This is a genomic window from Caballeronia sp. LZ024, from assembly GCF_031451455.1.
GTDB lineage: Bacteria > Pseudomonadota > Gammaproteobacteria > Burkholderiales > Burkholderiaceae > Caballeronia > Caballeronia telluris.
The window spans coordinates 3,338,058-3,395,728 of the sequence record NZ_JARUXL010000001.1; the positions used below are offsets into that span (position 1 = coordinate 3,338,058).

46 protein-coding genes and 2 riboswitches (2 of these 48 cut by a window edge) are annotated in these 57,671 nt (G+C 62.1%); of the genes, 26 read left to right on the forward strand and 20 right to left on the reverse strand.

The annotated features are described in order from the left end of the window. Positions 1 to 181: the 5' portion of a UvrD-helicase domain-containing protein gene (locus QCE48_RS15110; protein ID WP_309786898.1), read on the reverse strand. 1,910 nt of this gene lie to the left of the window's left edge; only the first 181 of its 2,091 coding nucleotides appear in the window; it begins with the start codon at positions 179 to 181; the stop codon falls past the left edge of the window. Positions 182 to 407: 226 nt separating this feature from the next. On the opposite strand from QCE48_RS15110, the gene QCE48_RS15115 reads away from it, so the two are divergent. The 6 genes from QCE48_RS15115 to QCE48_RS15140 all read left to right on the forward strand — a co-directional run bounded on the left by QCE48_RS15115 (position 408) and on the right by QCE48_RS15140 (position 9,115). Further along, positions 408 to 1,451, forward strand: coding sequence for an oxidoreductase (locus QCE48_RS15115; protein ID WP_309786897.1), 1,044 nt, complete (start codon positions 408 to 410; stop codon positions 1,449 to 1,451). A gap of 70 nt (positions 1,452 to 1,521) precedes the next feature. Further along, positions 1,522 to 1,621: riboswitch (glycine riboswitch) on the forward strand. A gap of 23 nt (positions 1,622 to 1,644) precedes the next feature. Then, positions 1,645 to 1,771, forward strand: a riboswitch (glycine riboswitch). Positions 1,772 to 1,900: 129 nt separating this feature from the next. Beyond that, a complete protein-coding gene (gcvT, locus tag QCE48_RS15120) occupies positions 1,901 to 3,022 on the forward strand; it encodes a glycine cleavage system aminomethyltransferase GcvT (protein ID WP_309786895.1) in 1,122 nt (373 codons plus the stop codon). A 69-nt stretch (positions 3,023 to 3,091) separates the two neighbouring features. Next, on the forward strand, positions 3,092 to 3,472 hold the full coding sequence (gcvH, locus tag QCE48_RS15125) for a glycine cleavage system protein GcvH (RefSeq protein WP_116560807.1): 381 nt from the start codon (positions 3,092 to 3,094) through the stop codon (positions 3,470 to 3,472). Positions 3,473 to 3,538: 66 nt separating this feature from the next. Beyond that, positions 3,539 to 6,478 (forward strand): aminomethyl-transferring glycine dehydrogenase, encoded by a 2,940-nt coding sequence (gcvP, locus tag QCE48_RS15130; RefSeq protein WP_309786894.1) that lies wholly within the window; start codon positions 3,539 to 3,541, stop codon positions 6,476 to 6,478. A gap of 105 nt (positions 6,479 to 6,583) precedes the next feature. Beyond that, positions 6,584 to 7,699, forward strand: coding sequence for an alginate lyase family protein (locus QCE48_RS15135; protein WP_404983052.1), 1,116 nt, complete (start codon positions 6,584 to 6,586; stop codon positions 7,697 to 7,699). Positions 7,700 to 7,726: 27 nt separating this feature from the next. Further along, the gene (locus tag QCE48_RS15140) at positions 7,727 to 9,115 is read left to right on the forward strand and encodes an L-serine ammonia-lyase (protein ID WP_309786892.1); all 1,389 of its coding nucleotides are present in this window, start codon (positions 7,727 to 7,729) and stop codon (positions 9,113 to 9,115) included. A gap of 6 nt (positions 9,116 to 9,121) precedes the next feature. Here the strand turns inward: QCE48_RS15140 and flhA are convergent, their stop codons facing one another. From flhA to QCE48_RS15160, 4 genes are all read right to left on the reverse strand, one after another. Next, positions 9,122 to 11,218 (reverse strand): flagellar biosynthesis protein FlhA, encoded by a 2,097-nt coding sequence (gene flhA, locus QCE48_RS15145; RefSeq protein WP_309786891.1) that lies wholly within the window; start codon positions 11,216 to 11,218, stop codon positions 9,122 to 9,124. Continuing rightward, positions 11,215 to 12,423 (reverse strand): flagellar biosynthesis protein FlhB, encoded by a 1,209-nt coding sequence (flhB, locus tag QCE48_RS15150; RefSeq protein WP_309786890.1) that lies wholly within the window; start codon positions 12,421 to 12,423, stop codon positions 11,215 to 11,217. Before flhB ends, flhA begins: the two co-directional genes overlap by 4 nt. A 207-nt stretch (positions 12,424 to 12,630) precedes the next feature. Further along, the gene (locus tag QCE48_RS15155) at positions 12,631 to 14,208 is read right to left on the reverse strand and encodes an efflux transporter outer membrane subunit (protein ID WP_309786889.1); all 1,578 of its coding nucleotides are present in this window, start codon (positions 14,206 to 14,208) and stop codon (positions 12,631 to 12,633) included. A gap of 202 nt (positions 14,209 to 14,410) precedes the next feature. Beyond that, entirely contained in the window at positions 14,411 to 14,698 is a 288-nt protein-coding gene (locus tag QCE48_RS15160) for a hypothetical protein (protein WP_309786888.1), read from the reverse strand. Positions 14,699 to 14,885: 187 nt separating this feature from the next. Here QCE48_RS15160 and QCE48_RS15165 point away from each other — a divergent pair, with 187 nt between their 5' ends. Together QCE48_RS15165 and QCE48_RS15170 are read left to right on the forward strand one after the other, a co-directional pair. Further along, a complete protein-coding gene (locus QCE48_RS15165) occupies positions 14,886 to 15,386 on the forward strand; it encodes a MarR family transcriptional regulator (RefSeq protein WP_309786887.1) in 501 nt (166 codons plus the stop codon). Positions 15,387 to 15,484: 98 nt separating this feature from the next. Continuing rightward, positions 15,485 to 17,053, forward strand: a complete 1,569-nt coding sequence (locus QCE48_RS15170) for a DHA2 family efflux MFS transporter permease subunit (protein ID WP_309786886.1) — start codon at positions 15,485 to 15,487, stop codon at positions 17,051 to 17,053. 77 nt (positions 17,054 to 17,130) lie between these two features. Here the strand turns inward: QCE48_RS15170 and QCE48_RS15175 are convergent, their stop codons facing one another. The 3 genes from QCE48_RS15175 to ada all read right to left on the reverse strand — a co-directional run bounded on the left by QCE48_RS15175 (position 17,131) and on the right by ada (position 20,822). Beyond that, the gene (locus tag QCE48_RS15175) at positions 17,131 to 17,697 is read right to left on the reverse strand and encodes a hypothetical protein (protein ID WP_309786885.1); all 567 of its coding nucleotides are present in this window, start codon (positions 17,695 to 17,697) and stop codon (positions 17,131 to 17,133) included. Between the two features lie 148 nt (positions 17,698 to 17,845). Beyond that, the gene (gshA, locus tag QCE48_RS15180; RefSeq protein ID WP_309786884.1) at positions 17,846 to 19,465 is read right to left on the reverse strand and encodes a glutamate--cysteine ligase; all 1,620 of its coding nucleotides are present in this window, start codon (positions 19,463 to 19,465) and stop codon (positions 17,846 to 17,848) included. A 271-nt stretch (positions 19,466 to 19,736) separates the two neighbouring features. Next, positions 19,737 to 20,822, reverse strand: a complete 1,086-nt coding sequence (gene ada, locus QCE48_RS15185) for a bifunctional DNA-binding transcriptional regulator/O6-methylguanine-DNA methyltransferase Ada (protein WP_309786883.1) — start codon at positions 20,820 to 20,822, stop codon at positions 19,737 to 19,739. Positions 20,823 to 21,162: 340 nt separating this feature from the next. Here ada and QCE48_RS15190 point away from each other — a divergent pair, with 340 nt between their 5' ends. Further along, a complete protein-coding gene (locus QCE48_RS15190; RefSeq protein WP_309786881.1) occupies positions 21,163 to 21,570 on the forward strand; it encodes a VOC family protein in 408 nt (135 codons plus the stop codon). Positions 21,571 to 21,582: 12 nt separating this feature from the next. On the opposite strand, the gene QCE48_RS15195 is transcribed toward QCE48_RS15190, so the two are convergent. Together QCE48_RS15195 and QCE48_RS15200 are read right to left on the reverse strand one after the other, a co-directional pair. After that, entirely contained in the window at positions 21,583 to 22,134 is a 552-nt protein-coding gene (locus tag QCE48_RS15195; protein WP_309786879.1) for a YaeQ family protein, read from the reverse strand. A 42-nt stretch (positions 22,135 to 22,176) separates the two neighbouring features. Beyond that, the gene (locus QCE48_RS15200) at positions 22,177 to 23,154 is read right to left on the reverse strand and encodes a LysR family transcriptional regulator (RefSeq protein WP_309786878.1); all 978 of its coding nucleotides are present in this window, start codon (positions 23,152 to 23,154) and stop codon (positions 22,177 to 22,179) included. Between the two features lie 141 nt (positions 23,155 to 23,295). On the opposite strand from QCE48_RS15200, the gene QCE48_RS15205 reads away from it, so the two are divergent. From QCE48_RS15205 to araH, 4 genes are all read left to right on the forward strand, one after another. Continuing rightward, positions 23,296 to 24,705, forward strand: coding sequence for an aldehyde dehydrogenase family protein (locus QCE48_RS15205; RefSeq protein ID WP_309786877.1), 1,410 nt, complete (start codon positions 23,296 to 23,298; stop codon positions 24,703 to 24,705). A 91-nt stretch (positions 24,706 to 24,796) separates the two neighbouring features. Next, complete coding sequence (locus QCE48_RS15210; RefSeq protein ID WP_309786875.1) at positions 24,797 to 25,801, forward strand: arabinose ABC transporter substrate-binding protein; 1,005 nt, start codon at positions 24,797 to 24,799, stop codon at positions 25,799 to 25,801. A gap of 68 nt (positions 25,802 to 25,869) precedes the next feature. Continuing rightward, on the forward strand, positions 25,870 to 27,378 hold the full coding sequence (araG, locus tag QCE48_RS15215; RefSeq protein ID WP_309786874.1) for an L-arabinose ABC transporter ATP-binding protein AraG: 1,509 nt from the start codon (positions 25,870 to 25,872) through the stop codon (positions 27,376 to 27,378). 16 nt (positions 27,379 to 27,394) lie between these two features. Further along, positions 27,395 to 28,399 carry an L-arabinose ABC transporter permease AraH gene (araH, locus tag QCE48_RS15220; protein WP_309786872.1) on the forward strand — a complete coding sequence of 335 codons (1,005 nt, stop codon included), beginning with the start codon at positions 27,395 to 27,397 and terminating at the stop codon, positions 28,397 to 28,399. Between the two features lie 90 nt (positions 28,400 to 28,489). On the opposite strand, the gene sap1 is transcribed toward araH, so the two are convergent. Beyond that, the gene (sap1, locus tag QCE48_RS15225) at positions 28,490 to 28,828 is read right to left on the reverse strand and encodes a surface attachment protein Sap1 (RefSeq protein ID WP_309786871.1); all 339 of its coding nucleotides are present in this window, start codon (positions 28,826 to 28,828) and stop codon (positions 28,490 to 28,492) included. 402 nt (positions 28,829 to 29,230) lie between these two features. Here sap1 and QCE48_RS15230 point away from each other — a divergent pair, with 402 nt between their 5' ends. Together QCE48_RS15230 and QCE48_RS15235 are read left to right on the forward strand one after the other, a co-directional pair. Then, a complete protein-coding gene (locus tag QCE48_RS15230; RefSeq protein ID WP_309786869.1) occupies positions 29,231 to 29,863 on the forward strand; it encodes a LysE family translocator in 633 nt (210 codons plus the stop codon). Then, complete coding sequence (locus QCE48_RS15235; protein ID WP_309786868.1) at positions 29,860 to 30,327, forward strand: SgcJ/EcaC family oxidoreductase; 468 nt, start codon at positions 29,860 to 29,862, stop codon at positions 30,325 to 30,327. The genes QCE48_RS15230 and QCE48_RS15235 overlap by 4 nt, the downstream gene beginning before the upstream one ends. Before the next feature lie 10 nt (positions 30,328 to 30,337). On the opposite strand, the gene mnmE is transcribed toward QCE48_RS15235, so the two are convergent. Continuing rightward, the gene (gene mnmE / locus QCE48_RS15240; protein WP_309786867.1) at positions 30,338 to 31,732 is read right to left on the reverse strand and encodes a tRNA uridine-5-carboxymethylaminomethyl(34) synthesis GTPase MnmE; all 1,395 of its coding nucleotides are present in this window, start codon (positions 31,730 to 31,732) and stop codon (positions 30,338 to 30,340) included. 316 nt (positions 31,733 to 32,048) lie between these two features. Here mnmE and QCE48_RS15245 point away from each other — a divergent pair, with 316 nt between their 5' ends. Beyond that, positions 32,049 to 32,465 (forward strand): transcriptional regulator, encoded by a 417-nt coding sequence (locus QCE48_RS15245; RefSeq protein WP_309786865.1) that lies wholly within the window; start codon positions 32,049 to 32,051, stop codon positions 32,463 to 32,465. A gap of 91 nt (positions 32,466 to 32,556) precedes the next feature. Here the strand turns inward: QCE48_RS15245 and yidC are convergent, their stop codons facing one another. The 4 genes from yidC to rpmH are packed head-to-tail and all read right to left on the reverse strand — an operon-like array spanning position 32,557 to position 35,274. Further along, positions 32,557 to 34,224, reverse strand: a complete 1,668-nt coding sequence (gene yidC, locus QCE48_RS15250; RefSeq protein ID WP_309786863.1) for a membrane protein insertase YidC — start codon at positions 34,222 to 34,224, stop codon at positions 32,557 to 32,559. Between the two features lie 30 nt (positions 34,225 to 34,254). Then, on the reverse strand, positions 34,255 to 34,554 hold the full coding sequence (yidD, locus tag QCE48_RS15255; protein WP_309786862.1) for a membrane protein insertion efficiency factor YidD: 300 nt from the start codon (positions 34,552 to 34,554) through the stop codon (positions 34,255 to 34,257). Positions 34,555 to 34,612: 58 nt separating this feature from the next. After that, a complete protein-coding gene (rnpA, locus tag QCE48_RS15260; protein WP_309786861.1) occupies positions 34,613 to 35,095 on the reverse strand; it encodes a ribonuclease P protein component in 483 nt (160 codons plus the stop codon). A 44-nt stretch (positions 35,096 to 35,139) separates the two neighbouring features. Continuing rightward, positions 35,140 to 35,274 carry a 50S ribosomal protein L34 gene (gene rpmH / locus QCE48_RS15265; protein ID WP_006998755.1) on the reverse strand — a complete coding sequence of 45 codons (135 nt, stop codon included), beginning with the start codon at positions 35,272 to 35,274 and terminating at the stop codon, positions 35,140 to 35,142. Positions 35,275 to 35,671: 397 nt separating this feature from the next. Between rpmH and dnaA the strand changes: the two genes are divergently transcribed. The 3 genes from dnaA (at position 35,672) to gyrB (ending at position 41,207) form a co-directional block, all read left to right on the forward strand. Next, the gene (dnaA, locus tag QCE48_RS15270; RefSeq protein ID WP_309786860.1) at positions 35,672 to 37,252 is read left to right on the forward strand and encodes a chromosomal replication initiator protein DnaA; all 1,581 of its coding nucleotides are present in this window, start codon (positions 35,672 to 35,674) and stop codon (positions 37,250 to 37,252) included. A 267-nt stretch (positions 37,253 to 37,519) separates the two neighbouring features. Then, entirely contained in the window at positions 37,520 to 38,623 is a 1,104-nt protein-coding gene (dnaN, locus tag QCE48_RS15275) for a DNA polymerase III subunit beta (protein WP_309786858.1), read from the forward strand. A 112-nt stretch (positions 38,624 to 38,735) separates the two neighbouring features. Next, entirely contained in the window at positions 38,736 to 41,207 is a 2,472-nt protein-coding gene (gene gyrB / locus QCE48_RS15280) for a DNA topoisomerase (ATP-hydrolyzing) subunit B (protein ID WP_309786857.1), read from the forward strand. 178 nt (positions 41,208 to 41,385) lie between these two features. Here the strand turns inward: gyrB and QCE48_RS15285 are convergent, their stop codons facing one another. From QCE48_RS15285 to QCE48_RS15300, 4 genes are all read right to left on the reverse strand, one after another. Further along, positions 41,386 to 44,610, reverse strand: coding sequence for a type I restriction endonuclease subunit R (locus tag QCE48_RS15285; protein WP_309786856.1), 3,225 nt, complete (start codon positions 44,608 to 44,610; stop codon positions 41,386 to 41,388). A 16-nt stretch (positions 44,611 to 44,626) separates the two neighbouring features. After that, a complete protein-coding gene (locus tag QCE48_RS15290; protein WP_309786855.1) occupies positions 44,627 to 45,769 on the reverse strand; it encodes a restriction endonuclease subunit S in 1,143 nt (380 codons plus the stop codon). Beyond that, positions 45,766 to 47,784 carry an N-6 DNA methylase gene (locus tag QCE48_RS15295; protein WP_309786854.1) on the reverse strand — a complete coding sequence of 673 codons (2,019 nt, stop codon included), beginning with the start codon at positions 47,782 to 47,784 and terminating at the stop codon, positions 45,766 to 45,768. Before QCE48_RS15295 ends, QCE48_RS15290 begins: the two co-directional genes overlap by 4 nt. A gap of 450 nt (positions 47,785 to 48,234) precedes the next feature. After that, complete coding sequence (locus QCE48_RS15300) at positions 48,235 to 49,137, reverse strand: WYL domain-containing protein (protein ID WP_309786853.1); 903 nt, start codon at positions 49,135 to 49,137, stop codon at positions 48,235 to 48,237. Between the two features lie 109 nt (positions 49,138 to 49,246). On the opposite strand from QCE48_RS15300, the gene QCE48_RS15305 reads away from it, so the two are divergent. The 7 genes from QCE48_RS15305 to QCE48_RS15335 all read left to right on the forward strand — a co-directional run. Continuing rightward, positions 49,247 to 50,773 (forward strand): adenylate/guanylate cyclase domain-containing protein, encoded by a 1,527-nt coding sequence (locus QCE48_RS15305; RefSeq protein WP_309786852.1) that lies wholly within the window; start codon positions 49,247 to 49,249, stop codon positions 50,771 to 50,773. A 10-nt stretch (positions 50,774 to 50,783) separates the two neighbouring features. Further along, positions 50,784 to 51,605, forward strand: coding sequence for an E2 domain-containing protein (locus QCE48_RS15310; protein WP_309786851.1), 822 nt, complete (start codon positions 50,784 to 50,786; stop codon positions 51,603 to 51,605). Positions 51,606 to 51,615: 10 nt separating this feature from the next. Continuing rightward, positions 51,616 to 52,527 (forward strand): TIR domain-containing protein, encoded by a 912-nt coding sequence (locus tag QCE48_RS15315; RefSeq protein WP_309786850.1) that lies wholly within the window; start codon positions 51,616 to 51,618, stop codon positions 52,525 to 52,527. A 264-nt stretch (positions 52,528 to 52,791) separates the two neighbouring features. Beyond that, on the forward strand, positions 52,792 to 53,313 hold the full coding sequence (locus tag QCE48_RS15320) for a Pycsar system effector family protein (protein WP_309786849.1): 522 nt from the start codon (positions 52,792 to 52,794) through the stop codon (positions 53,311 to 53,313). Between the two features lie 1,008 nt (positions 53,314 to 54,321). Next, the gene (locus QCE48_RS15325; protein ID WP_309786848.1) at positions 54,322 to 55,113 is read left to right on the forward strand and encodes a hypothetical protein; all 792 of its coding nucleotides are present in this window, start codon (positions 54,322 to 54,324) and stop codon (positions 55,111 to 55,113) included. Next, a complete protein-coding gene (locus tag QCE48_RS15330; RefSeq protein ID WP_309786847.1) occupies positions 55,110 to 57,122 on the forward strand; it encodes an integrase in 2,013 nt (670 codons plus the stop codon). Before QCE48_RS15325 ends, QCE48_RS15330 begins: the two co-directional genes overlap by 4 nt. Further along, positions 57,119 to 57,671: the 5' portion of an ATP-binding protein gene (locus QCE48_RS15335; protein ID WP_309786846.1), read on the forward strand. Its footprint extends 437 nt past the window's final position; only the first 553 of its 990 coding nucleotides appear in the window; it begins with the start codon at positions 57,119 to 57,121; its stop codon lies off the right edge, out of view. The genes QCE48_RS15330 and QCE48_RS15335 overlap by 4 nt, the downstream gene beginning before the upstream one ends.

A 57,671-nucleotide genomic window follows, 5' to 3' on the forward strand; every position in this document is an offset into this window, starting at 1 on the left:
CCTTGTTCGTGAAGGTGAGCGCGGCGATATGCTTCGGCTCGAAACCGCGACGCTCGATCAAATGGGCGATCTTTTGCGTGATCACGCGCGTCTTGCCGCTGCCGGCGCCGGCGAGCACGAGACAGGGACCATCGAGATAACGCACCGCTTCGCTTTGCGCGGCGTTCAGACCTGCGGACATCGTGTGTGGACTTTGAGAGGCGTTGGGCGGAAGGCTCTCGACACCGCCGGATGGACAGCGAAACCGGGCGCCGTCGAGACGCACGCAATTTCGAGAGACGCGATGTTAACACGGCGATCGACGTCTTCGATCTGGCCCTGTGCGCCGCCATCGACCGGTCAAATATGCCGTCCGGCATGGCATGGCGTGCCACAATATCGCGACACCCACGCACGAGGATGCCCGCATGAGTTCCCTACTGAAAGTCGGCGTGATGGGCTACGGCCTGGCCGGCGCGACGTTCCACGCGCCCGTCATCGAGCACTGCGGGCGCGCGAGCGTCGCCGCGATCGCGACGAGCCAGTCCGAGCGCGCGCAGGCCGATTATCCGAAGGCGGCGATCGTCGCTGATTTCGACGCGCTCGTCGCCATCGACGAAATCGAATGCATCGTGATCGCGACGCCCAACGACACGCACTTCGACCTCGCGCGCCGGGCGCTGGAAGCGGGCAAGCACGTGGTCGTCGACAAGCCAGTGACGCTGTCCGCCGCCGCCGCACGCACGCTCGCCGATCTCGCGGCCGCGCGCGGCCTGCTGTTCGCGCCCTTTCACAACCGGCGCTGGGACGGCGATTTCATCACGTTGCGCGCGCTGATCGAAAGCGGGCGGCTCGGACGCGTGACGCATTTCGAATCGCATTTCGACCGTTTCCGCCCGAAAGTGCCGCAGCGATGGCGCGAGGAAACGTCGCGCGGAGGCGGTCTGCTGTTCGATCTCGGGCCGCATCTGATCGATCAGGCGCTCACGCTGTTCGGCGCGCCGCAGACCGTTTTCGCGACGGTCCGGCAGCACCGCGACCACGCGCACGCGCCAGATTACGTGCATCTGCTGCTCGGCTACGGCGACAAGGAAGTCGTCCTGCACGCTACCGCGCTCGCGGCGCTCGAACCGCCGCGGTTTTCCGTCCACGGAACGCGCGGCAGTTATGTGAAGAACGGGCTCGACACGCAGGAAGATCAGCTGAAAGCGGGCCTGCGTCCGGGCGACGCCGAATTCGCAAAAAATCCGCCCGGCCTCCTGCGCGAAGTCGACGGCGATCACGATCTGCGCCAGGAATTCGCCACGCGCGACGGCGCCTACGCCGACTACTATCGCGCGCTGGCAGCGTCGATCCAGGACAAGAAGCCGTTCCCGGTTTCGGCGCAGGACGCGGTCGACGTGATGACGATCATCGAACTCGCGATGGAAAGCGACGCCGAAGGGCGGCGCGTGGCATTCAGGCGGCTGTGAAGCCCGGGCGGCGTGCCACTCGGCGGTTTCCTAATCTGTTTGACAAGCCTAATACGGTCGCGTAAATTCGCCGCACGCGTCGGGAGAGCGCGTGGCCGCAGGTTTTGCGCGCCGCGCCGCCGAAGGGGCACACCCGCAAACTCTCAGGCAAAAGGACCGGCCGCGTCGAGGAAATCGTTCGTTCAGAACCGTTTCTTCGCACTCTGGAGAGCGGCACGGCCGGGATGGAAACAATCGGCTGGTGCCCACCGAAGGGGCGCGCGATGGGCCGCATACCGGGTCCGCGCAATCTCTCAGGTACCGAGGACAGAGGGGTCATGCTTCGATCCGCCACGCGGTTTGGGCTTTGCATGCTGCATTTGCGATCACGCAAAGACGCAGCCTGAAAAGCCGAAACCGCCGGTGAAGTCGAAGCATGGCCTTTTTTGTTTTTGCGACCCGAGGCCCCGATGACCGAACTTCAACACACGCCCCTCCACGCCGCTCACCTCGCGCTCAACGCGCGCATGGTCGACTTCGGCGGCTGGGACATGCCCGTCAACTACGGCTCGCAGATCGACGAACACAAGGCCGTGCGCACCGACGCCGGCATGTTCGACGTGTCGCACATGCGCGTCGTCGATTTCACCGGCGGCCCGGTGCGCGACTTCTTCAAGCTCGCGATCGCCAATAACGTCGACAAGCTCACCACGCCCGGAAAGGCGCTCTACTCCTGCCTGCTCAACAGCAAAGGCGGCGTGATCGACGACCTGATCGTCTACTTTTTCGCCGAAGACCATTTTCGCGTCGTCGTGAACGCGAGCACCGCCGAGAAGGACATTGCGTGGTTCGGCCAGCTGAACGCCGAAGGCGAATTCGGCCTGACGATCACGCCGCGCCGCGATCTGGCGATCGTCGCCGTGCAGGGTCCGAACGCGCGCGAAAAAGTCTGGCAAGTGGTGCCGGAGACGCGCGCCGCGACCGAATCGATCAAGCCGTTCAACGCCGTGACGTTCCCCTCGACGCCCTTCGGCGAACTGATGCTCGCCCGCACCGGCTACACCGGCGAGGACGGCTTCGAGATCCTCGTGCTGGACGCGCACGTCGAAGCGCTTTGGGACGCACTGAAGGCGCAGGGCGTGAAGCCCGCAGGCCTCGGCGCACGCGACACGCTGCGGCTCGAAGCCGGCATGAACCTCTACGGCCAGGACATGGACGAAAACGTCTCGCCGCTCGACGCGGGCCTCGCGTGGACCGTCGACATGAAATCGTCGCGCGATTTCATCGGGCGCACGGCGCTCGAAGCGGACGGCCAGAAGTCGAATTTCGTCGGACTGATTCTGCACAAGGAAAACGGCCGCGCCGGTGGCGTGCTTCGTGCTCACCAGAAAGTCGTCACGCCGGCGGGCGAGGGCGAGATCACGAGCGGCACGTTTTCCCCGTCGATGCAGGAATCGATCGCGTTCGCCCGGGTGCCGGCGAGCGTGAATCCGGGCGACGTCGTGCAGGTCGTGATCCGCGACAAGCAACTTCCCGCTAGCGTGGTAAAACTGCCCTTCGTGCGCAACGGCAAGGTGCTCGCGAGCCTCTGACGAGGCCGCGCCGCACGGCGCAGCGCATGTCCGAACCCTACTCTCAAGAACCACGCACAGGAGCATCCAATGAGCATCCCGGCCGAACTGAAATACACCGAATCGCACGAATGGGTCCGCACCGAAGCTGACGGCACGCTCGCCATCGGCATCACCGATCACGCGCAGGAAGCGCTCGGCGACATCGTGTTCGTCGAACTGCCGGCGGCGGGCAAGACCGTGACGGCGGGCGACGCGATCGCGGTCATCGAATCGGTGAAGGCGGCGTCCGACATCTACGCGCCGGTCTCGGGCGAAATCGTCGCGGCCAACGACGCGCTGACGAGCGGCCCCGACCAGATCAACGGCGCGCCGTATGAAAGCTGGCTCTTCAAGATCAAGCCGGCCGCTGACGCAAGCCTCGACAAGCTGCTCGACGCCGCCGGCTACGGCCAGTCGATCGGCGAATAATCTCTTAATCGACGGTGCGGTTTTCGCGGACGCAAGCCGCCGGAAACCGCACCCGCAGGAATTCACATGAAGCTCGACACTCCGGATCGCCTGATGAACCGCTCATCCCTGTCCCTCGCCGCGCTCGAATGCCACGATGCATTCGCCGAGCGGCACATCGGTCCCGATTCCGCCGACCAGCGCGCGATGCTCGACGCGCTCGGCTTCGCCTCGCGCGCGGCGTTCATCGACGCGGTGATCCCGGAGTCGATCCGCCGTCAGGAAACCTTGCCGCTCGGCGCCGCGTTGGGTCCCTTCGCGCAGCCGAAGAGCGAGGCTGAAGCGCTCGCGTCGCTCAGGAAGCTCGCGGATCAGAATCTGGTGTTCCGGACGTACATCGGTCAGGGCTATTACGGCACGCACACGCCGGCTGTGATCCTGCGCAACGTGCTGGAAAATCCGGCCTGGTACACGGCGTACACGCCGTATCAGCCGGAGATTTCGCAAGGGCGCCTGGAGGCGCTCCTGAACTTCCAGCAGATGGTGATCGATTTGACCGGCCTCGCGATCTCGAACGCGTCGCTGCTCGACGAAGCCACCGCCGCCGCCGAAGCGATGACGCTTTTGCAACGCGTCGGCAAGCCGAAGTCGAACGTGTTTTACGTCGCCGACGACGTATTGCCGCAGACGATCGAAGTCGTGCGGACACGCGCGAAGCCGATCGGCGTGGACGTGAAGGTCGGGCCGGCCGAGGACGCTGCTTCGGCGAATGCGTTCGGCGTGCTGCTGCAATACCCGGGCGCGAACGGTGACGTGCGCGACTACCGCGCGCTCACCGAAGCGATTCACGCGGCGGGCGGTTACGTGGTCGCCGCCGCCGATCTGCTCGCGCTCACGCTGCTGACGCCGCCGGGCGAATGGGGCGCGGATGTCGCGGTCGGCAATACGCAGCGGTTCGGCGTGCCGGTCGGCTTCGGCGGTCCGCACGCGGCGTACATGGCCGTGCGCGACGAATTCAAACGCCAGATGCCGGGGCGGCTGGTGGGCGTGACCGTCGACGCGCAGGGCAAGCACGCGCTGCGTCTCGCACTGCAAACGCGCGAACAGCACATCCGCCGCGAGAAGGCGACGTCGAATGTGTGTACCGCGCAGGCGTTGCTCGCGATCATGGCGAGCATGTACGCGGTCTATCACGGCCCGCACGGTCTGAAGACGATCGCGCTGCGCGTGAACCGCGTCGCGTCGATCTTCGCGGCGGGCGTCCAGAAGCTCGGCTACGCGCTCGCAAACGAAACGTTCTTCGACACGGTGACCATCCAGAGCGGCGCGAACACCACGGCGCTGCATCAGGCTGCTTCCGCCGCGCACATCAACCTGCGTCATGTGGATGCGCAGCATGTGGGCGTGTCGCTCGACGAAACCACCACCCGCGACGACCTGACGAAGCTCTTCGCGCTCTTCGCGGAAGTCGCGGGCAAGACGGAAACCTTCGACATCGACGCGCTCGATGGCGCGCTCAAGGAATCGCTGCCCGCCCATCTGCATCGCACGAGCGAATTCCTCACGCACCCGGTCTTCAACCGTCACCATTCCGAGCACGAAATGCTGCGCTATCTGCGCAGTCTCGCCGACAAGGACCTCGCGCTCGACCGCACGATGATCCCGCTCGGCTCGTGCACGATGAAGCTCAACGCGACCTCGGAAATGCTGCCGGTCACGTGGCCCGAATTCGCGCAGATCCATCCGTTCGCGCCGGCCGAGCAGACCGTCGGCTATCGCACGATGATCGATCAGCTCGAACAGATGCTCGTCGCGTGCACGGGTTATGCGGCCGTGTCGCTGCAGCCGAACGCCGGCTCGCAAGGCGAGTACGCGGGGCTGCTCATCATCCATGCGTACCACGAGTCGCGCGGCGAAGGGCATCGCAATGTCTGCCTGATTCCGGCTTCCGCGCACGGCACCAATCCGGCGTCCGCGCAGATGGCGGGCATGCAGGTTGTCGTGGTCGCGTGCGATGCGAACGGCAACGTCGATATCGACGACCTCAAGGCGAAAGCCGAGAAGCATTCGGCGAATCTCGCGGCGATCATGATTACGTATCCGTCGACGCACGGCGTGTTCGAGCGCAACGTCCGCGAAATCTGCGAGATCGTGCACGCGCACGGCGGCCAGGTGTACGTCGACGGCGCCAACATGAACGCGATGGTCGGCCTGACCGCACCCGGCCAGTTCGGCGGCGACGTGTCGCACCTGAACCTGCACAAGACCTTCTGCATTCCGCACGGCGGCGGCGGACCGGGCGTCGGCCCCGTCGCGGTCGGCGCGCATCTTGCGAAGTTCCTGCCGAACCAGCACTCGACCGGCTATCAGCGCGACGAAAGCGGTATCGGCGCGGTGTCGTCGGCGCCTTACGGCTCGGCCGCAATCCTGCCGATCTCGTGGATGTATATCGCGATGATGGGCGCGAAGGGCCTCACCGCCGCGACCGAAAGCGCGATTCTCGCGGCGAACTACGTGGCGAATCGTCTCGCGCCGCACTATCCGGTGCTTTACAGCGGACCGGGCGGACTGGTTGCGCACGAATGCATTCTCGACGTGCGGCCGATCAAGGAATCGAGCGGCATTTCGGTGGAAGACGTCGCCAAGCGCCTGATCGATTTCGGCTTCCACGCGCCGACGATGAGCTTCCCGGTGCCGGGCACGCTGATGGTCGAACCGACGGAATCGGAGTCGAAGGAAGAACTCGACCGCTTCATCGACGCGATGATCCGGATTCGCGAGGAGATTCGCGCGGTGGAGGAAGAGCGCGCCGATCGCGAGGACAATCCGCTGAAGCACGCGCCGCACACGGCGGCCGTCGTGACCGCCGACGACTGGACGCACACGTACACGCGCGAGCAGGCGGCGTATCCGCTGAAGTCGCTCGTCGCGCGCAAGTACTGGCCGCCGGTCGGCCGCGCGGATAACGCCTATGGCGACCGCAACCTGATGTGCTCGTGCGTGCCGGTGTCGGAATACGACGACTGACGTGGACATCGCCAGACCGCCCGGAAGCTTCGGGCGGTTTTTGCTTCAGCCGCCCAATCCCGGCTAACATCTCACCCCGAACCAAAGCCAATCAAGGGAGTTCGCATGGCGCTGAAGGTGCGAGTGGGGAACGAGGCGGGCCGTCGATGGCACATGCAGACAGCGCTCGCCGCGATTGCGCTGACGGCCGCGGTCGCGACGCAGGGCGCGCACGCCGCGATGAATTTCTGCGCCGCGCCCGCGATGCAGTCGAGCGAGCGCACCAATGCCGATCCCGGCGTGCGGGCGCTGGTGAAGATGGTGCAGTCGCACGTCAACGACCAGCCGAAGGCGCGCGCGAAGCTGCACACCGAAGGCACGCTGCCGCACGAGGGCATCTACGACGAGAGCGTCGAAGCGGAGAAGGACCTCGGCCTCATGCGCGACGCCGCGCTCGCCTGGCGCGCGACCGGCGACGAGCGCTATCTGCGGCTCGTCGAGCGCTTCCTGCTCGCGTGGGTCACGACTTACCAGCCGAGCTTCAATCCGATCGACGAAACGAACTTCGAGTCGCTGATCCTCGCCTATGATTTGACTGCGAGCGCGCTGCCGGTCAAGACGCGCAATGCGGCGAACGCGTTCATCTCCAAGATGGTGACGGGTTATGTCGAGGACATCGACAAGCAGAAACGGCCGCTCGAAGGCACGTATCGCAACAACTGGCAGAGTCATCGCGTGAAGCTGATCTCGATGGGCGCGTTCACCATCGACGATCGCAAGATGATCAACGCGGCGCAGCGTCTTTTCGTCGAGCATATCGGCGACAACATTGCGCCGGACGGCTCGACCGTCGATTTCGCCGAGCGCGACGCGCTGCGCTATGTCACCTACGATCTTCAGCCGCTCGTGACGGCGGCGCTCGCGGCGCGGCGTCATAACCGCAACTGGATCGCGGACCGCGCGCCTTCCGGCGCGACGCTCGCCGCCGCGCTCAACTGGCTCACGCCGTATGCGCTCGGCACGAAGACGCACGAAGAGTTCGTTCATTCGTCCGTGCCGTTCGACGCCAAACGGCGCGAAGCGGGTCTGCCGGGCTATTCGGGCCAGTGGGACCCGAAGAATGCGGCGGAACTGTTTCATCTCGCGGCGCGTCTCGACGGCCGCTATGCACCGGTGGCGCTGCGGCTCGCCGCGACGCCGCCCGCCTGGCTCGCGGTCTGTCTGCCGCTGCCGGCGCGCTAATCACTCCGGAATCAACCAGGAACCTTCATGGCAGTCAGCGTTTTCGATCTCTTCAAAATCGGCATCGGTCCGTCGAGTTCGCATACGGTCGGGCCGATGCGCGCGGCGTTGATGTTCGTGCAAGGGCTCGAACGCGACGGATTGCTCGACGCGGTCGCGTCGGTCAAATGCGACCTGTATGGGTCGCTCGGCGCGACGGGCAAGGGTCACGGCACGGATCGTGGCGTCATGCTCGGCTTGATGGGCGACGCGCCGGATACAGTCGACGCCCAGACGATCACGCCGCGACTCGAATCCGTGCGCGCATCGAAGAAGCTCGCGCTGCTCGGCACGCACGAAATTCCGTTCGTGCAGAAGGAGCACATCGGGTTTTATCGGCAGGCGCTCGCCGAACATCCGAACGGCATGAAGCTGCACGCATTCGATGCGGGCGGCGCGCTGCTTCGCGAGGCGACTTATCTGTCGGTGGGCGGCGGCTTCGTCGTGACGGCGGGCGCGGCGAACACGGCGGTGCTGACCGCGCACGAGCAGTTGCCGTATCCGTTTCACACGGGCGACGAGTTGCTCGCGATGTGCGTCGAGTCGGGCAAGTCGATTGCGCAGCTCATGTGGGAGAACGAGCGCATCTGGCGCAGCGCCGAGGACATCCGCGCGGGCCTGTTGCGCATCTGGGACGTGATGCAGGCGTGCGTTGCGCGCGGATGCGGCATCGGCAACCCGGAAGCCGACGGCAACCTGCCCGGGCCGTTTCAGGTGAAACGCCGGGCGCCGCAGTTGTATCGCGCGCTGGCTGGCAAGCCGGAACAGGCGTTGCGCGATCCGCTCTCGATGATCGACTGGATCAATCTCTACGCGATCGCGGTGAACGAGGAAAACGCGGTCGGCGGGCGCGTCGTGACCGCGCCGACCAATGGCGCCGCCGGCATCATCCCGGCCGTGCTGCATTACTACGACCGCTTCATGCCGGGATCGAACGAGCAGGGCGTGATCGACTTTCTGCTGACGGCGGCGGCCATCGGCATCCTGTACAAGATGAACGCGTCGATCTCGGGCGCCGAAGTCGGCTGTCAGGGCGAAGTGGGCGTCGCGTGTTCGATGGCCGCGGGCGCGCTCGCCGCCGTGATGGGCGGCACGCCGACGCAAGTCGAGAACGCCGCCGAGATCGGCATGGAACACAACCTCGGGCTGACCTGCGATCCGGTCGGCGGAATGGTGCAGATTCCGTGTATCGAACGCAATGCGATGGGGTCGGTGAAGGCCGTCAACGCCGCGCGCATGGCGATGCGCGGCGACGGTTCGCACTATGTGTCGCTCGATTCGGTCATCAAGACCATGCGCGAAACCGGCGCCGACATGAAAACCAAGTACAAGGAAACGTCGCGCGGCGGGCTGGCGGTGAATATCGTGGAGTGTTGAGGCGCGTTACGCCCCAATCAGATTCACCACCTTCACATTGCGCGTATCCGGCACTTCCGCGTAGGACAGCACCTTCAACTGCGGCAGACTGCGCCGCAGGAACCGCGCGAGCATCGCCCGCAGCGAATGCTGCACGAGCAGCACCGGCGGCAAGCCGAGGTTCTGCTGGCGCATGATCGCGTTCTGCGTCGAATTGAGAAGCGTCTGGGCGAGCCCCGGCTCCAGCCCCGGATTCGCCCCCGTCGACAGCGCCTGCGACAACACCCGCTCGAGCGTCGGATCGAGTCCCATCACCTGCAGATCGCCGCCGCCCGGATACCACTGCTGCGAGATCGCGCGGCCGAGCGCGAGCCGCACCGCCGCCGTGAGTTCGTATGCGTCGCCGATCTTCGGCGCGTGCTCCAGCAGCGAATCGAGGATGGTGCGCATGTCGCGGATCGGCACGCCTTCGTCGAGCAGGTTCTGCAACACCTTTTGCAGCGTCGTGAGCGAAACGGTCTTCGGCACGAGGTCGTCGGTGAGCGACGGCGTGTCACGGCCGATGCGATCAAGAAGCGCCTGCACTTCCTGACGCCCGAGCAACTCGGCCGCGTGCGTGACGACGAGATGGTTCAAATGCGTCGCGACGACCGTGCTCGCATCGACGACCGTGTAACCGTAGACCTGCGCCTGCTCGCGCATGTTGGTATCGATCCAGACGGCCGGCAGTCCGAACGCCGGGTCCTGCGTCTGCGTGCCGGGGAGCGCGGCGGACACCTGTCCCGGATTGATCGCGAGCCACTGTCCCGGGAACGCCTCGCCGACGCCCACTTCCACGCCCTTGAGCGAAATGCGATAGCCGTTCGGACGCAGTTCGAGGTTGTCGCGGATATGGATGACCGGCGGCAAAAAGCCGATTTCCTGCGCGAACTTCTTGCGAATGCCTTTGATGCGCTTGAGCAATTCGCCGTCGGTGTTCTTGTCGACAAGCGGAATCAGCCGGTAGCCGACTTCGAGACCCAGCGGATCGATCATCGCGACGTCGTCCCACGACGCTTCCGCGTTCTCGACCGGCGCAGCCGCGGCCGGCGAGACATCGGTGATATTGCCGTTCTTCTTCTTATCGGCGGCGCGCTTGTTCATCGAGCGCGCGGCGTAGATCAGTCCGCCGCCGAGCAGCATGAACGCGAAGTGCGGCATGCCCGGAATCAGCCCCATCACGCCGATGATCACGCCTGTAATCATCAGCACGCGCGGGTTGTTGAACAACTGGCCGGTCAACTGCGTGCCGATGTCTTCCTCGGTCGCGACGCGCGAAACGATCACGCCGGCCGCCGTCGAAATGATGAGCGACGGAATCTGCGCGACGAGGCCGTCGCCGATGGTGAGCAGCGTGTAGTTTGTGGCCGCGTGGCCGAAGTCCATGTCGTGCTGCAACATCCCGACGATCAGCCCGCCGACGACGTTGATGACCATGATGAGCAAGCCGGCGATGGCGTCGCCGCGCACGAACTTGCTCGCGCCGTCCATCGAACCGTAGAACTCGGCTTCCTGCGCGACTTCCACGCGGCGCTTTTTCGCCTGCTGCTCGTTGATGAGGCCGGCGTTCAGGTCGGCGTCGATCGCCATCTGCTTGCCGGGCATCGCGTCGAGCGTGAAGCGCGCGCCCACTTCGGCGATCCGGCCCGCGCCCTTTGTGATGACCATGAAGTTGATGATCATCAGAATCACGAACACGACGATACCGACCGCGAAATTCCCGCCGACGAGAAAGTGTCCGAACGATTCGATCACCTGGCCGGCGGCGTCGGGGCCGGTGTGGCCTTCGAGCAGCACGATCCGCGTCGACGCGACGTTCAGCGACAGGCGCAGCAAGGTGGAAAAGAGCAGCACGCTCGGGAACGCGGCGAAGTCGAGCGGCTTTTGCGTATACATGCTGACGAGCAGCACCATCACCGAAAGCGCGATGTTGAACGTGAACAGCAGATCAAGCAGGAACGCCGGCAACGGCAGGATCATCATGCCGAGGATCATGCAGATCAGGATCGGGCCGGCGAGCGCCCTCAGGTTCTGGCTCCCGAGCGCGTCGGGCCGTTTGGCGAAAAATCCAGCGCGCGCGTTCATGCTGCGGCTCCATCAGTAGTGTTGTCGGCAGAAAGCGCGTCGGCGGCTTCCTGTTCTGCGTCGGCATCGGAGACGCCGCCCTTGTCGAGTTCCTTCGGCACGTCGAGATCGGACGGCTCGTCGGGCTTCGCGCCGCCGTCTTCCTGGAAGCGGCGCAGCTGATACACCCACGCCAGCACCTGGGCGACGGCGCCGTACAGCGCGCCCGGAATCTCGCGGTTGATCTCGACGTTGTGATACAGCGCGCGCGCGAGCGGCGGCGCTTCGAGCAGCGGCACGTTGTGCTCGCGGCCCAGTTCGCGGATGCGCGCGGCCACGAGGTTCACGCCCTTCGCGACGACCTTCGGCGCGCGCATCTGTCCGTCGGTGTACTTGAGCGCGACGGCGAAGTGCGTCGGATTGGTGACGATCACGTCGGCGGTCGGGATCGCCTGCATCATCCGGCGGCGCGCGGCGGCGCGCTGCTGCTGGCGGATGCGGCCCTTCACGTGCGGATCGCCGTCGTTTTCCTTGTGTTCGCGCTTCACTTCTTCCTTGCTCATGCGCAGTTTTTTCGCGTGCGACCACATCTGATAGGGCACGTCGAGCGCGGCGATTAGGAAAAGTCCGGCGATCGCCATGCCGCAGCACACGAAGATCATGTGCAGCGCTTCCGCGAGCGCGAGGTCGAGCGGCTTGGTGACGAGCCCGAGCACTTCGGCCTTGCGCGCCCAGATCGCCGAGCCGGCCATCCCGCCGACGACGATCGTCTTCAAAAGCGACATGCCGAGCTGGATCGGTCCCTGGATCGAGAAGATCTTCCCGAGGCCGCTCACCGGATTGAGCCGTCCGAAATTCGGCGCGAGCGTCTTGGTGGTGAGAAGCCAGCCGCCGAGCGCCATCGGCGCGGCGAGAGCGGCAAAGCAGGTCATCGCGAGCACGGGCAGGAGCGCCAGAAAGCTCTCCTTGCTGGCATTCGCGGCGCCGATCATCATCTGGTGCGTATCCAGGACGTAGGCGCGGTCGAACGTGAACGCGTCGCGCAGGATGGACTGCAAATGCGCGCCGATGGAGCCGGACAGCCCCCAGACGCCGAAAAATCCGGCCGCCAGCAGCGCGAACGACGCAAAGTCCCGCGAGCGCGCGACCTGGCCTTCCTCCCGCGCCTTTTCAAGGCGCTTGGGAGTCGCTGACTCGGTCTTTTCGAGATCGCTTTCTTCTGCCACTGCGTTGTCGCTCCGTGCTCGCCGGCAAATTGCCTAATTTCGATGACGGTGATTATTGCGAATCGCGACGGGCGACGATCGGGGGATAAAGGGAGGGAAAAAGGGGTTATTCGGCTGATGGGATGAATGCGGCCGCCGGTTTTTTGCGGCGGACGCCCGCAGAGGCGCGGCATCCGCCATCGACGCAGGGTGCGCCGCGCGTCTGCGTCAGGAGCCGGCGGCGCGTTTTTCCGTTGCGCCGCCGGTTGCCGCGGTCGTGCGGCCGGGCGCATCGCCAGCCGCCGACGAAGCCGCCACGGGCGCCGGCGCTTCGACGCCGCCCGTCTCGCGATTCATCTGCCCGACGTCCCAGCCGCCGCCGAGCGCCTTCACGAGTCCCACCGACGACACCATCCGCTGTCCCGCGATGCTTGCGAGCTTTTGCTGCGCGACGAACGCCGTGGTCTGCGCAGTCAGCACGTTCACGAAGCCGACGGTGCCGGCCTTGTACTGATTGTTGACGATCGCGAGCGCCTGCTGCGCCGACTGCACCGCCTGCTGCTGAACCACGATCTCGTTTTCGAGGATGCGCAGCGACGCCAGATTGTCCTCGACGTCCTGGAAAGCGGTGAGCACCGTCTGCCGGTACGTCGCGACGTTCTGGTCGTAGGCGGCGCGCGCCGCTTCGGTTTGCGCGCGGCGCAGGCCGCCGTCGAAAATGGTCGCGGCGATGTCCGGCCCGAGCGTCCAGAAACGCGACGGCGCCCGCAGCAATTGCGAGATCACCGAGCTCTGGAATCCGCCCGACGCCGACAGCGTGAGCGTCGGAAAAAACGCCGCCATCGCGACGCCTATCTGTTCGTTCGCGGCCGCGGCCTTGCGCTCGGCGGATGCGACGTCCGGCCGGCGCTCGAGAATCGCGGACGGCATCTGCGCCGGCACGGACGGCGGCGTGGCGTCGAGCGGCGCGGCGGGCAGCGAGAACGTGGAAGCCGGTTCGCCGACCAGCACCGCGATCGCGTGCTCGAACTGCGCGCGCGCGACGCCGTTATCGATCGCCGATGCCTGCGCCGACTGCAATTGCGTCTGCGCCTGGATCACGTCCGAGCGCGCGACGATGCCCTGCGCGTACTGGTTCTGCGTGAGCTGGAGCGATTGCCGATAGGCGGCGACGGTGTCGTCGAGCAGTTTTTGCTGCGCGTCGAGCGAGCGCAACTGGAAGTAGCTCTGCGCGAGCGTGGCCTGCGCGGAAAGGCGCGCGTTCGCGAGATCGGCGGCGGCGCTTTGCTCGCCGGCCTCCTGCGCGTTGACCGAGCGGCTCACGCTGCCCCACAGGTCCGGTTCCCAGGCGGCGTCGAGGGCGAGGCTGAAGCTGTTGCCGATCGACGTGCCGTTCGATCCCGCCGACGTGGTGCGCGCATTGGTGCCGGTGCCGGAGCGCGATCCGGACGCCGACAGGCCGACGGTCGGAAAGTAGGCCGCGCGCGCTTCGCCGACGAGCGCGCGCGCCTGCCGGTAGGCCGCCGCGAACTGCGCGATGCTCTGGTTCGACGCGTTCAACCGCGATTCGAGTTCGTCGAGTTGCGGATCGTCGTAGATGGACCACCAGTTTCCCCGATCGGCGCGATCGGACGGCTGCGCGACCTTCCAGCCCTCGGGCGCTTCCTTGTAGGTTGCCGGCACCGCAGCGGTCGGCCGCTGATAATCGGGGCCGACCGCGCAGCCCGCGATGAGCAGGGTCATCGCGGCGGCGAGCGCCAATACGGACAAACGGGGCGTGGCGGACTGAATGTGGCTAAACGGCATCTGCGTGATGATCCTGTCGAAGCGGCGCGAATCGGCTGAGGCAGGCGGAAATCGCGGCGATCCGGGATGGTAACGGAACAGGGACGACGCCCGCGACAAGCGGGCCAAAGCGGGCGTCAGGCAGACGTTAGGGTAGCGGCTTGAAAGGGCGCGTGGGTTACCCGGCCGCGCCAAAAGGTTACGGCGGTTTACGAGTCGCGACTCAGCACTCGCCGTGCGAGCAGGGCGTCGGGCCCGGCAGCAGTTTCGTTACGCGCGCTTGCGTGGGCGTTTGCGGCTGGCGGGGCTTCGCCGCGCGTCGCCGGTTGCGGTTCTCGAACCAGCCCATGCCCAGCACCACGAACGATCCGCCCGGCAACAGGAACACGAACACGTAGAGCGCGAGTTTCCACGACGTCAGATTCGGCGGAACGACGTGACGGGAAGCGCTGGCGATTGTGTTGCTGACCTGGCCGAAACGTCGGCGGGCGGTGCGTACAAAGCGGGTCATGGGAATCCTTCGGGGCATCGTCTCGGCGATGCGGCAAGCGTTCAAGACATGTTTCGGGCGGCGCATTAAACGCATAACTCGTTGTGTTAAATAATATTGACTGTGCAAGTATTTTTCAAGATACTTGCCGCAACATTTTTGAGATCGTTGTTTTGACGACGCACGAGCGTCCCCATTGTCGACACGGATGAACAGCGAACCCCTTTACGACCCCTCGACGATCCAGCTCCAGACGAGCCTCGGCTACTACCTGGCGAAGGCGCGCAACGTGCTGGTCGCGCGCACGGACCGGGCGCTCGGCCCGCTTGACCTGACTTCGCAGCAGATCGGCGTGATCCTGATGCTGGCCGATGGGCGCGCGCATACGCCGCTCGAACTGTCGCGCGAGATGTCTTACGACAGCGGGTCGATGACCCGCATGCTTGACCGGCTCGAGAAGAAAGGCTTCGTGACGCGCGAGCGCAGCGAGTCGGACCGGCGCATCGTGGAACTCAAGCTGACGACGCGCGGCGCCGATGCCGCCGCACGGCTTCCGGCGATCGGCGCTGCGGTGCTCAACGAGCAGTTGAGAGACTTCAGCCGCGCCGAACTCGATACACTCACGAGCCTGCTCGCCCGCTTGATCGCGAACGCGCCGGCGGGGTCGTCTTCCGCTGCGTGTGACCTCGGCGAGGACGACAGCGGCTGATTTTCCGGCGCCACGGGCAAGTTTTTGCCCTTATGCCTGTCTGAGCAGAGAATGCCGCTGCATCTAAAACAAGAACGTTTTGCTGGAGATTTTCGACTATGGCAGTAACCGCAGCGCATCCCGAAGGCGACTCCGTGCCGAGCGCGCCCGCGCCGCTCGCGGGCGGCGTGCTCGCGCTCCTGACGATGGGCCTCGCGCTCGGCACGTTCATGGAAGTCCTCGACACCTCGATCGCCAACGTCGCCGTGCCGACGATTTCCGGCAGTCTCGGCGTCGCGACGAGCGAAGGGACGTGGGTGATTTCGTCGTATTCGGTGGCGTCGGCGATTGCGGTGCCGCTCACCGGCTGGCTCGCGCGGCGTGTCGGCGAAGTGAAGCTCTTCACGATTTCCGTCGTGCTGTTCTCGATCGCGTCGGCGCTGTGCGGGTTCGCGCACAACTTCGAGTCGCTGATCGCGTTCCGGCTGCTGCAGGGGCTCGTCTCCGGACCGATGGTGCCGCTCTCGCAAACCATCCTGATGCGCAGCTATCCGCCGGAAAAGCGCGGTCTCGCGCTCGGCCTGTGGGCGATGACGGTGATCGTCGCGCCGATTTTCGGCCCGGTGATGGGCGGCTACATCACCGATAACTTCACGTGGCCGTGGATCTTCTACATCAACGTGCCGATCGGGATTTTCTCGGCGGCGATCGCGTACTTCCTGCTGCGCGGCCACGAGACGAAGACGACGAAACAGCGCATCGACGCCGTCGGGCTCGCGCTGCTCGTGATCGGCGTGTCGAGCCTGCAGATGATGCTCGACCTCGGCAAGGACCACGACTGGTTCAGTTCGAACTTCATCGTGACGCTCGCGATCGTCGCGGCCATCGCGCTCGCGCTCATGTTCGCGTGGGAGCTGACCGAAAAGGAGCCGGTAGTCGACCTTTCGCTCTTTCGCGACCGCAACTTCGCGATGGGCGTGCTCATCACGTCGCTCGGGTTTCTCGCGTTCTTCGGCTCGGTGGTCGTTTTGCCGCTGTGGCTACAGACGGTGATGGGCTACACGCCGGGCTTGGCCGGCCTCGCGACCGCGCCGGTCGGCATTCTGGCGCTCGTGATCTCGCCGATTCTCGGGCGCAACATGCATCGGCTGGATCTGCGCGTCGTGGCGAGTTTCGCGTTTCTGGTGTTCGCGTTCGTGTCGCACTGGAACTCGACGTTCACGCTCGACACGCCTTTCGACCAGATCGTGATGCCACGGCTGATCCAGGGGATCGGCGTGGCATGCTTCTTCATCCCGATGACGACGATCACGCTCTCGAGCGTCCCCGATGACCGGCTGGCGGGCGCGGCGGGCCTGTCGAACTTCCTGCGCACGCTCTCGGGCGCGATCGGCACGGCCGTCAGCACGACGTACTGGGAGAACGACATGATTCGCCATCATGCGGTGCTGACGGAGTCGGTGACCGCCTATTCGGCGAATACGAGCGCCTATTCCGGCGTGCTGTCGGACCTCGGACTTGCCGGGCAGTCGATCACCGCGCAACTCGAACGGGTCGTGACGGCGCAGGCGTACATGATGTCGACCAACGATTTCTTCCGGCTTTCGTTTTATGGATTCGTCGGACTGGCGGTGCTCGTCTGGCTGACGAAGCCGAGAAAAGGTGCGGGTCCTTCGATGGGGCATTGAGCGTCTATCTTCGCGCTACTGCATCTAAATCGGCTCCGCGCACATATGTCGCGGAGCCGATTTTTTTGCGGCGCGGTTTATTCCGGCGTCAGCGCCTGCCCCGATTGTCCCGGCTGCGCTTCGAGCGCGCGCGGCATCGGCTGGACCGGTGGGTTCGACTGCGCGCGGGGCGGCGCGGCGGGCGCGACGGGCGGCAGGGCGTTACCGGGTGCGGTCGCGGCGGCACCGGCCTGCGACGACGGTCCGCCGCGCACGAACTGCTTGAAGTCGGCGCCCGCTTTCCACGGATTCGGCTCGCAGCCGAGCATGTTGTCGCAGTGAGCGGCGAAGCCGATGGTCGCCGTGCCTTCGTTGCTCGGCGTCTTCGTGATCTGGTAGGCGAGTGCGCGCTTGCCGCCGGACGGCCCCGCCGTCTGGATGATGGAATCGGTGACGGTCGTCAGCTTGTATTCGGAGTGGTTCGTGACCCAGACCTGCGCGCGGCCCCACCACGCGTCGCATTCCGCCCGGCTCGTGCAGGTGAGCGGCGAAGTCGCCTGCTCCATCGTGTCGCCGCTGACCTGTCCTTGCGTCGAGCAGCCGGCGAAGAGCGCAATCGACGCCGCTGCCGCCAGCGCCGATGCCGATAGCATCGTCTTTTTCATTTTCTTCTCCTCAGAGCGTTGATCGATAAGACACTAATTTCGACCCGACGGCGATCCGCGTGTTTCGGCAGGTTGCGCTCTGTTGCAAAAGGGGTAAGCCTTGCCGCCCGACGGACGGCGCGGCAAGGAAAAAAGACGGACGGTGGAATCAGACGCTGACGCGATTCAGCGTGTACGCGCGATAAGCGGCGATAAAAGCGTCGAACGAGCCGGCTTCGTCGCGTTCGATGGCCGCTTGCTGCTCGAGCGACTTCGCCGCGAGCGCATCCAGTTCGCGCGTGATGGCTTCGGGCAGCGGCCGCGAACGGAAGAACGCGGCGTGCTGCTCGCTCAGGTCGAGCGCGAACGCGCCGAAGCTCTGCTGCTTGTCGCGCATGATCTGAAGCACGCGCGCGGACGGCGTCAGCGCGACGTCCGCGAGCCGCGCGCGTTGCGTAGCCAGCGCGCGCATGTATTCGTCGGTGCCGTTGAGCGCGTCGAGCGTTGCGGCGACCGGCGCGATCCGGTCGAGCAATTCCGTGCCCCACGCCTGCATCGACACGGCGCGCCCGTCACGCGAAAGTTCGAGCCCCGGCTTGCGGCCTTCCTTCGCGACGCGGCTGAAGTTGTCGTTGGCTTCGGTGTTCGCTTCGCGCGGCAGGAGCGGACTGTCGTCGAGCGCGCAAAACAGCAGATACGCGTCGAGAAAGCGCGACGTTTCGAGCGAAATGCCGCTCGGCTCGAACGGATCGATGTCGAGACAGCGCACTTCGATGTACTGCACGCCGCGCGCCGACAGCGCATGCAGCGGCCGCTCGCCCGGCTGGATGACGCGCTTCGGACGGATCGTCGAGTAGAACTCGTTTTCGATCTGCAGTACGTTCGTGTTGATCTGGATCCACTCGCCGTCGCGCTGCGTGCCGATCGCCTCATACGGCGGATACGGCTGGCTGACGGCGCGGCCGAGCACGTCGAGATAGGCGTCGAGGTTGTCGTAGCTCGGCAGCAGCGCCGACTGCGCCGGATTGTTCGTGTAGCCGAGATCGCTCATGCGCAGGCTCGTGGCGTGCGGCAGATAGAACGTGTCGGCGTCGAAGGTGTCGAGCGCGTGCGGCTTGCCGCGCACGAAACCCGCTTCGAGCGCCGGCGACGCGCCGAACAGATACATCAGGAGCCAGCTCGTGCGGCGGAAATTGCGGATCAGCGCGAAGTAGCGCTCCGACTGGAAGTCGACCGCCGACTGCGTATTGCCCTTTTCCAGCGACTGCCACGCGCGCCAGACGTCCTCGCTCAGCGAATAGTTGTAATGGATGCCGGCGATGCACTGCATCGTGCGGCCGTAGCGCAGCGAAAGGCCCTTTCGGTACACGTACTTCAGCATGCCGATATTCGACGTGCCGTACCAGCCGATCGGAATCTGGTCGTCGGGCGGCAGTTCGCAGGGCATCGAATCGTTCCAGAGCAACTCGTCGCCGAGCTTGCCGTAGACGAAGCGATGCAGCGTGTCGAGGTGTTCGAGCGCGGCCGCGGAATCGGTTTTCGCGTCGGTGATCAGTTCGACGAGCGCCTCCGAATAGTCGGTCGTGATCTGCGGATGCGTCAGCGCCGAGCCGAACGCGCGCGGATGCGCCGTCGTCGCGAGCTTGCCGTCGCGCGTGACGCGCAGGCTTTCGCGCTCGATGCCGCGCAGGCCCTGGCGCAGCGCATCGGCGCCTGGACCTGCGGCGAGCGCCGAGAGGCGATGCCGGAAGGCGTCGGTGGCGGGGCGAACGGAATTCTTGTTTGGCATTGAGCGACGCGTGCGACCGGGCGCGATGAAACCAGGCCCGATCCGATATTTTGGGTAGCGGGCACTTTAACATCTCGGTGTTTTGCGTGCTTGAAGCCAGTTCCCGCAAGGGTTTGCGGGATTTTCACGACTCTTCTGCGAGGGCTTGCGCGGCGGTTTTCGACCGGAATTTCACGAGGACAGTCGCCGCGCCGGTTGTGTCGGGCCCCGGCGCGCGACCGATGGACGCTTCTTCGATTGCTACGCCCTGCGTGACGTCGCATGGTTCGCATTACTTGTTTTCGCCGCGCTCCCGCTCGGTCTTCAAGAGCGCCGCCTTGCGCGGCGCGCCCCACCGATACCCCGACAGTCCGCCGCCTTTCTGCACGACGCGATGGCACGGAATCGCGAGCGCCACCGGATTCGATGCGCACGCGTTCGCCACCGCGCGCACCGCGCGCGGCGAGCCGAGCGTGTCGGCGATGTCGGTGTAGCTGCGCGTCTCGCCGTAGGGAATGCGGCGCAGCGCGTCCCACACGCGCTGCTGGAACGCGGTCGCGCCGATGTCGAGCGGCAGATCGAAGCGCTCGCGCGTGCCGTTCAGATACGCGTCGATCTGCGCGAGGAACGGCTCCATGCGCTCGCGGTCCTCGATACGCTCGGCCTCCGACAACTCCGCCGCCAGTTCGAGCGCGAGCGCCGCCGGATCGTCGCCGAACGCGATCTTGCAGACGCCCTTGTCCGTCGCGGCGACGAGCACGGTGCCAAGCGGCGTCGGCGCGGTGGCATAGCGCACGGCGAGCCCGGCGCCTTTCTTGCGGTACACCGACGGCGCCATTCCCAATTCCGCCGACGCCGCTTCGTACATCCGCGAGGGCGAGCCGAAACCGGCGTCGTGGGTGGCGCGCGTCACGTTCTCGCCGCGTTGCAGGCCGGCGCGCAACGCTTCTGCGCGCCGCGCCGCCTGATATTGCCGCGGCGACACGCCGACCACTCGCGTGAACAGACGCTGCAAGTGAAACGGACTGACGTGCACGGCGTCGCTCAGTTGCGCGAGCGTCATGCGCTCTTGCGGTTCGGCGTCGAGCGCCTTGCACGCCCGCTCGACGATCGCGAGTTCGCGCGGCAGGCTCGTCGGCTGACAGCGCTTGCACGGGCGATAGCCGGCGTATTCGGCGGCGTGGGTCGTCGAAAAGAATTCGACGTTTTCGCGGCGCGGCGCCCGCGACGCACACGAAGGACGGCAGAAAACGCCTGTCGTGCGCACGGCGAAGAAAAATGCGCCGTCGGCGTGGCTGTCGCGATCGACGACGGCCTGCCAGCGGCTTTCGTCGGAGGAAAAGGCGGTTTGCGATGGGATCTGGAAAGCGGTGTTCATCACGACCTCGATGGGCTCTGGGTACGTGATCACTGTAGAGCCGTGGCTCCAAGCGTACCCGCCGGTTCTTGCGCTGTCATTTCAGGCTTGCCCGCGCGAAGTGTCTCGCAGATGCGACAAATGGGCGCCATAGGGGTTTTTACTACGATTTTCATTGCATCGCACCAACCCGCTGTGTATGATTGGAACTGTCTCCTCCATGTCTCCTCCTGATATGGATTCAACCCGCTCCGCAACGAGCGGGTTTTTTTTCGCCTGCGCGTTTTGCGCAGCATCGCGCCGTGAGTCGTCCGCGTGACGGCGTTACACTCGTCCCGACCCACCGGAACGAGGAGCGACGATGCACTTCACCATCCGCGAAATCGATCACGTCGTGATCCGCTGCGCCGATCTCGACACCATGGTGCGCTTCTACGGCGCGGCGCTCGGATGCCCGATCGAAAAAGCGCAGCGCGATCTCGGCCTCGTGCAACTACGGGCGGGCCGTTCGCTGATCGACCTGCTCGCGGCCGGCGCGAAAATCGACCGGCCGGATAGCGGCGCGCCGGGCGCGGGCCGCAACATGGATCATCTGTGCGTGCGCGTCGAACCGTTCGATCCGGCCGCGCTGCGCAAGCATCTCACCGAAAACGGCGCGCGCATTGGCGAAGAAGCCAATCGATACGGCGCGGAAGGCTACGGCCCGTCGCTGTACCTGTTCGATCCCGAAGGAAACATGATCGAACTGAAAGGGCCGCCGGACGCGTGAGCGTCGGTTCGATCATTTCGAAGCCGCTTTCAGCACCGTCCATTCGACCGCGACCGGATCGGCCGTCGCGCTGCCAAGCGACACCTCGCCGTCCTGGACGGTCATCTGCAGGCGCATCGTGCGTTCGGCGAGCCTGCCGAGCGACTCGGCGACGCCATCCTTGAGCGACCATACGGTCACGTTCTGCATCCGCTCGACCTTGGCTTTGACGCCCTGCCACCAGATGTCGGACGTGCGCCCCGCATAGGCGATCACGATCACGCGCGCCGCCCGCCCGCTCGCCTTGGCGATGCGCCGCTCGTCGGGCTGCCCCGCCTCGATCCACGTCTCGATTTGCCCGGTCAGGTCCTTCTGCCAGAGATCGGGCTCGTCGGTATCGGAGAGACCCTTGCAGAATTCGAGGCGTTCGTCGGCGAACATGCCGAACGCCGCGACGCGCACCATCATCCGCTCGTCGGTTTCGGACGGATGACGCGCGATGGTCAGCGAATGGTCGCCGTAATAGTGCCGATCCATGTCGGCAATCTGGAGTTCCGCTTTGTAAATCGTCGATTTGAGGGCCATGCAACACCGGAAGACCGGCCGCGCGGGCCGGTGTGAAAAGGTTCAAGCAGATGAAAGATCGAAGGACGTGCCGTACACCTCGGTGGCCGCGTCGCGCAATGCGTTGAGCATGACCGTCGCCGCTGGCGACAGCAATTGCGTTTGCCGCGTGATGATACCGAAAGCGTCCATCCGGCACGGCAAATCGATAGCGACGCGCTTCAGCACGCCGGATTCCTCGTACTGCTGCGCGACTTCCGCCGGAACGACGGCGAGCATGTCGCTTTGCAGGAGCAAGCTCGAAATTGCCAGAAAATTGTTCGTGTTGACGACATTTTGCGGCGGATTAAGGCCGATCTGCGAAAACGCCAGATCGAAGCGGTGACGCAGCACGCTGCCCGGCGGATGCAATACCCAGCTCGCGTTGACGATCCCGCGCAGTGTCAGACCGGTCGCGAGTTCCATCGGATGTCCGGGGCGCGCGACGACGCACAGCGGTTCGTCGGCGGCAAGCGGCTCGTAGCGCACGGCGTCCTTGAACTGACCCTGCCGTTCGAGCACGCGGCCGATCATGATGTCGAGTTCGCCCTCGGCCACGCGCGGCAACATCACGTCCGACGTCTCAACCTGCAACCAGATCTGCAAATGCGGATAGCGCTCCTTTACGCGCGAGATCGCGACGGGCACCATCGTCGCGGCGGCGGTCGCGATCGAGCCGATCTGCACCTGACCGACGAGTCCCGAGCGCAGCGCGGAAATCTCGTCGTGCGCCTGGCTCAGATTCGACAGCACCATCCGCGCGTGGCGGATCATCACTTCGCCGTAGAGCGTGGCGTGCATGCCGTGCGGCGTGCGGTCGAAGAGGCGCACGTCGAGCACGTCTTCGAGTTCCTTCAGGAGACGCGATGCCGCCGGCTGCGTCATGCCGAGCACGTCGGCGGCGCGGCGCACGTTGCCTTCTTCCTCCATCGCCGCGAGCAACAGCAACTGACGCGTCTTCAGCCGCGCCCGCACGAACCAGTTCGAATAACTTTGCGCCATCGCGTCGCCCGGAGGTGAAGTTGCGCCGATGATGCCATACCAACGTTGATATGGCGATGGGCCGAAAACTGATTGGAAAGTCATCGCGTGACTGCTTAAGCTTCGAGCACTTCCAGACACGAGCGCTCACGTCGACAGCCGATGAAACGCGAATCCCATCTTCCCGAGCTTTTCAAGCACTACCTGAACGGTGGCTGGGAGACGGGCGCGACCGTGGGCCTTTCGCTGAATCCATCCGATCTCGACGAGCCCGTCGGCGAGTACGTGCGGGCCGACGCGCGCCAGACCGACGCCGCCATCGACGCCGCGAGCGCCGCGTTTCCCGAGTGGTCGCGTTCGAGCGGCATGCGGCGCGCCGAAGCGCTCGACGCGATCGGCGGCGAACTGCTCGCACGCCGGGCCGAACTCGGCCGGCTGCTCGCGCGCGAGGAGGGCAAGACGCTGCCGGAGGCAATCGCGGAAGTCACGCGCGCCGGGCACGTCTTCCGGTTTTACGCGGGCGAGGCGCTGCGTATCGGCGGCGCGCATCGCAGTTGGGTTCGTCCGAATGTCGATATCGACATCACGCGCGAGCCGCTCGGCGTGATCGGCGTCGTCACGCCGTGGAGTTTTCCGCTCGCGATTCCGGCGTCGAAGATCGCGCCCGCGCTCGCCTTCGGCAACTGCGTCGTGTTCAAGCCGGCGGAGCGCGTGCCCGCCTGTGCGTGGGCGCTCGCCGATATCGTCAGCCGCTCCGGCCTGCCCGCCGGCGTCTTCAACCTCGTGCTCGGCAGCGGGCGGCAGGCGGGCGCGCGGATCGTCGCGAATCCGCTCGTGCAGGGCGTGTGTTTCGCCGGATCGGCCGCGACGGCGACGTCGGTGCGCGAAGCCGCCGCCGCGCGCGAGACGCGCGTGCAGTTGGACACCGGCGGCAAGAATCCGCTCGTCGTGCTCAACGACGCCGACCTGGACACCGCCGTCGACGCCGCCATCGACGGCGCTTATTTCTCGGCGGGCCAGCGCGCGACGGCGTCGTCGCGGCTGATCGTGGAGGCGGGCATGTATGACCGTTTCGTCGATGCGATGCTCGCGCGCCTCGCCACGCTCGACGTCGATCACGCGTTGAAGAAGAGCGTCGACATTGGCCCGCTCGCCGACGAAGCGCAGTTGCGCAAAAGCCTCGACACCATCGCGAGCGGCCGCAAGGAAGGCGCGCAACTGCTGCACGGCGGCGCGCCGCTGGAACGCGCGACGCGCGGCTTTTTCCTGCAACCCGCACTCTTCGCCGGAACGCACGAGATGCGCATCGCGCGCGAGGAGATTTTCGGGCCGGTCGCGGTCGTGATCCGCGCCGACGACGCTGCGCACGCGCTCCATCTCGCGAACGAAACGCCGCGCGCGCTGTGCGCCGGCATCTGCACGCAATCGCTCCAGCACGCGACGCATTTCCGGCGCTACAGCCAGAGCGCGCTCGTGACGGTGAACCTGCCGACGACGGGCGTCGATCATCACGTGCCGTTCGACAATACCGACTTCTATACGACGACGAAAACCGCCTACGTGGCGAGCTAGAACCGAGAGAAGACGCAAGACCCGCAGCAAAACCGGCGAACGGGCTGACAAGCCTGCGCCCGCAACACGCATTCAACCCAAGGAGACAACGATGAACCTGAAGCTTCGCCGCCTGACCCTGTCCGCGATTGCCGCCGCCACGCTCGCCGTGCCGTTCGCCGCGCCAATGTCTGCTCACGCCGACGAGCCCGTCAAGGTCGGCTTTCTCGTGAAGATGCCCGAGCAGGCATGGTTCATCAACGAGCAGAAGGCCGCGTCCGCGCTCGGCCAGAAAGAGAATTTCTCGGTCGTGAACATCGGCACGCCGGACGGCGAGAAAGTGCTCGCCGCCATCGACAACCTCGGCGCGCAGGGCGCGCAAGGCTTCGTGATCTGCGCGCCCGACGTGCGTCTCGGACCGGCGATCCAGCAGCGCGCGAAGCGCTACAACATGAAGTTCGTGACGGTCGATGACCAGCTCGTCGATTCGACCGGCAAGCCGCTCTCGAACGTGCCGCATCTGGGGATGTCGGCGTTCAAGATCGGCAATCAGGTCGGCACGGCGATCACGGACGAAATGAAGCGGCGCGGCTGGAAGCCGGAAGAAGTCGGCGCGCTGCGCATCACGAACTACGAACTGCCGACCGCGAAGCTGCGCACCGACGGCGCCACCGAATCGCTCGTCAAGGGCGGCTTCAAGAAGGAAAACATCTTCGACGCCCCGCAGAAAACCACCGACGACGAAGGCGGCTTCAACGCGGCATCGCCGGTGCTGTCGCAGCATCCGAACATCAAGAAGTGGGTGATCTACGCGATCAACGAGGAAACCGTGCTCGGCGCCGTGCGCGCGACCGAGCAGTTGAAGATTCCGGGCACGGACGTGATCGGCGTCGGCATCAATGGCGCAGGCGAAGCGTTCGCCGAGTTCCAGAAGAAGGAGCAGACGGGCTTCTACGGCACGATCGCGGTGAGTTCGACGATGCACGGCAAGGACAGCACGCAGAATCTCATCGACTGGATCAAGAACGGCAAGCAGCCGCCCGCCGACACGCAGACCACCGGCAAGCTGATGGTGCGCGGCAACTGGCAGGAAGTGCGCAAGGAACTCGGCATCTGAGTTGCTTCGCGCGGGCGTCCCACGTTGACGCGGGGCGCCCGCATTCTGTTCCTGCCACGAGGTTTTCCATGACGGATACCGTGACGGCCACGGCCGATCCCTATCTCTCGCTCGACAACATCACCGTGCGCTTTCCCGGCGTGCTCGCGCTCGACGGCGTCGCGCTCGGCGTGCGCACCGGCGAAGTCCACGGCCTGATGGGCGAAAACGGCGCGGGCAAGTCGACCTTGCTCAAGGTGCTGTCGGGCGTCAACCAGCCCGCGGGCGGCAGCCTGTCGCTCGACGGCGTGGAGCAGCAGTTTTCGTCGACGAAAGCGGCGATCGCGGCGGGCGTCGCGATCATCTATCAGGAACTGCATCTCGTGCCCGAACTGACGGTCGCGGAAAACCTGATGCTCGGCGCGATGCCGAACCGCTTCGGCGTGCTCGACGAGCGCGCGCTGGTTAAGCGCGCGATCAGCGAACTCGACCGCCTCGGCGAAAAGATCGATCCGAACATGCAGGTGAAGCACCTGTCGATCGGCCAGCGCCAGATGATCGAAATCGGCAAGGCGCTGATGCGCAACGCGCGCGTGATCGCCTTCGACGAACCGACGAGTTCGCTGTCGTCGCGTGAAACGGAGCAATTGTTCCGGATCATCCGCGGACTGCGCGCCGAAGGCCGCGCGATCGTCTATGTCACGCACCGGATGGACGAAGTCTACGAACTGTGCGACCGCGTGACGGTGTTTCGCGACGGCCGGCGCATCGAGACCTTCGAGGAAGTCGACGGACTCGATCGCGACCGGCTCATCAGCTGCATGGTCGGACGCTCGATTCGCGATGTGTACGGCTACCGCACGCGCGACATCGGCGAGGTCCAGCTTCAGGTGAAAGGGCTGATGGGGCCGGGGCTGTCCGAACCGGCGTCGTTCGAGGCGCGCAAAGGCGAGATCGTCGGCTTCTTCGGGCTCGTCGGCGCGGGGCGCTCCGAGCTGATGAAGCTGATTTACGGCGCGGTCAAACCGGCGGCGGGCGAGATCGTCCTGAAGGGCGAGACGCGCAAGTTCAGCACGCCGCGCGACGCCGTGCGCGCGGGCGTCGCGCTGTGTCCCGAGGATCGCAAGCAGGAAGGCATCGTCGCGATCGCGTCGGTGTCGGACAACCTCAATATCAGTTGCCGCCGCCATCACCACGCGCTGCACATCCTCGACGCGAAAAAGGAAGCCGCGACCGCGAGCGAATTCATCGCGAAGCTCGCCATCAAGACCCGCAACGGCAATACGCCGATCGGCACGCTGTCCGGCGGCAACCAGCAGAAGGTGATCCTGTCGCGCTGGCTCGCGGAACAAATCGACGTCTTCCTGATGGACGAACCGACGCGCGGCATCGACGTCGGCGCGCGCAGCGAAATCTACGGCCTGCTGTACGGACTCGCGGAAGCGGGACGGACGGTGATCGTCGTGTCGAGCGATCTGGCCGAGGTGATCGGCGTCGCGGATCGCGTGCTCGTGATGCGCGAAGGAAAGATCGTCGGCAATTTGCGCAAGGCAGAAGCGTCGCCCGATCAACTCATCAAGCTCGCGCTGCCAGGCTGAAACCGGAAAAGACATCATGCAAACCACCAACGTGACCAATCAACCCAATCCGAAGGAAAGCGTCGGCGCGCGCGCACGCGCCGCGCGGACGTGGGATCTCATCAACAAGTCCGGCATCGTGATGGTGTTCGTGATCCTGTTCGTCGCGCTGTCGTTCTCGGTGCCGGGGTTCCTCAGCTCGCGCAACATGCAGGGCCTGCTGCTCTCGGTCACGCTGATCGGCTCCATCTCCGTCACGATGATGTTCGTGCTCGCGCTCGGGGAAGTCGACCTGTCGGTGGCGTCGATCGTCGCGTTCTCGGGCGTCACGGCCTCGACGCTCATCACCGCGACGCACAGCGTCACGCTCGGCATCGCCGGGGGCGTGCTCGCGGGCGGCGCGGTCGGGCTCGTGAACGGCGTGCTGATCGCGCGATTCAAGATCAATTCGCTGATCGTCACGCTCGCGATGATGGAAGTCGTGCGCGGCCTCGCCTACATCACCTCGCACGGCGACGCGGTGATGATCTCCGAGGAATCGTTCTTCGAACTCGGCAGCGGCTCGTTGCTGGGGATTTCGTATCCGATCTGGTCGAATATCGTCGGTTTCGTCGTGTTCGGCTTTCTGCTAAAGAAGACCGTGTTCGGCAAGAACGTGCTCGCGGTTGGCGGCAACAGCGAGGCGGCGCTGCTCGCGGGGCTGCCGGTCACGCGCATCAAGATCACGGTGTTCGTGCTGCAAGGACTCGTGACCGGTTTCGCGGGCGTGATGCTCGCGTCGCGCATGAGTCTTGGCGATCCGAAAACGTCGGTCGGACTGGAACTCGGGGTGATTTCCGCGTGCGTGCTGGGCGGCGTGTCGCTGACGGGCGGCGTGGCGACGATTTCGGGCGTGCTGGTCGGCGTGCTGATCATGGGCTCGGTGCAGGACGCGATGAGCCTCATGAACGTGCCGACGTTCTATCAATACCTGATTCGCGGCGGCATTTTGCTGCTCGCGGTGCTGTTCGATCAATTCCGCCGCAGCAAGCGCGTGGTTTAAACGCAGTTTCCGACGAGGGTGTTTCGCCGATGCGATTAATCATCGCATCGGCGTTTTTTTATCGCCGATTAAAACGCGCTGATGCTGATGCTATTGATCGATGAAGCGATCGGTCGTCCACATGCCTTGTTTGTCGTTATTCGCCGCATTGACGAATTCGACATCGTGGCCGACCACGCGCAACACGCGGAAATGCGAATCGACGGGCGTCGAAATGCATTCGAAGCCTTCGAAGAACTGCCGCATTTTCTGCTGTTCGCCCGCCTGAGCGTGCTGATCGGCGGAATCGAATTTATCTTTCGAGAGACAGCCGTATGAATTGGGCTTGAACTTGAAAGTCTGCTGGGGCTGGACGCTATCCGCATGTGCCGTAGACATAGCGGCGAACAAACCGACCATCGCAATAAGAGCACTGGCGCGTTTCTTCATGTATTGCCTCCAAGCGGATTTGTATCGGGAATTAGCTATCTATTTAATAGGCTTAATCCGCAGCGTTTATCCTAGACGAGAAAATGCAAGTTACAAGCACATCTTGTGTGCGCTCGCAACACGACAGAATGTCGCAGGCCGGTTTTAAAAAGTCTGCTAATAATCCGTTCTGCCTCATTCAACGCTTTCACGCATCAATCATTTTCTGAACGCCGTGCAGTTCGCTTGGTGCGTTGCAATGTGTGTCAGGTAAACCATGACGGGAAATCGGCAGGTCGCTTAACGCGCGCTGCATCGAAAAGGCGCGCGGGGCTGCCACGAAACATGCCAGTCGCCGAGGGGGCTTGTCAGCCTCGTCGCTTCGTGGATAAATCGGCGTATGACCATCACGGAGACACCCGCATGACGCTTGCACAATGGCTGCCATTCGCCATCGCCTCGGCAATTCTGGTGGCGATTCCCGGACCGACCGTCTTGCTGGTCGTGTCCTACGCGCTCGGACACGGACGCAAATACGCGCTGGCGACGACGCTCGGCGTCGCACTCGGCGACCTGACGGCGATGACCGCGTCGATGCTGGGCCTCGGCGTGCTGCTCGCCGCATCGGCGGAATGGTTCATGTTGGTGAAGTGGGTCGGGGCGGCTTATCTCGTCTACCTCGGCGTGAAGCTGTGGCGCGCGCCCGTCGTGAACGCCGACGCCGCCGACCTGAAGGCGCCCGGCGAGTTGCGCACGTCGCGCATCGTCGCGCACGCGTATGCGGTGACGACGCTCAATCCGAAGAGCCTGATTTTCTTCGTCGCGTTCGTGCCGCAATTCATCGATCCGCATCAGGCGAGCGTCTCCCAGATCGCGATTTTCGAGGCGACGTTCGTTGGTATCGCGGCGGCCAACTCGTTCGTTTATGCACTCGTGGCGTCGGGTGCGCGGCGGGCGATCCGCAAGCCTTCGGTGCAGCGCGCGGTGAACCGCACGGGCGGCGCGCTGCTGATGGGCGCGGGCATCTTCGCGGCGGCATGGAAGAGGGCGACATGACGGACATCGACGACTGGACCGGCGCCGCGCGACGCGTGTATTTCGCGCTACTCGCTGCGTGGAACCGCCAGGACGCACTCGCGATGGCCGCGCTGTTTCGCGAGCGCGGCAGCATGGTGGGCTTCGACGGAAGCGCCATCGACGGACGCACGGCCATCGAAACGCATCTCGCGCCGATCTTCGCGCAGCACCCGACGCCGCGTTTCGTCGTGAAAGTGCGGGAAGTGCGGCGCATGGCGGGCGGGCAGACGCTGATGCTGCGCGGCGTCGCGGGCATGTGGCCGCGCGACGCGGACGAGTTGAATCCGGAACTGAACACGGTGCAGACGATGGTGCTGTCGCTGTGCGACGGCGAGTATCGGATCGAGATGTTCCAGAGCACGCCGGCTGCGTTTCACGGGCGCCCGGCGGAGAGCGAACGACTTACCGCGGAATTGCGCGAGGCGGGACGGCCGCAAACTTAGGAGAGGCCGTTCACTTGCCGATGCAAAACCGGCTGAAAATCACGCCCAGCAGATCGTCCGACGTGAACTCGCCCGTGATCGAATTGAGCGAATCCTGGCCGAGCCGCAACTCCTCGGCGAACAGGTCGAGCGCCTGGGCGTTCTGAGCGGCGTGATCCGCGGCGAGCGCGAGATGTTCCGCGGCCGTGCGCAACGCGATCAAATGCCGCTCGCGCGCGAGATAAACGCTCTCCGCGCCCGCTTGCCAGCCGGCGATCTTCAGCAGTTCGCCGCGCAGCAGCGCAATGCCGTCACCCGTTTTCGCCGACAAGCGCACGTCGCGGGCATCGCCGCCGCCTTCGGTTTGCGTCACCGACGCCGCCACGCCCGCCAGATCCGCCTTGTTCGACACGCGCACCACCGGCACGCCGGCCGGAAAGCGCGCGGCAATCGACTGGTCTTCGAGGGTCACGCCGGTGCGCGCGTCGAGCAGATGCAGCACGACATCGGCGCGTTCGATCTCGCCCCAGGTCCGCTCGATGCCGATCCGTTCGACTTCGTCCTCGGTCTCGCGCAGGCCGGCCGTGTCGATCACATGCAGCGGAATGCCTTCGATCTGGATCGTCTGCATGACCTTGTCGCGCGTGGTGCCCGCAATCGGCGTGACGATGGCAAGCTCCGCGCCCGCGAGCGCGTTCAACAACGACGACTTGCCGACGTTCGGCTGCCCCGCCAGCACCACCGAGAGCCCTTCGCGCAGGAGCGCGCCCTGGCGCGCGTCGGCGAGCACCGTCGCGAGCCGCTCGCGGATGCGCGCGAGCTTGCCGCGCGCGTCGGCGGCTTCGAGGAAGTCGATCTCTTCCTCGGGGAAATCGAGCGTCGCTTCGACCAGCATCCGCAACGTGATCACGTCCTCGACGAGCGCGTGGATTTCGCGCGAGAACGCGCCGTCGAGCGAGCGTCCGGCCGAGCGCGCGGCCGCCTCCGTGCTCGCTTCGATCAGATCGGCGACGGCTTCCGCCTGCGCGAGATCGAGTTTGTCGTTGAGGAACGCGCGGCGCGTGAACTCGCCCGGCTCGGCGAGACGCAGACCGAATTCGCGCCCGACCTCGATCGCGCGCTGCAACACGAGTTGCAGCACGATCGGGCCGCCGTGGCCCTGCAGTTCGAGGACGTGCTCGCCGGTGTACGAGTGCGGCGCCGGAAAATACAGCGCGATGCCGCGATCGAGCGCTTCGCCTTTGCCGTCGATGAACGGCACATAGCTCGCGTGACGTGCGCCCAGCAACTGGCCGCAGAGCGCGTGCATCGCGTGCGAGGCCGCCGCTTCGCCGGCGCGTCCGAACGACAGCCGCACGACGCCGATCCCGCCGCGCCCCGGAGCGGTGGCGATGGCGACGATGGGATCGGAGTCGTTGTTGAACATGGTCGGCGGGGCTCTGGTGCGGGATTTGGCGGTGCCCGCATTGTATCGCGGGGCTTTTCGCGCTCCCGGCACGTCGGACAGGACAGGAGTTTTCTGTGTTTATCTTAATTGAGATACGCTGTCGTTGAGCGATTGCGGCGCCGATCGCAACAATTCGAGACGTAGATCGAACAGCTGAACCGCATTCGGTTCCACGCATGCGCGAGACAGATTTGTCAGTTTATTTTCCCAGACAAGATAAGTCGCGTACATTGTTCGCAAAATCTATCGTAGATGGTTGACTGCCAGTCAGCGTTTGCCTCGCACAATCGCGACCATGCCAACCGCAAAAGAAAAGGCCGATTTCTCGGATCGGCTCAAATTCTCAATGACCCGCGCTTCCGAGAAAATGCGGGGCGCGACAGACCTCGCGCTGCGTTTCAATCTGCGCTATCACGGCGAACCGGTGTCGCCGCAAACTGCCCACAAGTGGCTCACCGGGCGCTCCATCCCGACCGTCGATAAATTGCAGACGCTCGCCGACTGGTTCAAGGTCGATCAGCATTGGCTGCACTACGGGCCGCCGCCGAGCGGAAATCCGCAGAGCGTGCCGAAGCCGCTCGCGCGGGATGACAAATATCCGGCGTCGGAAGAGATGCTGGAACTGGCATCGAAGATCGAGGCGCTTTCGCCGCATCATCGGTATCTGGTCGAACAGTTGATCGAGCAGTTTTATGGGGCGGGGAAACGGTAGCGTTTAACGCTAGCCCTTAGCGCTAGAGCTGAAAACAAAAACGCCCGGACTAAAGTCCGGGCGTTTTTGCATGAGCGAAGCATCGGGCGCGTCAAGCCGCCTTCTTGCTCGATCCCATCATGCGCGTGATGTAATACTGCTGCGCGATCGACAGCACGTTGTTCACCACGTAATACAGCACCAGACCGGCCGGGAAGAAGAAGAACATGACCGAGAACGCGATCGGCATGAACATCATCATCTTCGCCTGAACGGGGTCGGGCGGCGTCGGGTTGAGCTTCGTCTGCAGGAACATCGACACGGCCATCAGCACCGGCAGGATGAAGAACGGGTCCTGCTGCGACAGATCGTGAATCCAGCCGATCCACGGCGCGCCGCGCATTTCCACCGACGACAGCAGCACCCAGTACAGCGAGATGAACACCGGAATCTGCACGACGACCGGCAGACAGCCGCCGAACGGATTGACCTTTTCGGTCTTGTACAACTCCATCAGCGCGGCGTTCATCTTCTGCGGATCGCTCTTGAAGCGTTCACGCAATTGCTGCATGCGCGGCGTGATCGCCTTCATGCGCGCCATCGACTTGTAGCTCGCCGCCGACAGCGGGAAGAACACGGCCTTGATGAGCAGCGTGAGCAGCACGATCGACCAGCCCCAGTTGCCGACATAGCTGTGGATCTTCTCCAGCAGCCAGAAGAGCGGCTTGGCGATGATCGTCACCATGCCGTAGTCCTTCACCAGTTCCAGCCCCGGCGCGATGCCTTCGAGCATGCGCTCTTCTTCCGGACCGGCGAAAAGACGCGCGTCGACAGTGGCGCTTTGTCCCGGCGCGATGGTCTGCACCGGCATCTGCACGCCCACGCGATACAGCTGGTCGATCTTCTGAACGTAGATGTCGCGCTTCACGCCCTGCTGCGGAATCCACGCCGACGCGAAGTAATGCTGCACCATCGCGATCCAGCCGTTGTCGGCGGACGGCTCGAAGGTCGCCTTGTTCTTGTCGATGTCGCTGAAGTCGATCTTCTGGAAGTGATGCTGGTCCGTGTAGACAGCCGGCCCGATGAACGTGTGCGAGAAGCGCGGCGTTTCCACCGGCGTGTTGTCGCGCACGAGTTCCATGTACAGCTTCGGCGTGACCGGCGCGGTGCCGACGTTCTCGATCTTCGTATCGACGTTGATCACATAGCTGCCGCGCGTGAACGTGTAGGTCTTCACGACCTTCACGCCGCCTTTCACCGGCGATTCGAACGCAAGCGAAAGCGTTTTGGCATCGCCCGACAGCGACGTCTGGCCCGGAACCGGCGTGAAGACGTCGTTGTGATTCGGGAAATCGCCGCCGAGCAGGCCCGTGCGCGCGAGATACGTGTGCGTCGCGGTGTGATCGAACAGCGTGATGTAGAGGTCCGGCTGCTTGCCGTCGCCTTCCTTCACGAGCGAGAGCTTGGACAGCGTGCCGCCGCGCGTATCGATCTCGCCTGCATAGACGTCCGTCGAGAACTTGACGAGCTGCGCGGCCGCGTTCGCGGGCGGCGTCGCCGTGCCGGGCGCGGCTGCGGTCACGCCGCTGGTCGCTGCGGGCAGGTCGGCGGGTTGCGTGCCCGGCGTCGTGGTTCCCGGTGCGGCGGTGCCGGCCGTCTTGGTCGGCACGGCGTTCGGGAAGAACATCGACGGGCGCCCATGGTCACGTTGCCAGTTGTCGAACAGCATGACAGCCGACATGAAGAAGATGACCCATAGGACGGTACGTTTGATATCCATGCGTTGTCTCAGTGTCGATCGAAAAGCGCTTTAGCGCCGTTTGGTAGTGAGTTCTTCTGATGCGGATTCGCCCGCCGGTCGGCTGACGGGCGGGGAATCGCGTCGTGAAGCCGGCGACGGTGGCGGGACCAGGTCGATGCCGCCAGCCGAGAACGGATGACAGCGGCACAGGCGTTTAGCTGCGAGATACGTGCCGTGCGCGGCGCCATGATACTGGATTGCTTCGCGCGCGTAGTCGGAACAGGAAGGGAAAAAGCGGCAGCGGTTGCCGAGCAGAGGGCTCACAGCAAGCTTGTAAAAGCGCAACAACGCGATCAGTGCCGTTTGCATAAGCTTCGCGCCCCGGGTTTTTCTGACTCGCGCGAGCGAGCCGGATACCGCGTGCGCCTCATTGCCCGGAGGGCTTCGGTGAATCGTCGACGGCCGGGGCTGCGACGTCCTGCACCGCGCGACGTGCCGCTTCGCGCACCGCACGGTCGATCAGCATGTCGATCTCGCCGCGCATCAGCGTTCTAAGCGGCGGCGACTTCGCGCTCGGCATGGCCTTGCGGTCGATCTTCGCGTGCAGCCTCAAAAGGATATCCCACCCACCCAGTTCCGCGCGACGCAACCGGAACGCATCGCGCGCGAGCCGCTTGATGAGGTTTCGCGTGACGGCGCGCGGCGCCTGCTTCTTGCCGATGACGAGCCCGAGACGCGCTTCGTTGCCGGTCGGCTTGCCGTACAGCACGAAGTGCGGCGAGCGTCGCCACGGGCGCAAACGAAAAACGGATGAGTATTCATCCGTTTTCAGTAGCCTTGCGGCCTTGGGGAACGCGGCCTGCGCTCGCAACTGAATGGTGTCCTGTGAGGAGCCTTCCGCGCGGCGCATGTCCGGTTCGCACGCCGGGTCAGCGCGTGCCGACAAAAGCAACCTTAGACTGCCAGGCGCTTGCGGCCCTTCGCGCGACGTGCGTTGATCACTTTGCGGCCGCCTGCCGTCTTCATACGGACGCGGAAGCCATGGGTGCGCTTGCGGCGCGTCACGGAAGGTTGGTAAGTACGTTTCATGGTGCTCTCACTTGGGTGTTGATCGACCGCGCGGGCATCCGCAGAAAGCGCAATGGCCGGTGGTTCAGGAATTCGGTTTTCGCGGAACCCGCTATTTAAACCCTTTTCCTCTTGACCGTCAATAGCTTACGCGGGATGTCAAGCGCTTGCGCGCCGCGTGCGCGATCGTTCGCCGTGCTGATTTGACCCTGTGGATAACTCGCGCTGCGTGGCAGTTTGGCGTTAGAATCTCGCCTTAATCCCAAGAATCTGCCCGCTGCTTCGGCCCGCATTTCGCCCGCAAACCCTTGCGGCGTAAGCCTCCGAAGCAATGTCTGCTTGCCGCGCCGGAGCTTGTCGCAAATTTGCGACAGGAGCGGCGGGAGACTGAGCGGCGCAACCATAACGACTGCATTCGATGAACGATTTCTGGCAACACTGTTCCGCATTGCTGGAGCGCGAACTCACGCCGCAGCAGTACGTCACGTGGATCAAACCGTTGGCCCTGGTCGACTTCGATGCCGATGCGAGCACCTTGCGCATCGCCGCGCCCAACCGTTTCAAGCTCGACTGGGTGAAAAGTCAGTTCTCCGGCCGTATCGCCGACGTGGCGCGCGAATTCTGGCACGCGCCCATCGACGTTCAGTTCGTCCTCGATCCGAAAGCGACCGCGCGCAATGCACTTGGCGGCGCGTCGTCGGGCGCGTCTTCGGTGCCGATGCCGCGCCCGCCGCTCGCGCGTCCGTCAGGGGCCGGCATGCAGGGCATGCAAGGCGGTGCGCAGGTGAACCACGCGAACGCGAGCGCCCACATCAACGCGCTCGCGGCCGAGGCCGCGCAGCACGCGCAGGCCACGCACGACGACCACGCCGACCTCGACCTCCCGAGCCTCGATGCCAACGAGGCCGCCGCCGCGCGCCGCACGTGGCGTCCCGGCGGCAATGGCGCGCCTGGCGGCGAAAGCGACTCCGCATACGAGCGCTCGAAGCTCAACCCGGTGCTCACGTTCGACAACTTCGTGACCGGCAAGGCGAACCAGCTCGCGCGCGCGGCCGCGATCCAGGTCGCGGACAACCCCGGCGTCTCGTACAACCCGCTCTTTTTGTATGGCGGCGTCGGCCTGGGCAAGACGCACCTGATCCACGCGATCGGCAATCAGCTTTTGATGGACAAGGCCGGCGCGCGCATCCGCTACATCCACGCGGAGCAATACGTGTCGGACGTGGTGAAGGCGTATCAGCGCAAGGCGTTCGACGACTTCAAGCGCTACTACCACTCGCTCGACTTGCTGCTCATCGACGATATCCAGTTCTTCTCCGGCAAGTCGCGCACGCAGGAAGAATTCTTCTACGCGTTCGAGGCGCTCGTCGCGAACAAGGCGCAGGTGATCATCACGAGCGACACGTATCCGAAGGAAATCTCGGGTATCGACGACCGTCTGATCTCGCGCTTCGACTCCGGTCTGACCGTCGCGATCGAGCCGCCCGAACTCGAAATGCGCGTCGCGATTTTGATGCGCAAGGCGCAGTCCGAAGGCGTGAGCCTGTCGGAAGACGTGGCGTTTTTCGTCGCGAAGCATTTGCGCTCGAACGTGCGCGAACTCGAAGGCGCGCTGCGCAAGATCCTCGCGTATTCGAAATTCCACGGCCGCGAGATCACGATCGAGCTGACGAAGGAAGCGCTGAAAGACCTGCTGACGGTGCAAAACCGCCAGATTTCGGTGGAAAACATCCAGAAGACGGTCGCCGACTTCTACAACATCAAGGTCGCTGACATGTATTCGAAGAAGCGTCCGGCGAACATCGCGCGGCCGCGCCAGATCGCGATGTATCTGGCGAAGGAACTGACGCAGAAAAGCCTGCCGGAGATCGGCGAACTCTTCGGCGGACGCGACCACACGACCGTGCTGCACGCCGTGCGCAAGATCGGCGCCGAGCGCGGCACCGACGCGCAGTTGAATCACGAACTTCACGTGCTCGAACAGACGCTCAAGGGCTGATGAAGGGCTGATCCGGGGCTAAAGAACACGCGCCTCAAAAATGCGCCGCCAAGCCTCTGTTTATTGACGAAAATGCCCCCATTTCTAGGGAGCGGTTCCGTTTTGAGGCACAATACGGGTTTGACCGCCCGCGGGCCTTGGGCGGCATCAGGCGCCAAGCTTCGCGCGAAACCGGCGGGGGGCCGGCAACGCGTGTTACGAGGCTGTCCGAAGGCAAAAACGGTGGCACGACCGTCGGGCAGGCCGTCACATCAACGAAGGAACTCTATGCAACTGGTCAAGACCGAACGAGATAATCTTCTAAGGCCGCTGCAAACCGTGAGCGGTATCGTCGAACGCCGTCATACGTTGCCGATCCTCGCCAATTTGCTGATCACCAAGAATGGCGCGGACGTGTCGTTCCTCTCGACCGACCTCGAGCTTCAGATCACCACACGCGCCGATTTCGGCGTCGGCAGCGATCAGGTCGCCACCACCGTTGCCGCGCGCAAGCTGCTCGACATCCTGCGCGCCATGCCGCCGGGTGAAGTCGCGCTCGACCTGTCCGACAAGCGCCTCACCGTGCGCTCGGGCAAGAGCCGTTTCGCGCTGCAGACGCTCGCCGCCGACGAATTCCCGACCGTCAACCAGTCTACTGACTTCGGCGCGAGCCTGTCGGTTCCGCAAAAGACGTTCCGCCAGTTGCTCGGCATGGTCCATTTCGCGATGGCCCAGCAGGACATCCGCTATTACCTGAACGGCATGCTGCTCGTCGTCGACGGCGACCAGCTGATGGCGGTCGCAACAGACGGCCACCGCCTCGCGTTTTCGTCGATGAAGATCGAAGGGTCGTTCCCGCGCCAGGAAGTCATCATTCCGCGCAAGACCATTCTGGAACTTCAGCGCCTCCTGGAAGACATCGACGACAACCTCAAGATCGACATCGCGCCCACGCAGGTGAAATTCACCTTCGGGCAGGTGGAACTGGTGTCGAAGCTCGTCGAAGGCAAGTTCCCCGACTTCCAGCGCGTGATTCCGAAGTCGCACAAGAACACGTTCCTGATCGGCCGCGAAGAACTGCAGCGTTCGCTGCAACGCGCGGCCATTCTGACGTCCGACAAGTTCAAGGGCGTGCGCTGCCTCGTCGAACCGGGTCAGCTGAAGATCATGTCGACCAACGCCGACCAGGAAGAAGCGCAGGAAGAACTGGAAATCGCCTATCAGGGCGACAGCGTCGACATCGGGTTCAACGTCACGTATCTGCTCGACGTGCTCGCGAACCTGAAGGTCGACAACCTCCAAGTGAGCCTCGGCGACGCCAACTCCAGCGCGCTGATCACAATTCCCGAAAACGAGGAATTCAAATACGTGGTGATGCCGATGCGCATCTGACGCGTTCAGAACCGAAAACTTTCCAAGGGGCGGCGCGCCCCTTTGGCGTTTTTAAGGTGATTCGAAAAGTCTCGAGCAGCAACCCAGCAGTGACGCAGAACCGGAAAATTTCATGACTGAAAACACGAATTCGCAACCCGACAACAGCTATGGCGCCTCGTCCATTCAGATCCTCGAAGGTCTGGAGGCGGTGCGCAAGCGCCCGGGCATGTATATCGGCGATACGTCGGATGGCACCGGTTTGCATCACCTCGTATTCGAAGTGTTAGACAACTCCATCGACGAAGCGCTTGCGGGCTATTGCGACGACATCCACGTCACGATTCACGCCGACAACTCCATTTCCGTCACGGATAACGGCCGCGGCGTGCCCACGGGCCTCAAGCGCGACGACAAGCACGACCCGAAGCGCAGCGCCGCCGAAATCGTGATGACCGAACTGCACGCGGGCGGCAAGTTCGACCAGAACAGCTACAAGGTGTCGGGCGGGCTGCACGGCGTGGGCGTGTCGTGCGTGAACGCGCTCTCCGCGTGGCTGCGGCTCACCGTGCGGCGCGACGGCAAGAAGCACTTCATGGAATTCCACCGCGGCGTGGTGCAGAACCGCGAGATCGTCGAGGAAGACGGCGTGCAGTATTCGCCGATGCCCGTTGTCGGCGATACGGAAAACCGCGGCACCGAAGTGCATTTCATGGCCGATCAGACGATTTTCGGCAACGTCGAGTTCCACTACGACATTCTCGCGAAGCGCATGCGCGAACTGTCGTTCCTGAATAACGGCGTGCGCATCCGCCTGACCGACCAGCGCACCGGCAAGGAAGACGATTTCGCGTTCATCGGCGGCGTGAAGGGTTTCGTCGACTACATCAACAAGACGAAGCAGGTCCTCCATCCGACCGTGTTTCACGCGACGGGCGAGAAGGACAACGTGACCGTCGAAGTGGCGATGCAGTGGAACGACAGCTACAACGAAAGCGTGCTGTGCTTCACGAACAACATTCCGCAGCGCGACGGCGGCACGCACATGACCGGCCTGCGCGCGGCGATGACGCGCGTGATGAACAAGTACATCGTCGACAACGAGATCGCGAAGAAGGCGAAGGTCGAGACGACCGGCGACGACATGCGCGAAGGCTTGTCGTGCGTGCTGTCGGTGAAGGTGCCGGAGCCGAAGTTCAGCTCGCAGACGAAGGACAAGCTGGTGTCGTCGGAAGTGCGCGCGCCGGTCGAGGAAGTGGTCGCGAAGGCGCTCGAAACCTATCTGCTCGAAACGCCGAACGACGCGAAGATCATCACGGGCAAGATCGTCGATGCCGCGCGCGCGCGCGACGCGGCCCGCAAGGCGCGCGAAATGACCCGCCGCAAGGGCGTGCTCGACGGCGGCGGTTTGCCGGGCAAGCTCGCGGATTGCCAGGAGAAGGATCCGGCGAAGTCGGAAATCTATATCGTCGAGGGCGACTCGGCGGGCGGATCGGCGAAGCAGGGGCGTGACCGGAAATTCCAGGCCATTCTGCCGCTGCGCGGCAAGGTGCTGAACGTGGAGCGCGCGCGCTTCGACAAGCTGATTTCGTCGGAGCAGATCGTGACGTTGATCACGGCGCTCGGCACCGGCTTCGGCAAGGACGATTACAACATCGAGAAGCTGCGCTATCACCGCATCATCATCATGACTGACGCGGACGTCGACGGCGCGCACATCCGCACGCTGCTCCTGACGTTCTTCTACCGGCAGATGCCGGAGATCGTCGAGCGCGGATATATCTATATCGCGCAGCCGCCGCTCTACAAGCTGAAGGCGGGCAAGGACGAGCGCTATCTGAAGGACACGCACGAACTCAACCAGCACATGCTGAAACTGGCGCTGCAGGGTTCGGAACTGGTGCCTTCGGACGGCGCGGCGCCCATTTCCGGCGATGCGCTCGGTGAACTGGCGCGTGCGTATCTGCTGGCGCAGGCGGTGGTCGACCGTGTCAGCCGCTTCTACGACGTGAGCGCGCTCGAAGCCGTGATGGACGGCATCGTGCTGGATCTGTCGTCGGAAGAGGCAGCGGCGGCTTCCGCGAAGACGCTGCAGGACACGCTGCGCGCCGATCCGATCCGGCCCGAAGTGACCGTCGAGGCGGCCTATGATCCGGTGCGCGAAGTGCGATCGCTGCACATCAAGCGCCGGCATCACGGGAATGTGAAGGTGTCGGTGATCGACGAGGATTTCCAGCTCACCGCGGATTACAAGCAGCTCGTTTCCACGGCCGATACGTTCAAGGGGCTGATCGGCGCGGGTGCGCTGATCAAGCGCGGTGAACGGTCGATGGCCGTGAGCGACTTCAAGAGCGCGATGAAATGGCTGATCGCCGATGCCGAACGCAATGTGACCAAGCAGCGGTATAAGGGGCTTGGTGAGATGAATCCGTCGCAGTTGTGGGAAACGACGATGGATCCGAGCGTGCGGCGCTTGCTGCGCGTGCAGATCGAAGACGCGATCGCGGCGGATGGGATCTTTACTACGCTGATGGGTGACGATGTCGAGCCGCGTCGGGCGTTCATCGAGAATAATGCGTTGCGGGCGGGGAATATTGATGTTTGAGGGGAGTTGTAGACGGACGCATATCCTGAGAAAAAAGGACGCATAAACTGAGAAAATTATCTGACGCAATACCTCGATAGGCTTGGTTTATTGACGCGTGTGCGGCTGTTGTCGCAATACGATGTCAGAAAGATAAATGGCCACTAACCACGTGGCCACTTGTCTTTAACGGGCTAATCTAGTGGGCGTACAGCGGTGAAGGCAGCATTGGATACGCGCGCCAGACATGCTGGAAGACATTGTCAGTTAACGTATCCACGTCTTCTTCGTCATAGCTGTCCACTGGTAAGCCGGTCGCGTCCGAATACAGGTAATCGTGAATTGTCAGTCGCACCGTGTCGCGGTTGGCCTCGGTAGCCTGCCAATCAGAAATATCAGCCAAACGTGTCTTCAATGTGCTGAGCAAACCGACTACCACGGCCTTCAGTTTCTCGATGCCCGCCTTGTCGAGTTCCGGTTTACTCAGTAAGTCGAACAACGCCAACGTTTCTTCGTCCAAACCCATCGACACGGCGCGGCGCTCTTCCTCGTTCAGCGCCTTGGTGATGACCAGAAGTTGCTGGAACGAAGTCTCGATGGTCACGCGGTCTTTTTCGTTGTTGTATTCGGCGACGAATTCTTCGAACTTCGCTTGTATGTCCTTACGCATCGGGTTCAACGCCAACAGGCGCGCCAAGCGCGATTCAATCGCAGCCTTCAGGTTCTGCACAGTGGTGTTTTTCTTCTTGGTGCGCTGGAACTCCTTGGCGAGTTTGTCGAAGTCAATCTGGCTGATGTCGTACAACACGCTTTCCTGCTTAGCTTCCAACTTGGCGTCGGCGTGCTGGATGGCGGCATCTACTTCCTCACGCAAGGCTTGCAGGATGTGGCTAATGTCCGCGTGCTCCACATCCCTCGACAACGACTTGTAGATGATTTTGACGGCCTCCACGCCGTCGCGACGGGTATTGACTTCTTGCAAGTGAACGCAAGCTTTGAACTTGCCGAAGGCATCGCGTGCCATCACCATGAACCGCTTGCGCTCCTCGTCGTTCTCATTGACTGCATTCTTGGCGTTCTCGATGGCGGCATTGCGTGCGAAGCCAGTCTTGGTGATGACGTCTCCCAACGGGGCCTGGCGCTGAGCCAGATATTCGCTGATACCGGCCAGCGATTCGTCTAGATTCGTCAATAAATCTTCTTGCGGCTGCGTCGGGTCGATGCCGCCATCTTCTCCACCGTTCCCGCTACCCGCAGCAAAGGTGGCTAGAGCCTTGCGCAAGTTTTTCAGGATGCCGCAGTAATCCACGATGAGACCGTTAGTCTTGCCTTCATCCACACGGTTGGCGCGAGCAATCGCCTGCATCAGCGTGTGCGCTTTCAACGGCTTGTCGAGATATAGCGTACCGAGACTTTTCACATCGAAGCCGGTCAGCCACATGGCGCAGACAATCGCGACCCGGAACGGATGTTCGGAGCTCTTGAAGGCAGACTCCATATCGAGTCGCTTCGATTCGCCAGCAATCTCGAAACCTTCCTTCATCAACTTACGGTGCGGCGTGATGTCCAAGCCCCATTTCTTGAAACGGTCTTGTTCGTTCTGCTCTTCGCTGACAACGACTCCGAATTTGGTGTCGGTCATCCAATGCAATTGATGATTGCGCTGCGCAATCTCCTGGTCATCTGCTAGCTTGTCGCGTTCGGCAGCTAGGCGCTGGATATGCTCCTGCCAGTATTTCTTTATCAGGTCGTACATGCGAACGCACGTTACCTTGTCGATGCAAACGAACATTGCCTTGCCGGACTCCCAGCCAGCGGCGTAGTGCCGCACGAAGTCCCGCGCGATACGGTCGAGACGTTCACCGGCAGTAATGACGTGGTAATCCTTGCCGAGAGCTTGCTCCAACCGACGCTGTGCATCGGGGTCGTCGGCCAGTTCATCATCAAACCCGGCCAGCTTATCAGCGACGCGCTGGTTCAGGTCGTCGGTGGCAACCTTGAGTTTGTCGCCGCGTGCGTCATAGTACAGTGGCACGGTCGCCCCATCTTCCACGGCGCGCTGGAAGTTGTAGGTGGACACGTATTCGCCGAACATCTGCCGCGTGATTTCGTCGCCGCTCATCAAAGGCGTACCTGTGAAGCCAATATAACCAGCGAACGGCAAGGCGTTACGCATGTTTAGCGCCAGCGTGCCGTATTGCGTGCGGTGTGCTTCATCGCTGATGACGATGATGTCTTCCCGCTTGGAGTAGGGGTTGTTCGGTTCAACTTTCTCGTTGAATTTCTGGACCAACGTAAATACATAGCTCTTGTGTTGCGTAAGCAGCCCTTTCAAGTGTGAGCCACCAGAAGCGCGTGCATCGTCCTTTTCACTAACGACATCGCAGCTCACATAGGTCTTGTATATCTGCGAGTCCAAGTCCTCGCGGTCGGTGACAATGATGAAGGTGAAGTTGCCGCCGATGCGCCGATGCACCTTGCGTGTGAAAAACAACATCGAATAGCTTTTGCCAGAACCTTGCGTGTGCCAGAACACGCCGAGCTTTCCGGCGTTCTTGTCGCGGTTGGCAATGCCTTTGATAGCTCGGTTCACGCCGATGAACTGGTGATTGCGGGCGACAATCTTGACTGTCTTCGTGCCGGTTTCGGTTGGCGTCTCGTCGAAGAGGATGAAGCTCTCGAACAGGTCGAGGAAATTGCGCTTGTCGCACACCCCCTTTAACAAGGTCTCCATATCCACGACACCTGGTTCGCTTTCTTCCAGCCGCTTCCAGTTGTAGAAATGCTCGTACTTGCCGCCCAGCGCGCCGATGCGCGCTTCTGTGCCATTGGCCAGCAGCAGGAAAGCGTTGTGGTGGAACAGGTGCGGGATGGTGTCCTGATAGTCTTTCAGGTTGTTGTCGTAGGCGTTGCGCAGATTCTTGTGGATGTTCTTGCACTCGATGAACAACAGCGGGATGCCGTTCACAAACCCGATGATGTCTGCACGTCTGCGATACAGGTCGCCTCTAATCCACAGCTCTCGCACGGCGAGGAAGTCGTTGTTCGTGGCATCCTGGAAGTCGAACATTCGCAGGGTCTTCGCGTCCATCTCGCCTTGTGCGTTGCGGAACTCGACCTTCACGCCATCGCGCAGCAGCGAATACTTCTCCTTGTTCGTCGCCATGGCCGTCTGGCCGACCGACGCTTCGACGATTTGGCGCATAGCGTCCTGATACGCCTCCATCGGCAGACCGGGATTCAATTCGATGAGCTTTTCGCCGAGGATACGCGTCAGCACCACATCCTTGTCAGAATGGCGACCGAGCATGCCTTCTGCGCCAAAGGACTCGGTGTTGTAGGCGTAAACATTGCGCCAACCGAGCTGCTGCTCCAGATAGTCGGCTGTAGTTTGTTGCACCAGCGTGTCTTCGTTGTAAGCCATCGCTTCCGTTCCCCTGTCACACCTGAATTTCGCCGTTCATCAAACGAGGAAGAAGTAAATCACGAACCTCTCGTAATTTAGCGTTGTACAGCGTCAACTTGTCTATTTGCTGGTGCATCGGAGTGACCGACTCCAGAAACTCATCAAGCATTTGTGCCGGCGGAATCAGAATTGGACGGCTATGTGCGAAATCGCGATTCAAGCCCGGTACGGCAACATCGGTGCTGATGAACTGCGCATTCTGCAAGGCGTAATAGAGGTACAGATTGCTAGTTTCTGCATCCACAAAGTAGACCGTATCAATCGGAAAGAAACCACTAGATGACCAGAAAGTCTTTCCCACATTGCCTTTGCGACCAATGATAATTCCGGGGCCTTCGGATAACGCCGCCTTGTGGTTGCCAACAATGCCACTTGAGCCATACACAGGAAAATTCCCAGCTTCGCGGTGTTCCGCCTTTAGCGCTTTTCCGTAGTTTAGCTTGGCAACGTTACCTAAAGGCTTTCGGTCCCACCCTACCGGCACCCCATCCACTACCTTCACGTGCTCATGCCCCGGAAAGCGCAGGTGCACGAACCATTCGCGATACAGCAGTCGCGCCGATTGCTCCAACAGCGCAATGCGGCGGCGGTTGTTTGCGATGAGGTCGTCGTAGGTGGAAAGAATGTCACCTATTTTTTTTTGAGCTGCCAATGGTGGTTGACGAAACTTGAAAGAACGTATTTGCTCGCCGCTGATATGCGGCACATTTGTCCCGCCTTGAATATTCTTGACATAGCCGGTGAATTCTTCCGAAGCGATGATGTATTTCAAAAAACCGGGGAACGAGCCAGCGTTTGCACGAAGTCTCGCAACTCGTTGAACTAGCAATCCCTGCGGGTCATTGGCCGTAATGAACGCCCATTTAAGACCGGCAGGCACCCACGGCCTATCCATTGCCAGCACGATGTCGTTCGGCCTCAACAGAAATCGCTCATATGTATCTGCGTCGGTTTTCGGCCAACGCTTTGCAATTCCCCAATCAACATACGCTTGCTGAACATTCTCGCCCTTCACCAGAGGTATGTCATCCGTGTCGTCGGTGAAATTCTCGCTCTTAAAAGCAGGGCCACTTACCAATTCGACGCATTCACCAATACTCACCCATTCCCAACTCACGCGCCCAACTCCTCAAAGTTTCTTGCAATCTTCGCAGCCAGTTCCATAGCTTCGTCGTTCAGGCCTTTCAGTTCGATGTGAACGTCCTTCAAGGTCGCCTCAAAGTCGAAGTCTTCATCGACTTCTTTAGGCGCGACGCCGACGTATCGAGCGGGCGTGAGACTCCAGTCGTTTGCCTCGATTTCCAAACGACTGACCAGCTTCACCAAGCCCGGTACGTCGCGCAATTCCGCTTCAGGGAAACGCTCCTGTAACCACAAGGCTTGCCGGTGGAAATATCGCACCTGCTTTAATGCTTCGACGGCGAGCTTGCGCGCTTCGCCGGCGTCTTTACGAATGCGGTTGAGTTCGCGCCCGTTGCCTTCGCCGTTTAACGCATCAATTGCGTGTCCGGCCAGTTTGTAGAGATGGTCGGCATTCTTGATGAGGTCGCGGCTTTGCTCTGCCAATGGCGCGAGGACTTCGCTGGCTTTGTGCAAGGTGGCGTTGTCTGCGTCAGTCCTGATGGATGTTTTCGCGTGTTCGCCAACGGCTTTTTTGTAGGCGGTGACGTCGGCGTTCAAGGTGGCCAGCGCATCTTTAAAGGTGGCGTCCGTGTCGAGCAAGTCAGCGAGTTTGCGCGTCTGCGCCAGGTACGCCTGCAAGGGTTCGACGCTGGCGAGCGCCCCATTCACGGTGCTGTGCAGGTGCTCGCCCACCAGTTGCAGGAAGCGCTCCGTCTGTCCGCGATAGAGCCAGACGATACTAGTGAGGTTGGCGAGTTGCTCGGGCGAGAAGTCGTAAATCTTGCGCGTGACTTTGCGATACACATTGCGCGCATCGAGCATGAGCACATGGTTTTGGTGCCGCTTAGGCTTGGCCTTGTCGAAGAACCATAGCTCGCACGGCACCGTTCGAGTGTAGAAGAAGTTGCTGCGGATGGAGACCATCGCATCGACATGGCCGGTTTCCACCAACTGGCGCCGCACGGTCGCTTCGTCGCGGCCTGCGCTGCTGGCTTGTGAGCTCATGACGAAACCCGCGCGACCTTTCGCGCTCAGGTAGCTGTAAAAATAGCTAATCCACAGGTAGTTGCCGTTGCTGACCTTGCCCGCCTTATTCACGCCTGGCAGGCCGAACGGCAGGCGCGGGTCGTTCTTGACTTTCTCCGCATCCACTTCGTCCACGTTGAACGGGGGATTGGCCATCACATAATCGGCCTTGCCCAGTAGTTCATGCGGGTCAACGTAGTAACTGATGGCCTCGGCAATCTTCCCCTGCAAGCCGTGGACAGCAAGATTCATCTGCCCCAGGCGGATGGTGGTGGCGTTTTTCTCCATGCCGAAGAAGGTCAGCGCCTTGGTCGGGTCGCTGTGATTGCGTTCTACAAGGTGAGCACTTTGCACGAACATGCCGCCCGAGCCGCAAGCTGGGTCAAGCACTCTGCCGTGCAACGGCTCAATCACATTGACAATCATCTGCACCAGCGAGATGGGCGTAAAAAACTCGCCCCCATCGTGCGCGCCTTGGTCGGCGAACTGAGTGAGGAAGTATTCGTAGATGCGCCCGAAGATGTCGCCGTTGGCGGTTTTCAGTTCCTCGGGATTAAGCCGACGCAGCAGTTCGCCAAGGTCAGCATTTGCGATTTTGTGATATTCGGCCTTGGGCAACACGCCGCGCAGGGATTCGTAGTCAGCTTCAATGCCTTCCATCGCGGCGATGATGGCCCCGGCGCGGTCGGCGGAGTCAGGCAGGGCAACCAGTGCATCGAACTCAGCTTCAGGACGCAGGTAGATGGCGCCCTGTTGGCTGAAGTCTTCCTTGGTCAGCGCGCGGGTCTTGCCGCCGCGACGGGGCAGGTTGGCTTCGATGCCTGGCTTCACGGCCAAGTAACGGCTGTATGAGTGGCGCAGGAAAATCAAGCCCATGACGGGCATGAAGTATTCGTTGGATGCGAGACCCGAGTTAGCCCGCAACAGGTCGGCGGCACTCCAGAGGCGCTTTTCGATAGCTTCGATACTTTGTAGCTGGCTCATGCGTGATTACTTGTCTTTATCGTGTTGGTCTTAACTGGCCTCAGTTCTAGTACGAAGCACAGTTAGAGTTCGGGTTAGAAAGCTTTCGCTGCTCCGTGCATCAGCGCGAACTGCTCCGGCACCAGATAGCCGAGCGAACCGTGGGGCCGCTTGGTCTTGTAGACATTTAGACGGGCCATGGTGACGAATTTTATGAGTTCAATACTATGCACACGATGATTACGCATCTACGGTATCACGTTGAATTTTCGCATTACGCGCCTCACCGCGCGCCATTCTAGACATAACTCGCGGATTTGAGATGGATGACACATACATCTCGCGCGTAAAGTGCTCATGTCCGGTCAAGGTGAACGTGCCGTACAGTCAGAATCAAGAAACCCATCCGTAGGTCTGACTCTCTCTGGAAGAGAAGGAAAGGAGTCGTCCGGTGCTAGTAAGCACCCTTTCTTATCGTTCACAGGAACCTCGGGCGTCCTTGACGGTAAGGCCGAGCGCCTTCATCAGCTCCTCGCGATTTGCGACCACCACCGGACTGCGATTGGGGTCGAGGTCTAGCTCAATGTAGTCGAGTCGGAGGCGCCGGTAGAAGTAGTAAAGCAGCGCACGACGCACGGGCAGGCTGATGCCGTCCTCGCTCATGGCGTAATCGAACGCGACAGTTCGTTGCTGGGCGGCACCAAGGTTTGGATTTGGAATCAGCTGAACCTCAAAATGCTCATTCCAGTCGTTGTCAGCTTCTGGACTTGCTCCCGCCGCACCCGGCTCTCGAGTCGCCCTGCATCTTGACAGGACAAAGTCCTTGAACCGTTCATCGATGTGACAGAACGCTCGTGCGTGCCAACGCACGCCGTCGAATCCGAAGGCATGCGGCGTAATCCGTCGCCACATCTCTCCAGTGCGCGACACGCTCATCGACAGGTAATTAATCTCAATCGAGCGCCCGCTTCGCATCACCTCAAGCATGCCTTGCAGTACCGCTGGCTCAATGCGTCGCATTGGAATCGGCATCGCGTCGATGGATGGCACGCGCTGCAGCCACGTATCCGTTGGGTCAATGAGCCCTTCTGCCACCGACCGAAGTTGAGCGAGATAAGCATCTGCACTCGGGTTGAGGAAATGGGGGGCGAAGGCCGGTGACGCCGTGTATCGCTTTTCTCTGGCGTCATAGACGAGATTGTGTGGTGCGAGTTTTTGATAGAGGCTGAGGTCGGCTGACGCCTGTGGGACCGATACCCCAAATCGCTCTGTCAAATCGCTCCGGTTGACGCCACCGTCCCAGAAGACACGAAATTCAATAAATTCGAGGCGACGTTCTGTCCCCCATCTCATCTTCGGCGTTACATCGCTCATCTTGGTGGGTATAGAAACTTGACGGGAAAAGTTACTGTATGTATATTAAAACTATACCCGTCGACGTGATACTTGTCCATGCGGGTCTCACCTTGAACGGAGTATTGAGATGGTAGGCACCTGGAGTTACGACCGCGCGGAGAAAGACATCCAAGCCAAAATCGATGATGTGAAAAGTGTCGTTGTTGCAGACTATGTTCGCGAACTGGCGCTCGAGAACATCCCGACGAACAAGGCCTATCGGGTTGACGGGGTCCATCTGTACGCGGACATCATCAATCTTGACGACATGCTGAACTCCACGGCCACGGAGGGCGAAACCTGCCACAAGCGCACATTGCGGTTCTTGAACCTCCACTATCGGGCGGTCAGCCGCATTCTGAGCCGTGTCGACGCACGCCGGGTCGACTTCCACAATCAGCGTTTGCATTCTCTCGTCACCAAGCCGTATAACACCGAGACCGACGCTGAGGCCAAGCGTGTCCGCCGCGCTGTGGCCATCGCTCAACTGATTATCGATGTGCTTAAAGAGACGGGAGACGATGAAGACAAGATTCCCTCGGCACGTGTCCGTGTCGGTATCGATAGCGGCAAATCGCTCGCAGTCAACAACGGACGGAACGGGTACCGTGAACCACTCTTTTTGGGCGACCCGGCGAACCATGCCGCAAAACTCGCCGGTGGCGGTTCGGCCGAAGGCATCTATTTGACAAACGAAGCCCGGCGGGCGCTCAACCTGCCGGAGGTCGAAGAGCCGAAGACGACACGACTGACCCGACAGGAAATCGAAGAGTGCGAAGAGGCCGCTGCGCTGGAAGTCACCTCGGACGAGATTGTCGAAGAGTGGCGTGAGGACCTCGACAACAATCCGATTGGCGCATTCGAATTTAGTCGACACACTCCGCCTTTCTGCGACATCGACATTGTCAAGCTCACGCCGAAAAACTCGCGGCGCCAGGAGTCCATCAGCATCTACGCCGATATTGATGGGTTCACGCGATATGTGAGCGACCATATTGATGACAACACTGGCGATGTCGTTCGCGTCCTGCACGTTGTTCGGGCTGAACTCGAACGCGTCTTGACCAGCGATTTCAAGGGACGCCGGGTGCGTTTCATCGGCGACTGCATTCACGGGCTGATTTGTGAAGGAACCGCGCAAACGACTGACGAAAAGGCAACGGTAGGGAGCGCCACGCTGCTGGCCGGCGCCCTGCGAAGCAGTTTCGAACTCGCGCTAGAAAAACTCGCGGACGCCGGTTACAAAACGGGGGGGCTTGGCCTCAGCATCGGCTTCGAATATGGCCCGATGACACTTACGAGGCTTGGCATCCACGGTGACCGTGTGCGTTGCTCCGTAAGCCGCGGCGTTCTCGGCTCTGAAGCGCAGCAAATGCGGTGCAACGGGGTCGAGACGGCCATCGGCCCCGAGGCCTATGAAGTCGCGTCGGACGCGGTTCGCAAGCTCTTCGGCACCACGCGGAAGCGCAGGAATCTCGACTATAACGAAGCGGTCGAAGCTCTTGCTGACAAGGGAGACGATACCGGCGAAGCGGCGAAACGAGCGGCATACACAAGTACGTCCGCGGCTCCCCGCCCAGCTGAACGTTCCGTTCGCCCGCACTCGAAAGGTTGAGCTCGCACTCATGTCTGCGCTCAGTTTCGTCGCCGACGTGGCCGCCGACTATTCGGCGACAGTTACGCACCAGGCTTCGGCCGAAATCGAGCTGACGGTAAATATCCGTCGGGCCGATGGGCGCGTGGTTAGCTACGACATCGTCGCCTATCAACAGGGCGACGATGTGTTCGCAAAAGAAAAGACTCCTTCTCGCCTGCCCGCGTTTTGCCCTGAGCGACACATAAATAGCGACGGGTCTTTTTGCCTGTACTGGCGGGAACATGACGCAATGGGAATAGCTGACGCCACAGCAGCGCATCGGTGGTGGCAGACACTGCGCGAATTTCTTCTGCTACAGGAGCGCGTCGCAAAGCTGAGGCGCTGGCCGGGAGACGGATGGGCACACGGCTCGGCCGCGCATCATCAGAACCATGCGGAGGCAGCCGCGGCAGCGCTTAGTCAAGTCGTCTCGGAAGCGTTGCAGGACGGTCGTCTTCTGGTGAAGGCGGGACCCAAAGTGTCCCATCCTAATGGCCCGACTCTCCGCCTGCACATCGACGGCGTACATCTCTACACGGTATGGCGAGAAAGCGGGCGCGTCACCAACAAGCGGCAACCGTGCATTTGCGTACGGGGACAAATAGGCCGCCGGAGCAAATTTCGCTCGTGTGGCGACCATGCTTCGCAGGCTGCTCAACTCGCTATTTCAATGGCCGCGTGGAAGGAAGCTGAGGCCGCGTTTTGGGATGCGTTCAAAGACACCACATGCTGCGGCACTTGCGACGATTGCCCATTGCGGAAGAACGCCGGCAAGGCTGTCGAGCGGGAACCCGCCGAACTACCGACTTGAATTTGACACCATGAAAGAACGATTTGAAGGCGAAACTGGCCGTCGCCGTCTTATTGAGGCTCTACGTGAGCAGCGCACTATCGCCGGCAACGAGCAACTTGCAACGGATTTGGCCGACCTGCTCGAACTCGTTGACATCAAGGCTGGCGAAGCTCTCATCGAGCAGGGTGCCGACGATAACGACATGTATTTCCTGCTTGGAGGTACGTTTGATGTTTCCGTCAATGGGAAAAAGGTCGCTCAGCGTTCAGCAGGAGACCACGTGGGCGAAATGGCTGCGCTTTTACCATTCCAGCTTCGGTCCGCAAGTGTCATTTCCGTCGATGGTGGTGTCGTTGGCAAGCTGACGGAACCGCAGCTCGTCTCTCTGGGGAAGGCGCATCCGGACATCTGGCGCTGGATTGCCAAAGAGCTGTCGCGCCGCCTTCTTCAGCGCAATCGCCTGGTTGCGCAAGCACGAGAAAAAATTCGAATATTCGTCATCTCATCGGTCGAGGCGCTTCCCATTGCGCGGGCAGTCGAGAACGCCTTCGAATACGACGACTATAGCGTAACGCTGTGGACTCGTGACGTCTTCAAAGCGTCCCGCTACCCCATCGAGTCGCTCGAAGCGGAGCTGGATGTCAGCGACTTCGCCATTGCTATCGTACAGCCGGACGACGTCACAGAAATGCGCGGAGCAGAACGTGCCGTACCGCGCGATAACGTGATTTTTGAGCTTGGTTTTTTTATGGGCAGACTGGGCCGCGAACGCGCCATCCTGATGGAACCGAGAGGTGAAGAAGTGTCCCTGCCAACCGACCTGTCAGGGATTACGACGATACCCTACAAATATGCGGACGGGAAAGGGCTCGCGGCGGCGATGGGACCAGCATGCAATCGACTGCGGTCGCTCATCAATGAACTCGGCGTCTTCAGGTAGTCCTTAGCCTGTCGGGGCGACCGAGTAACGGAGTCGGTGAGGCTAGGAACGCGCGGGCGGCGTACACAGCAATGAGAATCGACTGGGCGCAGCGAGAAAACATTGTTGAGGTACGCGTTCGTCAATACTGCTCGCATTCCAGCTGCGTTTTCAAGTTGTAAAGAGAGGTTGAGGTGTCCGCGGAAAGCCGCAATATGTCGAAGTCCAGTTCCTGCAATTGATTTGGTTTGCTGATGATATTTCGTATAAACAAGAGGTGAGAAATTGCTCGACGTTGATTCTAAAAAACCGGCTTCAGAGCAACGCACGGGTCGCCTCCTCTTTTCTCAGTGGGTGCTAGAGCGAAACCTCGGCTGGATAGCAGCCGCTGAAATTAAGGTTGGTGTTGTGACAACAATGGGTATCGCCATGCTCGGCGGACTCGCAGCTGCGTTCGGTGCTGCGGCTGTCAAATCGCCATGGGTTTACGCTGCGACATCAACCGCCGCTTTCCTGGTTATTGTCGCACTCGTGTGCGCTGCTATGGCCGTGATACCGCGGGTGGCCGGCCCGGCCGAGTCACTCATCTTCTTTGGTCGTATTGCTGTCAAGGACAACTGGCGATACGCCGATGCACTTCGAGATGCCACTGACGATGAACTTTTTCGCGATTGCGCGATGCAGATTCATCGGAACGCACAAATCGCGTGTGAAAAGCATATATGGGTTAGGCGTGCGATGGTTGCAGCTCTGCTTGGCGTCCCTCCGTGGCTGCTTGCACTTGTCCTATGTATGAACCTCGCATAGAGACGAGGCCAAGCGATGGCCGCCCGTGTTGCCAAATCTGGAGGCGGTAGAGCGGTGCAGTTTCAAGCTGGCGGCTATTCATCTCGCAACCGCCAGTTGCTCAGCGCGACGTAAAGGCCAATGCAAAGTCGCGCCACTATGCTTGGCTGATTTCGTATATCGTGGATTGTGCGGGCGACAAACGAACTGACGCGGGTCTGTTTTTTATGAGCAGCTGGAGCAATGCGTCAGCGAATATCGGACAAGAAAGGCGCGGCGGGCGAAACGGTCACTGTGCCGATTCAGCTTGAAAATCCCCCCGGCTTTTCCTAAGGTAAACCGGCGTCGGCGCAATGCTGGCGTGCTGTTTTGAGAATGAACCTGCCTTCGTAGTTTGCCCGCCCATGCGGTCGAGCCCTATTTATGAGAGGGTACGACGCAGGAGCAGGCGATGGGACAGGTCATCTTCTGGTGGGCTCGGCGGGGTGTCTGGCAACGCGACGCGAAGCATCGCGCTTCTGCCGTCGCCGTTTCGACGGATGTTGTTGTCATCTGCGCCAGGCAGCAACGGGCAGCCAGGACCCACACTCGGGAATCGGGCCAGGACACTGGCTGTCGCCCAATCCGCCACTGCCACAAACTGGGCAAGGTTCGATGCCCTGTCTCGCCTGCCTGCAATGCGGTTCCCGGTCTTCGTACGCGCCGTGTCACGCTCCGCAATTCCGATTTTCGACGCTGTGTAACGCTTACGTTACAACGATGTAACGCGAAAAATATTTTCGCAGAAAGGGCGCTCGTCACACCGGTCGTTCCCAGTCGCTCGGCGTGTAACGTCGCCCAATCAGGCGCTAAATTTCATAAAAATCCGGCCGTAAGCCCTGCAGTTAATCACTCATTGAACTGCATCGTGTACGACCGACATCACCCCGCCGCATCGTCAGACCGGCTCGGACGGGGCGGCATGGCTTCGAGCATCGCCGCCGCTCGCACTTCTTTGACCAGGCTGCATCTGACGGCAGGAGGTGCGCGATGAGCCGCATCGCTTACACCTACGGTCGCCGCGGACGTTTGAATTCCGCGAACAGCGGCATTCGCGAAACCGCACCTACATACGGCAAGTCGCGAAACAGCTCCTTTAGTGAGAAGGCTGGCGGGCACTTCAAGGTCGAGCTCAATAACGAGCGACTGATTGCGCATTTGCTCATCATCGACCCGCGCGTCAAGGCGTTCCACCCACAGCCATTTACCGTCGACCTGATTGACCAGCGCATGCTGTTCACGCGCGACGCGTTTCGGGCAGCTTGGCACAAGCATCGTGAAATCCCTGGCCCGACGTTCTACACGCCGGACTTCAGCGTCGACTGGATAGATGGTTTGCATCAAGCCCTTGAGGTCAAGGGCGAAGGCAACGAAGGCGACGACGTCTACTGGGACAAAATCGCGCGAGCGCGCCCCATCCTAGCAGCAAATGGTTATCCGCTGCGCAGCGTTGTCGTGCCCAAAGACGGCAGGCATCCCCTCCGGATGAATCCCGGCGTACTCAAGCAGGCCGTTCACCGGCTCGATACCTATCTCACCGATGAGCTCGTTGCACGCGTCACGCGTCGCTGCGAGGGCGGCCCCGTATCAGTCGGCACAGTGTGCGCGGACGTTCATCTCCTGCCTGGCCTGATTCCCGTCCTGCTGGTCGGCGGCGTCATATCGGCCGACATCGCGCATCACACCATCTGCTCAACGCTTGAGGTCAGCCTGGCATACGGCGACCTCTCGCACCTGTATCTCCTCGAAGAAATGAAAGACGCACAGGAGATGAACGCATGATTCCCAAACTACACCTGCGAGACCGGCTCGCCCCACCGGGAAATCACGATGCCTATAAGGAAGTGCTAGACCCTCATCCGCACGGCGGCTGCATCAAGGTGTTCGATTCCACAGAAAGACAGGACCGGTACATCCCAATCGCGGAGATTCATGACGAAATTTACCGCGGGAAGATAACCGTGCTGCGCGCAGGCAAGCCGCGTTACAGCCTTGCCGCGCAACCTGATGATGCTGAGCTGCATGAAAATAATCAGTTCGCCCGCAAAATCATGGGGAGAATCAAGGAGATTCAGAAACAGCGCGGCGTCAGCTTCCGGAATGCCTACCAGTTGATGGCTGATGAGTATCAGAAGAACGCCTCACAGAATTCACGCCCGCTGCCCAGGCAGGCAACGATGTACCGGTATCGCGAACGCGACCTGGCTGGCGAACCGATGCTGCGAGGTAAGGCGAATCAGGGAAACCGGTCGTTGCGGCACCCCATCGAAGTCATCAACACAATTTGTGTGGTTGCCGAGGACCTCTACCTGGTCCCACATTCGCGTTTGACGCTGGTGGACGTTCTGAACGAAGTCAACATGCGGGTGCATGGCGAGCTTCACCCGAAGGTCGCGCGCCCAATCAGTCTCAGGTTTATCCAGAAGACCATTCAGCGCTACCTGTCCGCCGACCCTGAGCACGACCGGATGCTTCCCGAGGACGCGATTGCGGGCAAATCCATCGCAGCGAAGCGCATCATCGCTGACCTGCCGTTCCAGCGCGTAGAACAGGATGCCGTGCATCTGCCGTTCTATGTCGAAACGGAAGATGGGGTTACCAGCGACCTCTGGCTGATACATGCCATTGATTGTGCGACGAGCTACCCACTTGGCTGGCGCCTGGTTGTAGGGTCGCCGACCGAACGCGAGGCGCTCGCATGCATCGAAATGTACATGGCACCGCTCAAGCTGAAGCAGCTCAAAGAGCTGGGGGTCGACCACGAGATGAACATCTGCGGGACACCCGGCCTCCTGGTTTTCGACAACGGTCCAGAAAACAAGTCGGCGCGTATCGATAACCTCGAGAAACTCGGAACGGAGACCCGGTATTGCCGGGGCCGGGCTGGGCAGGAAAAGCCCTTCATTGAACGCCTGAATCTCTCGCTGAAGAAAGCAATCGGCAAGCTTATCGGCAGTACGAGATTTGACGACAAGGACGGAACACGCGACCCGGACAAACTGGGCGACCACTTCAAGACGAAGGAAGAGCTCGAACGCTGGATTGTCCGCTGGTACTACGAGAAATGGATTCACAAGCCGCTCGAACGCCTGGAATGGGGCGTGGTGTTGTCCGAATCGCTCGAAGGCGATACGCCTTGCGAGCGCTGGAAGCATTTCGAATCTTCGTGCTACGCGATTTCGTTGCCCCCGTCGCGAGCCGAATGGCTCGCCGCGCTTTATTCACACGTTGAACGCCGACTAAGTCGCAAAACCGGCATTACGATTGATGGATTCCATTTCAAGGGCGAGAACCTGCCTGGTCTGATTGACAAGCATGGTGAGCAGCAGTATCTGCACGTGCTCTACAACCGCGACGATTTCCGCGAGGTCTACATCTACGACGGCGATGACGTTCCGCTCATCGAGCTGAAGAACGAGCTCGCGACAGAGGAGACGCCTGCGTACTCGTTCGCAGAGGCTAAGGAGAAGCTCAAAAAGCACAGGGCAGGTTTTAAACCCGCTCCCCAGGCTGAAAAGTTCGACCATGACCTGCACCAGGAGATTATGTCTGACGCACGAGCGCCGAAGCGAAAACGACCGAGCCGACGCCAGCAAAACCAGGAAACAAAGGCCCGCACCAGGGAAACCGAAGCCGTCAAGCGCGCGGCCCGGCGGCCAGCACCACCGCTGCATCCTTCGGCGCAGCCGTCGCACACCGAGCCATCTGCAGCGCCGTCGGCTACCGCGTCGTTTGCCGACATCCCTCCACTTGCCATGCTGAACCGCAACAGCGGGGAGGAGTTGATTTGACACCCGCACAAAAACTGCTCGCCGCCATCGGGACGTGCGAGCTTCCGCATCCGCACTTCATGGAGCATTTTCAGCCGCTGAAGCAGCGCATCGAAAATGCGCTGGGCGGCCGTGCAAGTCGCATCGAGCGAATCATGGGTCCTTCACGAGTGGGCAAGAGCATGCTTATCAACGCGTTGGTGCGCGAATTTGGCGAAACGAAGATTGATGGGCGGCGTCGGGTCCCGGTACTCGTTGTTCCAGTTCCCACTCCAGCCACCACGCTGGAGCTACCGAAGAGCGTGGTTGGTGCACTTGGCATGCCCGTTCAGCGCAGCATCACGTCTGGAGCCATGGGCACCCGCATGCTCGAACAGTTGAAGCTGGTCGGTACGCGGGTGATTATTTTCGAAGAAGCCAGTCATCTCGTAGAAGAAGGTTCGCGCGTTCCCGTACGAGCGGCCGCTGACTGGTTCAAGGCATTGGCCGACTCGCATAACTTGACGCTGCTTCTGTTTGGCGTGCCGCGCCTGAAAATCCTGTTCGATAACAACGAACAGTTGCGTCTGC

Excerpts from the sequence above, each read along its gene's own strand:
- gshA (WP_309786884.1), bottom strand. The coding sequence starts at position 19,465 with ATGCCAAACAAGAATTCCGTTCGCCCCGCCACCGACGCCTTCCGGCAT.
- gcvP (WP_309786894.1), top strand. The coding sequence starts at position 3,539 with ATGAAGCTCGACACTCCGGATCGCCTGATGAACCGCTCATCCCTGTCC.
- QCE48_RS15285 (WP_309786856.1), bottom strand. The coding sequence starts at position 44,610 with ATGGCTTACAACGAAGACACGCTGGTGCAACAAACTACAGCCGACTAT.
- yidC (WP_309786863.1), bottom strand. The coding sequence starts at position 34,224 with ATGGATATCAAACGTACCGTCCTATGGGTCATCTTCTTCATGTCGGCT.
- sap1 (WP_309786871.1), bottom strand. The coding sequence starts at position 28,828 with ATGAAGAAACGCGCCAGTGCTCTTATTGCGATGGTCGGTTTGTTCGCC.
- QCE48_RS15175 (WP_309786885.1), bottom strand. The coding sequence starts at position 17,697 with ATGAAAAAGACGATGCTATCGGCATCGGCGCTGGCGGCAGCGGCGTCG.
- QCE48_RS15245 (WP_309786865.1), top strand. The coding sequence starts at position 32,049 with ATGCCAACCGCAAAAGAAAAGGCCGATTTCTCGGATCGGCTCAAATTC.
- gcvT (WP_309786895.1), top strand. The coding sequence starts at position 1,901 with ATGACCGAACTTCAACACACGCCCCTCCACGCCGCTCACCTCGCGCTC.
- QCE48_RS15170 (WP_309786886.1), top strand. The coding sequence starts at position 15,485 with ATGGCAGTAACCGCAGCGCATCCCGAAGGCGACTCCGTGCCGAGCGCG.
- QCE48_RS15235 (WP_309786868.1), top strand. The coding sequence starts at position 29,860 with ATGACGGACATCGACGACTGGACCGGCGCCGCGCGACGCGTGTATTTC.
- flhA (WP_309786891.1), bottom strand. The coding sequence starts at position 11,218 with ATGAACGCGCGCGCTGGATTTTTCGCCAAACGGCCCGACGCGCTCGGG.
- QCE48_RS15140 (WP_309786892.1), top strand. The coding sequence starts at position 7,727 with ATGGCAGTCAGCGTTTTCGATCTCTTCAAAATCGGCATCGGTCCGTCG.
- gyrB (WP_309786857.1), top strand. The coding sequence starts at position 38,736 with ATGACTGAAAACACGAATTCGCAACCCGACAACAGCTATGGCGCCTCG.
- yidD (WP_309786862.1), bottom strand. The coding sequence starts at position 34,554 with ATGCAAACGGCACTGATCGCGTTGTTGCGCTTTTACAAGCTTGCTGTG.
- dnaN (WP_309786858.1), top strand. The coding sequence starts at position 37,520 with ATGCAACTGGTCAAGACCGAACGAGATAATCTTCTAAGGCCGCTGCAA.
- rpmH (WP_006998755.1), bottom strand. The coding sequence starts at position 35,274 with ATGAAACGTACTTACCAACCTTCCGTGACGCGCCGCAAGCGCACCCAT.
- rnpA (WP_309786861.1), bottom strand. The coding sequence starts at position 35,095 with ATGCGCCGCGCGGAAGGCTCCTCACAGGACACCATTCAGTTGCGAGCG.
- QCE48_RS15310 (WP_309786851.1), top strand. The coding sequence starts at position 50,784 with ATGTCTGCGCTCAGTTTCGTCGCCGACGTGGCCGCCGACTATTCGGCG.
- QCE48_RS15200 (WP_309786878.1), bottom strand. The coding sequence starts at position 23,154 with ATGGCGCAAAGTTATTCGAACTGGTTCGTGCGGGCGCGGCTGAAGACG.
- mnmE (WP_309786867.1), bottom strand. The coding sequence starts at position 31,732 with ATGTTCAACAACGACTCCGATCCCATCGTCGCCATCGCCACCGCTCCG.
- QCE48_RS15115 (WP_309786897.1), top strand. The coding sequence starts at position 408 with ATGAGTTCCCTACTGAAAGTCGGCGTGATGGGCTACGGCCTGGCCGGC.
- QCE48_RS15315 (WP_309786850.1), top strand. The coding sequence starts at position 51,616 with ATGAAAGAACGATTTGAAGGCGAAACTGGCCGTCGCCGTCTTATTGAG.
- QCE48_RS15325 (WP_309786848.1), top strand. The coding sequence starts at position 54,322 with ATGAGCCGCATCGCTTACACCTACGGTCGCCGCGGACGTTTGAATTCC.
- araG (WP_309786874.1), top strand. The coding sequence starts at position 25,870 with ATGACGGATACCGTGACGGCCACGGCCGATCCCTATCTCTCGCTCGAC.
- QCE48_RS15165 (WP_309786887.1), top strand. The coding sequence starts at position 14,886 with ATGAACAGCGAACCCCTTTACGACCCCTCGACGATCCAGCTCCAGACG.
- QCE48_RS15330 (WP_309786847.1), top strand. The coding sequence starts at position 55,110 with ATGATTCCCAAACTACACCTGCGAGACCGGCTCGCCCCACCGGGAAAT.
- QCE48_RS15305 (WP_309786852.1), top strand. The coding sequence starts at position 49,247 with ATGGTAGGCACCTGGAGTTACGACCGCGCGGAGAAAGACATCCAAGCC.
- QCE48_RS15160 (WP_309786888.1), bottom strand. The coding sequence starts at position 14,698 with ATGACCCGCTTTGTACGCACCGCCCGCCGACGTTTCGGCCAGGTCAGC.
- QCE48_RS15300 (WP_309786853.1), bottom strand. The coding sequence starts at position 49,137 with ATGAGCGATGTAACGCCGAAGATGAGATGGGGGACAGAACGTCGCCTC.
- QCE48_RS15155 (WP_309786889.1), bottom strand. The coding sequence starts at position 14,208 with ATGCCGTTTAGCCACATTCAGTCCGCCACGCCCCGTTTGTCCGTATTG.
- QCE48_RS15210 (WP_309786875.1), top strand. The coding sequence starts at position 24,797 with ATGAACCTGAAGCTTCGCCGCCTGACCCTGTCCGCGATTGCCGCCGCC.
- QCE48_RS15205 (WP_309786877.1), top strand. The coding sequence starts at position 23,296 with ATGAAACGCGAATCCCATCTTCCCGAGCTTTTCAAGCACTACCTGAAC.
- QCE48_RS15195 (WP_309786879.1), bottom strand. The coding sequence starts at position 22,134 with ATGGCCCTCAAATCGACGATTTACAAAGCGGAACTCCAGATTGCCGAC.
- araH (WP_309786872.1), top strand. The coding sequence starts at position 27,395 with ATGCAAACCACCAACGTGACCAATCAACCCAATCCGAAGGAAAGCGTC.
- QCE48_RS15230 (WP_309786869.1), top strand. The coding sequence starts at position 29,231 with ATGACGCTTGCACAATGGCTGCCATTCGCCATCGCCTCGGCAATTCTG.
- QCE48_RS15135 (WP_404983052.1), top strand. The coding sequence starts at position 6,584 with ATGGCGCTGAAGGTGCGAGTGGGGAACGAGGCGGGCCGTCGATGGCAC.
- gcvH (WP_116560807.1), top strand. The coding sequence starts at position 3,092 with ATGAGCATCCCGGCCGAACTGAAATACACCGAATCGCACGAATGGGTC.
- QCE48_RS15190 (WP_309786881.1), top strand. The coding sequence starts at position 21,163 with ATGCACTTCACCATCCGCGAAATCGATCACGTCGTGATCCGCTGCGCC.
- dnaA (WP_309786860.1), top strand. The coding sequence starts at position 35,672 with ATGAACGATTTCTGGCAACACTGTTCCGCATTGCTGGAGCGCGAACTC.
- ada (WP_309786883.1), bottom strand. The coding sequence starts at position 20,822 with ATGAACACCGCTTTCCAGATCCCATCGCAAACCGCCTTTTCCTCCGAC.
- QCE48_RS15295 (WP_309786854.1), bottom strand. The coding sequence starts at position 47,784 with ATGAGCCAGCTACAAAGTATCGAAGCTATCGAAAAGCGCCTCTGGAGT.